The sequence below is a fragment of the Micromonospora sp. NPDC002717 genome, assembly GCF_040295705.1.
Classification (GTDB): domain Bacteria; phylum Actinomycetota; class Actinomycetes; order Mycobacteriales; family Micromonosporaceae; genus Micromonospora.
In genome coordinates this window covers 1-56,060 of the sequence record NZ_JBEOVW010000005.1, presented here as the reverse complement: position 1 = coordinate 56,060, position 56,060 = coordinate 1, and the positions used below count along the sequence as shown (strand labels likewise).

The window sequence follows — 56,060 nt, the reverse complement described above, 5'->3', positions numbered from 1 at the left end:
CCAACTGTGCCGGATGAGGGTCCCGCGTGGGGCCCCGGGTGTGCATCCTTTGGGACACGGCGCGCGCCCCCGGCGGGTGCTCCGGCGGCGGTGCAACACTGGTAGGCATGCCTGAGCTGCGGTCGAAGACCTCCACGCACGGTCGGACGATGGCCGGCGCCCGGGCCCTGTGGCGGGCCACCGGGATGACCGACGACGACTTCGGCAAGCCGATCGTCGCCATCGCCAACAGCTTCACCCAGTTCGTACCCGGTCACGTGCACCTCAAGGACCTCGGCGGCCTGGTCGCCGAGGCGGTCGCCGAGGCCGGCGGGGTGGGCCGCGAGTTCAACACCATCGCGGTGGACGACGGCATCGCCATGGGCCACGGCGGCATGCTCTACTCCCTGCCCAGCCGGGAGTTGATCGCCGACGCCGTCGAGTACATGGTCAACGCGCACTGCGCCGACGCCCTGGTCTGCATCTCCAACTGCGACAAGATCACCCCGGGCATGCTGCTGGCCGCACTGCGGCTGAACATCCCGACCGTCTTCGTCTCCGGCGGGCCGATGGAGGCCGGCAAGACGGTGGCGATCGAGGGCGTGGTGCACTCCAAGATCGATCTGATCGACGCGATGGTCGCGGCCTCCAACGAGGCCGTGACCGAGGACCAGCTCGGCGCCATCGAGCGGTCGGCCTGCCCGACCTGCGGCTCCTGCTCCGGCATGTTCACCGCCAACTCGATGAACTGCCTCACCGAGGCGATCGGGCTGGCCCTGCCGGGCAACGGCTCGACGCTGGCCACCCACGCCGCGCGCCGGTCGCTCTTCGTCGAGGCCGGCCGCACCGCCGTGGAGATCGCCAAGCGGTGGTACGACGGCGACGACGCCTCCGTGCTGCCCCGCGCGATCGCCGGCCGGGCCGCGTTCGAGAACGCCGTCGCCCTGGACGTGGCGATGGGCGGCTCGACCAACACGATCCTGCACCTGCTCGCCGCCGCCCGGGAGGCCGAGCTGGACTTCGACGTCGCCGACATCGACGCGATCTCCCGCCGGGTTCCCTGCCTGGCCAAGGTCGCGCCGAACTCCCCGCAGTACCACATGGAGGACGTGCACCGGGCCGGTGGCATCCCGGCCATCCTCGGCGAGCTGGACCGGGCCGGCCTGCTCAACCGCGACGTGCACGCGGTGCACTCCCCCAGCCTGGAGCGCTGGCTGGCCGACTGGGACGTCCGGGGCGGCTCGCCGACGCCGGAGGCGGTCGAGCTGTTCCACGCCGCGCCCGGCGGGGTGCGCACCACCGAGCCGTTCTCCACCACCAACCGCTGGTCGTCGCTGGACACCGACGCGGCCGGCGGCTGCGTCCGGGACCTCGCCCATGCCTACAGCGCCGACGGCGGGCTGGCCATCCTGCACGGCAACCTGGCCCCGGACGGCTGCGTGGTGAAGACCGCCGGGGTGCCCGAGGAGTGCCTGACCTTCCGTGGCCCCGCCAAGGTCTACGAGTCCCAGGACGACGCCGTGTCGGCGATCCTCGCCAAGGAGGTCGTCGCCGGCGACGTGGTGGTGATCCGCTACGAGGGGCCGAAGGGCGGCCCCGGCATGCAGGAGATGCTCTACCCCACCTCCTTCCTGAAGGGCCGGGGGCTGGGCCGGGCCTGCGCGCTGCTCACCGACGGGCGCTTCTCCGGCGGCACCTCCGGCCTCTCCATCGGGCACGTCTCCCCCGAGGCCGCCTCCGGCGGGCTGATCGCGCTCGTCGAGCCCGGCGACGAGGTCGTCATCGACATCCCGGGCCGCTCGATCGAGCTGAACGTGGCCCCCGACGTGCTGGAAGCACGCCGGATCGCCCAGGAGAAGCGCGACCGGCCGTACACCCCGGTCGACCGGCAGCGGCCGGTGTCCGCGGCGCTGCGCGCGTACGCCTCGATGGCGACCTCGGCCAGCGACGGCGCCTACCGCCGCGTCCCCGAGTAGCGCCCCGGCCCGTACCGGCAGGGCGCCCGGCCGGCCGAGCTGGTCGGCCGGGCGCCGGAGCACGTGCTCGCCACGCGCGGACCGACGTTCCGGGCGACGCCCGGCTCACGCCGACCCGCCCGGGTCCGAAACCGGCGTCAGGACGGGTCCACGACCCGGTCGATGACCAGGTGCGCCGCGCCCATGATGCTGACGTCCGGGCCGGCGACCACCCGCTCGATGAGCAGCGCCTCGGTGGCCAGCGGCAGGCAGCGCTCGTAGAGGGTCGCCCGCATGCTGGCCAACAACGGCTCGCACTCGGCGAGCCGGCCGCCGATCGCGACGACCTGCGGGTTGAAGAAGTTGACCACCACGGCGAGGATCTCGCCGATCGCCCGGCCGGCGCGACGGGCGAGGGCGGTGGCGTGCCGGTCACCGTCCTCGATCAGCCGCATCACGCCGGTCAGGTCGTCGACCGGCACGTCCTGCTCCCGCAGGGCGGCGACCAGGGCCGCCCCGCTGGCCACCGCCTCCAGGCAGCCGGTGTTGCCGCAGCTGCACAGCGGCGCCGCGTCGGCCACCACCCGGCAGTGGCTGATGTCCCCGGCGGAGCCCTGGGCGCCCCGGTGCAGCGCCCCGCCGGAGATGACCCCTGCGCCGATGCCGGTGCCGGCCTTGACGTAGACCGCATGGTCCAGATGGGCGTGGGCGGCCCGGTGCGCCCCGAGCGCCATGAGGTTGGCGTCGTTGTCCACGATGACCGGTACGTCCGTGCGCTGTGCACAGAAGGCACCGACGTCGAAGCCGTTCCAACCGGGCATCCGGGAGGGGCTGACGATCCGGCCGGTGCCGGACTGCACCGGCCCGGGGATGCCGATCCCGATGCCCCGCAACGCGTCGACGCCGGCGGCGGAGCTTCCCCTTTGGCCGGGCACCGCCGGGTCGGCGGCGGGCACCAGCGCGGCGAGATCGTCGAGCAACGCGCCGAGCACGGCCTCGGGGCCGTCCTCGATGCGGACCGGCCGGGACCGGGCCTCGACCACCCGACCGGAGAGGTCGAGGGTGCCGAGCCGGGCGTGGTGCGCCCCGAGGTCGACGGCGCCGATCAGCGCGCCGCCGGTGGGCACCGCGAGCTGGCGGGGGCGTCGTCCACCCCGTGACTTGCCCGCCCCGGTCTCCTGGAGCAGCCCTTCGCTGATCAGGGCCTCGACCCGTTGGGAGACGGTGGACGGGGACAGCCCCGAGAGCCGGGCGAGGTCCGCACGACTGACCGCCGCCCCGCTGGCCACCAGCCGGAGCAGATCGCGTGGCCCGCCGCGGAGGCCGTCACGCGGGGCGTCGTCAATCGTCACGCCAGGTTCTTAGCATCCCAACTTTCTTCCGGCAACCTGTTGACTTGATTTGGTCGCTCGCATTAGATGAGCCGCGTTGGTTCGGCCAGCACAAATCTTTGTTCGGAGATCGCAGAAAGTGGGGCGAGCTGTGGCACCGACGACGGCAACCGGCCTCGCCGGGCGGACCGGGTCCACGCGCCCGGACCGGCCGATGGTGGCCGTCCGCGGCCTGCAGAAGTGGTTCGGCCCGCTGCACGTGCTCAAGGACATCGACCTGACCGTGGCCGCCGGCGAGGTGGTGGTCGTGGTCGGCCCGTCCGGCTCCGGCAAGTCGACCCTCTGCCGGTGCCTCAACCGCCTGGAGGTCGCCGGCGCCGGCGACGTCGAGATCGACGGCGAGCCCCTGCCGGCCGAGGGCCGCAAGCTGGCCCGGCTGCGCGCGGACGTCGGCATGGTCTTCCAGTCGTTCAACCTGTTCGGCCACCGGACGGTGCTCGACAACGTCACGCTCGGCCCCACCAAGGTCCGCCGGATCGCCAAGGCCGAGGCCCGCGAGCAGGCGCTGGCCCTGCTCGACCGGGTCGGCATCGCCGACAAGGCCGACCGCTACCCCGCGCAGCTCTCCGGCGGCCAGCAGCAGCGGGCGGCGATCGCCCGCGCCCTCGCGATGCGGCCCAAGGTGCTGCTCTTCGACGAGCCCACCTCGGCCCTCGACCCGGAGATGGTCAACGAGGTCCTGGACGTGATGGTCTCCCTCGCCGCCGAGGGCATGACCATGATCGTGGTGACCCACGAGATGGGCTTCGCCCGCCGCGCCGCCGACCGGGTCGTCTTCATGGACGACGGCCGGATCGTCGAGTCCGGCACCCCCGACGAGTTCTTCGCCGCCCCCCGCACCGAGCGGGCGCGCGACTTCCTTTCCAAGATCCTCCAGCACTGACCCCCGAGGAGGGTGGCATGTCGATTCTGCACAGGAACCTCACGCGACGCCGCGCGGTGACGATGGCCGCCACGGCGGTGGCCGTGGCGCTGGCCGCCGCCGGCTGCGGCGACGGCGGCTCCGGGCCGGCCGTGCCCGGCGGGCCGGGCGGCGAGAAGGTCGCCCAGTCGGTGTACGACGCCGCTCCCGTGGCCTCCGACGCCGAGATCCCGGCCGGCTCCACCATGGACCGGATCCGCAAGCAGGGCTACCTGACCATCGGCGGCTCGCTGGACGCCCCGCTGCTGTCCCAGCAGAACCCGGTCAGCGGCCAGATCGAGGGCTTCGACGCCGACATGGCCAAGCTGCTGGCCAAGTACATCATCGGCAAGCCCGAGGTGAAGACGGTGACCATCGGCACCCAGACCCGGGAGGCGATGCTCCAGGCGAAGTCGGTCGACGCCGTCTTCCAGACGTACACCATCACCCCGCAGCGGGCCACCCAGGTCGCCTTCGCCGGGCCGTACCTGACCTCCGGCCTGGCGGTCGCGGTGCGCAAGGACGAGACGGGCATCAAGGGCGTCCAGGACCTGGCCGGGAAGACGGTCATCGTCGGCGCGAACACCCCGGCGGTCACCGCGCTGCCCGCCGCCGCGCCCGGGTCGAAGCAGGTCGCGTTCGCCACCGACCCGCAGGCCGTGCAGGCGCTGCTGCAGAAGCGCGGCGACGCGTACGTGCAGGACTTCACGCTGCTCGCCTCGGGCGCCAAGGCGAACCCCGGGATGAAGGTGGTCGGCGAGCCGTTCACGACCGAGGCGTACGGCATCGGACTCAACCACGAGGACGCCCAGTTCAAGGAGTTCGTCAACAACTGGCTCAAGAAGATCCAGGCCGACGGCACCTGGGCGAAGGTGTGGGAGAGCACCCTCGGCTCGGTGGTGGAGGGCGGCGCGCCCACCCCGCCGGCGATCGGGTCCGTCGAGGGCTCCTGAGGATCCTTCCCCCGACATGGACGCCCTCACCGCACACCTCGGCGTACTCGGCCACGGGCTGGTCACGACGGTCCAGCTGACCGTCGTGACCACCATCGGCGCGATGCTGCTGGGCATCGTCGTGGCGACGCTGCGGATCTGCCCGGTACCGCTGCTGCGCACCGTCGGCACCGTCTACGTCGAGTTGCTCCAGAACCTGCCGTTGCTGGCTCTGCTGGTGCTCTTCGTCTTCGCGCTGCCGACGGTCGGCATCACGTTCCCGCTGTTCACCTCGGCGGCCATCGTGATCGCCGCCTACGAGGGGGCGTACCTGGCCGAGGCGATCCGCGCCGGGATCAACACGGTGGGCGTGGGGCAGGCCGAGGCGGCGCGCGCCATCGGGCTCACCTTCAGCCAGTCCCTGCGGTACGTCATCCTGCCGCAGGGACTGCGCGCGGTGATCCAGCCGATGGGCAACATCTGCATCGCGCTGCTGATGAACACCTCCCTGGCCGCCGCCGTCGGGGTGGTCGAGCTGACCCAGGCCGCCAACAACGTGAACCTCGTCGAGGCCCAGCCGATCGCCGTCTTCACCGGCGCCGGCCTCGCCTACATGCTGCTGGCGCTGCTGATCGGTCGGCTCACCGGCACGCTGGAACGAAGGCTGGCGATCGTCCGATGAACACGACCCAACAGATCCTCTTCGACGAGCCGGGCCCCCGGGCCCGGCGGCGGATACGCATCGCCACCGTGCTCGGCGCGCTCGCCGTCCTCGGCGGGCTCGCCTGGGCGGTCCACCGGTTCGCGAGCTACGGCGAGCTGGCCGCCGACCGGTGGCAGCCCTTCACCACCTGGCCGATCTGGCGCTACCTGCTCGACGGGCTCTGGGCCACGCTGCGCGCCGCCGCGGCCACCGCCGTGCTCAGCGCCGCGCTCGGCCTGCTGCTCGCGCTCGGCCGGCTGTCGGCGCACCGGCCGGTGCGCTGGCTGGCGGGCGCGTACGTGGAGGTCTTCCGGACCGTACCCGCGCTGCTGCTGATCTACGTGACGCTCTTCGCGCTCCCGCAGTACGGCCTGAACTTCCCGCTGTTCTGGAAGCTCGTGGTGCCCCTGGTGGTCTCCAACTCGGCGGCGTTCGCCGAGATCTTCCGGGCCGGCATCAAGGCGCTGGACCGGGGCCAGACCGAGGCCGGCCTGGCCGTCGGGCTGCGGCGGGGACAGGTCATGCGGCTGGTCGTGCTGCCGCAGGCCCTGCTACAGCTCGCCCCCTCCCTGGTCAGCCAACTGGTCGGGCTGCTCAAGGACACCTCGCTCGGCTTCGTGGTGAGCTACACCGAGCTGCTCTACAGCGGTCAGGTGCTCTCCTCGTACACCAACCTGCTGATCCAGACCTTCCTGGTGGTGGCGCTGATCTACCTGGTGGTCAACGCCTCGCTGTCGAAGTTCGCCCGGGTGCTGCAGGCCCGCAACGGTCGCCTCACCGGACGCCGCAAGTCGGCCGAACCGGATCCGGCGGCGTCACTTCTCGTCCAAGGGGGTACCGCCCGGTGACCACTGTCCCGTACGCCGAACTGGCCCGGGTGACCCGCAACGGTTTCGTGGAGAGCCGACACCTCGGCAGCGTGGTCGTGCTCGACCCGTCCGGAGCGGTCGCGTTCGCCGCGGGCGTACCCGACGAGCCGGTGCTGCCGCGCTCCACCCTCAAGCCGGCGCAGGCGCTGGCCTGCCTCACCGCCGCGACCGCCGCCCCGTCGCCGGCCGCCCGCGCGCTGACCGGCCCCGGGCTGGCCATCGCCGCCGGCAGCCACACCGGCGACGACCGCCACGTGGCCGTGGTACGCGAGCTGCTGGCCGCCGCCGGGCTGGGCGACGAGGCGCTCGGCTGCCCGGTGGACTGGCCGGAGGACGAGGCGACCCGGGAACGGCTGATCCGCGACGGCGACCGGCGGAGCCGGATCCGGATGAACTGCTCCGGCAAGCACGCCGCGATGCTCGTCGCCTGTGCCGCCCGGTCCTGGTCCACGCACGACTACCTGGACCCGGCGCATCCGTTGCAGCGCGAGGTCGCCGCCACGGTCGGCCGGCTGGCCGGCACCCCGGTCACCACCGTGGCAGTGGACGGCTGCGGCGCGCCGCTGTTCGGGCTGCCGCTGACCGGCCTGGCCCGCACGTTCCAGGCCCTGGTCCTGGCGGAGCCGGGCAGCGACGAGGCGCGGGTGGCCGAGGCGATGCTCCGCCATCCGGAACACGTCGGCGGCTGGCACGGCCACCCGAACACCGACCTGATGCGGGCGCTGCCCGGGGTGCTCGCCAAGGGCGGCGCCGAGGGCGTGCTCGGGGTGGCCACCCCGGACGGGTACGCGGTCGCCGTGAAGGTGGTCGACGGAAGCCCCCGGGCCACCACCGCCATCGCCCTCGCCGCCCTGGACGCGGCCGGCGTACCGGTCGACGGCGCCGGGGAGCTGCGCCGGGTGCCGGTGCTCGGCGGGGGCGAACCGGTCGGCGCGATCACCGCCGCCATCGATTGGACCGCGGGACCCCGCAAGGAGAAGGAAGACTGATGACGACATTCGAGATCTGCATCGACAGCGTCGAGGGGGCGGTCGCCGCCGAGGTGGCCGGCGCCGACCGGGTGGAGCTCTGCTCCGCGCTCTTCGAGGGCGGACTGACCCCCAGCATCGGCACCATCGAGACGGCCCTGCGCAGCGTGGACCGGATCCGGGTGCACGTCATCGTCCGGCCGCGGGCGGGGGACTTCATCTACTCCCCGGCGGAGGTCGACGCGATGGTGCGGGACGTGCGGGCGGCGGTGGCCGCCGGTGCGCACGGCGTGGTGATCGGGGCGCTGACCGCCGAGGGCGACATCGACGTACCGACCACCCGGAAGCTGATCGAGGCGGCCGGCAGCGCCAGCATCACCTTCCACCGGGCGTTCGACATGGTCCGGGACCCGTTCGAGGCGCTGGAGCAGCTCGTCGGGCTGGGCGTGGACCGGGTGCTGACCTCGGGTCAGGAGGTGAGCGTGCTGGAGGGCGCCCCGCTCATCGCAGAGCTGGTCCGCCGGGCGGAACGCCGGATCGTGGTCATGCCGGGCGGCGGTATCACGCCGCGCAACATCGCCCGGATCATCGAGGCGACGAACGCCGAGGAGTACCACTTCGCGGCGCTGGTGACGTCGGACGGCCCGGCGGTGCACCGCAACCCGGCGCCGCGGATGGGCGGGTCCCTGCACCGCTCCGAGTACGAGCGCTCCGGCACCTCCGGCGAACTGGTCGGCCGGGTGCTGGCGGCCGCGCGGGCGTGACGTGGTGAGGGGCGCCGCCAGGCGCCCCTTCCCGCCGGCCAGCGGTCAGCGCGACGCCGACGGGAACTCCTCGATGTACGCCTCCACCCGCTCCGCGGTGGCCGGCCGCGCCAGCGCGAAGCCCTGCCCGTACCGGCAGCCGGCCCGGCGCGCGCCGTCGACCAGGCCCGGCAACTCCAGCTCCTCCACCACGATGTCCAGCCCCAACCGATCCCCCACGGCCACCACCACGTCGATCAGCGGGCGCTGCGGGTCCGCCGGGTCCACCAGCTGCGGGCCGACCTTGAGCAGGTCGATCGGCAGCCGGCGGAGCTGGGCGAGCGAGGCGTGCTCGGCCCGGAAGTCGTCCAGCGCGGTGCGGATGCCCAGCGAACGGAGCCCGGCCAGCCGGGCCACCACGGTCGGCAGCTCGCCGGCCACCCTCGGCTCCGCCACCTCGACCACCAGGCGGTCGGGCGGCACCCCGTACGCGTCCAGCACGGCCGCCGTGCGGGGCACGAAGTCGGGCGCGGCCAGCTCCCGGACGGTCACGTTGACCGCCATCCAGAGCTGCCGGCTCCCCGCCGACCAGGCGGCGAGCTGCCGGCAGGCCCGGTCCAGCACCCAGCAGCCCAGCTCGCCCACGATGTCGAGATCCTCCGCCACCGGCAGGAACTCGGCCGGGAGCACCGTGCCGAGGACCGGGCTGCGCCAGCGCAGCAGCGCCTCCGTGCCGACGGGCTGCCGGTCGGCCAGGTCGAGCACCGGCTGGTAGACGAGGTCCAGCTCGCCCCGGGCGACCGCCCCGGGCAGCTCCCGCTCCAGGTCCAGCCGGCGGACGAGCTGCTCCTCCAGGTAGGCGTCGTACCACTCGACCCGGTCCCGGCCGAGCTGCACGGCCCGCCGCCGGGCCAGGTCCGCCTGGCGCAGCAGGTTCTCCGGGGCGGTGCCGGCCACCTCGGCCAGCCCGATGCTGGCCCGCAGCCGCAGCACCCCGCCCGGCACCTGGTAGGGCTGGGTGAGCGCGGCGAGCAGCCGGGTGCCCAGCGCGTACGCCAGCACGGGGTCGGTCCCGGTGACCACCGCGAAGCCGGCGGCGGTGAGGTCGGCGAGCAGGTCCCCTGGGCCGACGACGGCGCGGGCGCGACGGGCGACCTCGGCCGTCACGGCCTCCCGGGCAGCGTGGCCGGGCCCTTCGGCGGTGGCGCCGGGGACGTGCAGGTCGACGACGAGCAGCGCGCCGCAGGGGGACGGCGCGTCCCGCAGCGCGGCGAGGGCCCGCAGCAGCTCGGCGCGGCCCGCCGGCCCGCCGGACCGGCCGGTCCCGGGCGAGCGGTGCCGGGCCGCCGACGCCTCGGTGCAGGTCGGCATGGCGTCGACGCGGACCGGTGCCGCCTCGGCGCCGGTCGCCGCGGCGTCGGCGCGGCCCGGCGCCTGCGTGGGGGCCGGTGGGGCGGAGGCGAGGGCCGGTGGGGCGGAGGCGAGGGCCGGTGGGGCGGAGGCGAGGGCCGGTGGGTCGGAGGCGAGGGCCGGTGGGGCGGAGGCGAGGGCCGGTGGGGCGGAGGCCGGGGCCGGCGGTGGCGGTTCGCCCGCCCGGAGCAGGTCGCGGAGCACGAGCGGCGGCGCGACCGCGAGCGCGAGCAGCACGGCGGTGAGGTCCGGCGGCCCGTCGGAGCGGAGCTGCCAGCCGGTGGCCGTCACGGCCGCGGCGGCCGGGACCACCGCCCGGGGCCACACGAGGATGGGCAGGGCCGGCGGGTCGGGCTGCGGCCGGGCCGCCCGCAACGCCCCCGCCGCGGTCAGCAGCACCCCGCCCACCAGCGGGGGTACGGCCAGCAGCGCCGCCCGGACCGGCGGCGTCCCGACCGGAAGCGCGGCCAGCAACGCCAACCCGAGCAGGGTGAGCGCCGCCCCGCCCCGGCACCGGGCGGCGCCGGAGCGCCGGTGCGGCCCGGTCAGCGCCGTGAGCACCGCGATCGCGAGCCCGCCGAGGGCCACCGCCGCCGCGAGCCGGGCCGGCGGGTCGAGGCGGTCGCGGGGCAGCAGCAGCCAACCGGCGAGGACCAGCCCGAGGCCGGCGGCGGTCGCGTCGAGGGCCCGCCGCAGCCGGACCCGGGCGGCCGGGTGCGGCGTCCGCGCCTGCGAAGGCAGCCCGGCGGCGAAGAGCGGGGCGGCGACGACCAGCCCCGCCACTGCGACGGCGGGCCGGTGGCGGGGGTCTGCGAGCGGGAGGACGGCGGCGGCCAGCCCCGCCGTCACCACGGCGGCGTCGAGCAGCACGGCGACGCGACGGGGCAGCGCCGCGCGGCGGCGGGCCGCCCGGGAACCGCTGGGCGCCGGCGTGGGCGGGCCGGCGGCCAGCCGGGACAGCCGGGCGCCGGCCAGCGCGGAGCCGGCGGCGCCCGCCAGCGCCACGACGGCCGGGGCCGGCATTCGGCCGGCCGCGCCGGCGAGCAGGAGCAGGGCGACGGCGGCGAGGACGAGGGCCTCCGGCACGGCCGGACGGCGGGCGAGGGCGTGGGACGGGTACGCGAGGGGCACGGCGGTCGCCTTCGTGAGGGGGCACGGGCGGTGCGGCGGTGCGGCGGTGCGGGGCGCCGGAACGAGGTGGGTCCGCTGCCCATCTATCGCCAACGAGCGCGCAGGCATGCGGTGACGCCGAGGCGACAGTGGCCCTCGTCACTGCCAGCCGTCGGGTGGGGCCCGGCGCCGCCCGGCGCGTGCCGGGGGCGGCGGGGGTGGGATCATCGGGGGGTGAGCAGCTCCGGCACCGTCCGCTTCCGGCACAACCAGGCGATCCTGGCCGCCGCGATCATCGCCTTCATCGGCGCCCTGCCGCTGGCCGGCGCCCGGTGGTACCTGCTGCCGGTGCTGCTCGTCCCGCTCGCCGTCGGGGTCTGGGCGTGGCGGGCCGGCACCGACGTGGACGCCCGCGAGCTGCGCCTGCGGGCGCTGGTCGGGCAGCGCCGGATCAGCTGGGACCGGGTCGTGGAGCTGGCCCCGGACGCACGGGGCCGGGCGGTGGCCCGACTCGACGACGGCCAGGCGGTGCTGCTGCCGGCCGTCCGCGGCGCCGACCTGCCGCGGCTGGTCGAGGCCACCGGCCAGACCCTGCCCGACGTGGCCGGCTGACCCGCCACGCCGGCGCCGGTCAGTAGCCGTCCACGACCGCGTTGACCAACGGCTCGCCGGCCGCGAACCGCCGGACCTGCTCCCCGACCAGCCGGTACGCCCGCGGCAGCAGGCCGCGCACCGAGCCCGCCACGTGCGGGGTGAGCAGCACGTTCGGCATCGCCCACAGCGGGTGGTCGGCGGGCAGCGGCTCCGGGTCGGTGACGTCCAGCGCGGCCGAGATCCGGCCGGTCCGCAGCTCGGCGACGAGCGCCTCGGTGCGGGCCACCGGACCGCGCGCGGCGTTCACCAGCAGCGCGCCGTCCCGCATCGCCGCGAGGAACGTCTCGTCGACCAGCCCCCGGGTCTGCTCGGTCAGCGGCACCAGCAGCACCACCACGTCGGCCTCGGGCAGCAGGCCCGGCAGCTCCTCGACGCCGTGCACCCCCTGATCCGGGCGGGCGGTACGGGCCACCAGGGTGAAGCTCACCTCGAACGGCGCGAGGCGGTCCCGCACCGCCGAGCCGATCGAGCCCGCCCCGACGATCAGCACCCGCTTGCCCGCCAGCTCGTCGGTGGGGGCCACCTCCCCGTACGCCCACTCGCGCCGGGCCTGCGCCCGGGCCATGGCCGGGAAGGCCCGCAGCTGGGACAGGATCGCCGCGACCACCCACTCGGCGGTGGACGGATCGTGCACGCCCCGCGCGTCGCAGAGCGTCACCCCCTCCGGGATCCGGCCGGCCCAGGCGTCCGCCCCGGCGGAGAGGAGCTGCACCACCGCCAGGTCGGGCAGCTCGCCCAGCAGCGCGGTGGCGTCGCCGCCGGCCAGGAACGGCGGCACCCAGAACCGGACGCCGGCCGCCTCCGAGGGAAGCCGGGCGGGGTCCTCGACCACCTCGACGGTGACGTCCCGGGGCAGCTCCCCGAGGAGCGCGCGGCCGGACTCGTGCGGGATCCATACCTTCACGCCCGCCGACGATAGGCCCCCGGCCGGGCCGCCGGCCGGGCGGGGCGGATCGGGGCACCCGGTCCGATCCGTCGGCCCCGGTACGGCGCCCCGGCCGGCTACCCTGGGCCGGGTGAGCGCCCGTCCCCCGTACCCTCGCACCCGCCGCCTCCGGGCGGCCCTGGCGGCGTCGTGCGCGGCGCTGCTGCTCGCGGCCGCCGGTTGCAGCTTCGGCGAGCCCGAGCCGGACCCGGCCGGCGAGCCGCCGACCTTCCCGACCCCCTCGACGACGGCGAGCGCCGGCGGCGCCGGCAGTGAGGCGGTCACCACCGTGCTGGCCAAGGGGCTGCGGGTGCCGTGGGGCATCGCCTTCCTGCCCGACGGCGCCGCACTGGTCACGGAGCGGGACAGCGGCCGGATCCTGCGGGTCGGCCCCGAGTCGGGGCCCGACGGGCTGAAGGTCACCCCGGTGCAGACCGTCCCCGACGTGGCCGCGTCCGGCGAGGGCGGGCTGATGGGCATCGCCGTCTCCCCCGACTACCAGCGCGACAAGTCGGTCTTCGTCTACTACACGACGGAGCGCGACAACCGGATCGCCCGGCTGGAGCTCGGCGGCACGCCCACCCCGATCCTCACCGGCATCCCGAAGGCGGGCATCCACAACGGTGGCGGCCTCGCCTTCGGCCCGGACGGCCTGCTCTACGCGAGCACCGGCGACGCCGGCGACCGGCCGCAGGCGCAGGACGTCAAGCGCCTCGGCGGGAAGATCCTGCGGATCACCAAGGACGGCAAGCCCGCACCCGGCAACCCGTTCCCGAAGTCCCCGGTGTGGTCCCTCGGCCACCGCAACGTCCAGGGGCTCGCCTGGGACCCGGGCAAGCGGATGTACGCCGTCGAATTCGGCCAGAACACCTGGGACGAGATCAACCAGGTCACCAAGGGGCGAAACTACGGCTGGCCGCAGGTCGAGGGACGCGACGACGACAAGCGCTACGTCAACCCGATCACCCAGTGGCCGACGTCGGACGCCTCCTGCTCCGGGCTGGCCGCCGCGGACCGGCTGCTGGTCACCGCGTGCCTGCGCGGCGAGCGGCTGTGGCTGGTCGAGCTGACCGACACCGGCACAGTGCTCGGCCAGCCGCGCGAGCTGCTGACCGGGCGGTTCGGGCGGCTGCGGGCCGTGGCCACCGCGCCCGACGGCTCGATCTGGGTGAGCACCTCCAACCACGACGGGCGGGGCGACCCCGCGCCCGAGGACGACCGACTGCTGCGTCTGGTGTTCGCCGAGGGCGGCGCCGGCCGGAGCTGACTCGACGGGCTCCGCCGGGTTTACCAAGATCCCTCACTGGGCAGGTCAGAATCTCAACATGGACGGGCAGGAGAACGAGCAGCACGAGCACCGGGACGAGGACGCCCCGGTGACCGGTGGTGCCCGCCGGGGCGACCGCGACCGGGCCGGCCGGCGCGCGCTCCGTACGGCCGGGGTGACGCTGGCGGTCCTGGTCGTCACCCTGGTCGGGGTGGTCGTCGGCGTGCTCGCCGGCGGCCGGGTGAGCACCGACATCGGCCCGTTCCAGGCGGACCTCACGGTGGCCCCGGCCGTCAGCGGCAGCACCACCGTCGACATCCCGCCGCTGGGCGCGTTGCTGCTCGACAGCCACGACGGGCCGACGCACCTGACGGTCGAGCTGGGCGCGCTGGACCAGAGCCGCGTCCAGGCGCTGATCGACGACCCGGCCAGCATCAACCGGGCGAGCCAGACCGCCGTCGACGACGTCCGCGAGGGGGTGATGCGGCTCGGGCTGCGTACGCTCGCGTCGGCCGTGCTGGTGACCCTGCTGCTGGCCCTGCTGGTCTTCCGCGACGCCCGCCGGGCGGCCTGGGCCGGCGGGCTGGCGCTGGTGATCACCGCCGGCGGCCTCGGCACCGCCGCGGCGACCCTCCGGCCGCAGGCCATCGAGGAGCCACGCTACGAGGGGCTGCTGGTCAACGCCCCCGCGATCGTCGGCGACGCCCGGCGGATCGCCAACGACTACACCCGCTACGCCGAGCAGCTCCAGCACATCGTCGGCAACGTCAGCCAGCTCTACACCACCGTGTCGTCGCTGCCGGTCTACGAGCCGGCGCCCGGCACGACCCGGGTGCTGCACGTCTCCGACATGCACCTCAATCCGACCGGCTGGCAGCTCATCCGCACCGTCGTGGAGCAGTTCGGCATCGACGTGGTGATCGACACCGGAGACATGACCGACTGGGGCAGCGAGCCGGAGGCCTCGTTCGTCGGCTCGATCGGCCTGCTCAAGAAGCCGTACGTCTTCATCCGCGGCAACCACGACTCGGGCCGGACGGCGGCGGCGGTGGCCCGCCAGCCGAACGCGGTCGTGCTCAACAACACCACCACCACGGTCGCCGGGCTGACCATCGCCGGCATCGGCGACCCGCGATTCACGCCCGACAAGAACACCTCACCGGCGGGCAGCGGCCTCACCAAGCAGGTCGCCGACCAGGTGATCGGCGCCGGCGACCAGCTCGCCGCCACGGTGCGCAGCTCGCCGCAGCCGGTGAACATCGCGCTGGTGCACGACCCGGCCTCGGCCGGTCCGTTGTCGGGCACCTGCCCGCTGGTGCTCGCCGGGCACACCCACAGCCGGCAGGTGTCGAAGCTGCCGGAGGTGCCCGGGCAGATGCCGACCCAACTGCTGGTGCAGGGCTCCACGGGCGGTGCCGGGCTGCGCGGTCTGGAGGGCGAGAAGCCCACCCCGCTGACGATGAGCGTCCTCTACTTCGACAAGGACAAGCTGCTCCAGGCGTACGACGACATCACCGTGGGCGGCACCGGCCAGGCGCAGGTGAACCTGGAGCGGCACATCGTGGAGAAGCCTAAGGCGGGCGTCCCGGCCCCCGTCACCCCCACCCCGACCCGCTGACCCGCCGGGCCGGGTGCCGGACGACCGTCCGCGCGACACCCGACCCGGGCCGGTTCAGCGCAGGGACAGGGCGGCGAGGGCGGCGTTGACGATGCTGCCGGGCAGCAGGTCGTGCAGCTCGTACAGCTCGTGGACGCTGCCGGACTGGCCGAACTCGTCCACCCCGAGCGGCACCGCCGGGGCGCCGACCGCCGAGCCGAGCCACGCCATCGCGTGCGAGGCGGCGTCGTGCACGGTCACCACCGGCACCCGGTCGGCGAACGCCGAACGCAGCGCGCCGGGCACGCTCGGCACGGTCGCCGTACGGACGCCCTGGCGCAGGGTGCGCTGCCAGGCCCGGTAGAGGCGGTCCAGCGAGGTGACGTCGACGACGTGCGCGGCGATGCCCTCCTCGGCCAGCTCCGCCGCCGCGACGAGCACCTCCGGCAGCACCGCGCCGGAGGCGGCGAGCTGCACGACCGGCGCGTCGGCCAGGTGCGGGTACGCCTGGTGGGCGTCCACCAGCCGGTACGCCCCGGCGACCGCCTGCCGGCGGAGCACCGCGTCGCCGAGCCGGGCCCGGGCCGCCTCGAACGGCGCCTGGTCGATCGGGCGGGTGCTGAGCCGGAAGTAGTACGCCCCGTCCTCGGCCGGCGCGGCCGTCGCCGACGGGGTCGACCCGCCGGCGATCTGGCCCAACGCGTCGCAGAGCAGCCAGTCCAGCGTGGCCGCGTACGCGGGTTCGAGGAACGTCACCCCCGGCAGCTCCAGGCCGACCGACGCGGTGATGGTCGACTGGTGCGCCCCGCCCTCGGGGGCGAGGGTGATGCCCGACGGGGTGCCGGCGACCACGAACCGGGAACCGGAGTAGGTGCCGTAGAGGAACGCGTCGAGCCCGCGCAGCACGAACGGGTCGTAGACCGTGCCGACCGGCAGCAGCGGCTGGGCCGACAGGTCCCAGGCCAGGCCGAGCTGGCCGAGCAGCAGGAACAGGTTCATCTCCGAGATGCCCAGCTCGATGTGCTGGCCGGCGGGGCTCTCCGTCCAGCGCAGCATCCGGTCCTCGGTCCAGGAACGCTGCTCGGTGGGCGCGAAGACACCGGTCTTGTTGATGAACCCGGCGAGGTTCGTGGAGGTGGCCACGTCCGGCGCGGTGGTGACCAGGTAGCGGCCGACCTCGGGGTTGCGGGCCAACTCGACCAGCACCCGGCCGAAGACCTCCTGCGTCGAGATGGGCTTGTTGGCGCGTACCCGCGTGCCCTCCGGGACGGTGACCCCCAGCGCCCGCTCGCGGGGCGCGCGGGACAGCGCCTCGCGGCGCTCGCCGGCCCGGATGCCGGCCGGGGACGCCGGGTCGAGGCGGTCCCATTCGGTCCCCGGCGTCAGGCCGTGCGCGGCGCGCAGCGCGTCGACCTGCTCCGTGGTGAGCAGCGCCGAGTGGTTGCGCGGGTTGCCGGCGATCGGCAACCCCCACCCCTTCACCGTGTACGCGAACACCACGCTGGGCCGGTCGGTGACGGCGTCGCACTGGGCGTACGCGTCGAGCATCGCCGCCATGTCGTGCCCGCCCAGGTCGGTGACCAGCGGCCCCAGCTCGTCGTCGCCGATGTCGGCGATGAACGCCTCGATCCCGTCGGGCGCGCCGTCGAGGAACTGCTTGCGCAGCGCCGGCCCGGCGAGCCCGAACAGGGACTGGTACTGCTCGTTCGGCATCGCGTCGATCCAGTCGCGCAGCCGCTCCCCGCCCGGCCGGGCGTACGCCTCGGCGAGCCGGCGGCCGTACTTGACCTCGACCACGTGCCAGCCGGCGGCCTCGAACTGGCCCCGCCACTGGTTGATCCGCACCCCGGGCACCACCCGGTCGAGCGACTGCCGGTTGAAGTCGACCAGCCACATCACGTTGCCCAGGCCCGTGGTGGCCGGGTCGGCGACCGCCTCCCAGATGTTCCCCTCGTCCAGCTCGGCGTCGCCGATCAGCGCGACGAACCGGGAGTGCGGGCGGGCGCCGAAGTGCGCGTCGACGTAGCGCCGCGTCGCTGCGGCGAAGAGCGGCGCCGCCGCGCCGAGCCCGACGGAGCCGGTGGAGAAGTCCACCTCGTCCGGGTCCTTGGTGCGCGACGGGTACGACTGGAGCCCGCCCCGGGCCCGCAGCGTCGTCAGGTACGACCGGTCCAGGTTGCCCAGCAGGTACTGGATGGCGTGGAACACCGGCGAGGCGTGCGGCTTGACCGCCACCCGGTCCTCGGCGTCCAGGTGCGCGAACCACAGCGCCGTCATCGCGGTGACCAGCGAGGCGCTGGACGCCTGGTGCCCGCCGACCTTCACCCCGTCGCCGGTGTCGCGGTCGTGGTTGGCCGCGTCGACGATCCGGGTGGCGAGCCAGAGCACCCGCTGCTGGATCTCGTCGAGGACGTCGAGGTCGGTTCGGTTCACGTTCGGCTCCAGGGGTCCGGCGCGTCACCGTTGACGGCCGGTCGGGGGCGGGCGGGGTTACGCGGGTACGGGGCCGCCGCGCACGACGGGCGTGCGCGGCGGCTCGGGAGGTGCGGGGCAGGAGCCTTCCTGGCCGGGAGGCGTCAGGAAGGTGCCCTGTCGTGCAGGTCAGGCGCCGAGGCGGGAGAGGATCAGCTCGCGGACGGTCTTGGCGTCGGCCTGGCCGCGGGTGGTCTTCATGACCGCGCCGACCAGTGCGCCGGCCGCGGCGACCTTGCCGCTGCGCACCTTCTCGGCGATGTCCGGGTTGGCCGCGATCGCCTCGTCCACGGCGGCGGTGAGCGCGCCGGTGTCGGAGACGACCTCCAGGCCCCGGTTGGTCATGATCTCGGTCGGCGAGCCCTCGCCGGCCACCACGCCCTCCAGGACGCTGCGGGCCAGCTTGTCGTTGAGCTTGCCGGCGTCGACCAGGCCCTGCAGCTCGGCGACCTGCGCCGGGGTGGCCCCGACGTCGGCCAGCTCCACGCCGGTCTCGTTGGCCCGCCGGGACAGCTCGCCCAGCCACCACTTGCGGGCTGCGGCCGGGGACGCGCCGGCGGCCACGGTCTGCTCGATCAGCTCGACCGCGCCGGCGTTGAGCACGGACTGCATGTCCGCGTCCGACAGGCCCCACTGCTCCTGGAGCCGGCGGCGGTGCAGCCGGGGCAGCTCGGGAAGGGCGGCCTTCAGCTCGGCGACCCAGGCGGTGTCCGGTGCGAGCGGCACCAGGTCGGGCTCCGGGAAGTAGCGGTAGTCGGTCGCCGTCTCCTTGGACCGGCCGGGCGTGGTGTCGCCGGTGTCCTCGTGGAAGTGCCGGGTCTCCTGGGTGATCCGGCCGCCCGCGTCGAGCACGGACGCCTGCCGGATGATCTCCGACCGGACCGCCCGCTCGACCGACCGCAGCGAGTTGACGTTCTTGGTCTCCGTCCGGGTGCCCCACTCCTCGCCCGGCAGGTTGAGGGAGGTGTTGACGTCGCAGCGCAGCGACCCCTCCTCCATCCGCACGTCGGAGACGCCCAGCGAGCGGATCACGTCGCGCAGCTCGGTGACGTACGCGCGGGCCACCTCGGGGGCCAACGCGCCGGTGCCGGGGACCGGCTTGGTGACGATCTCCACCAGCGGGATGCCGGCCCGGTTGTAGTCGACCAGCGACTCGGTGGCGCCGTGGATGCGCCCGGTCGTGCCGCCGACGTGCAGCGTCTTGCCGGTGTCCTCCTCCAGGTGCACCCGCTCGATGCCGATCCGCACCAGCTCGCCGTTCACCTCGACGTCCAGGTAGCCCTCGAAGCACAGCGGCTCGTCGTACTGGCTGATCTGGAAGTCCTTCGGCATGTCCGGGTAGAAGTAGTTCTTCCGGGCGAACCGGCACCACTCGGCGATCGAGCAGTTGAGCGCCAGGCCGATCCGGATCGTCGCCTCGATGGCGGCCCTGTTGGCCACCGGCAGCGAGCCGGGAAGACCCAGGCAGACCGGGCAGACCCGGGTGTTCGGCGCGCCGCCGAAGTCGGTCGGGCAGCCGCAGAACATCTTGGTGTTCGTGCCCAGCTCGACGTGGGTCTCCAGGCCGATCACCGGTTCGTAGCGCGCGACGACCTCGTCGTACGCGGGCAGTGTCGTCGTCATCTGAGCTCCTGCCTCACAGTGCCGGTGGGGTGAACGTGCCGACCGCGCTCTCCAGCGCCGCGGCGACCCGGTACATCCGGTCGTCGGCCATGGTCGGGGCCATGATCTGGAAGCCGACCGGCAGCCCGTCGGAGAGCCCGCACGGCACCGAGATGCCCGGCCCGCCGTACAGGTTGGTCGGGATGGTGAACAGGTCGGCCAGGTACATCTGGTACGGGTCGGAGGTGCGCGCCCCGATCGGGAACGCCACGAACGGGGTGGTCGGCGAGATCAGCGCGTCGACCTGCTCGAACGCGGCCGTGAAGTCCCGGGTGATCAGGGTCCGGACCTTCTGCGCCTGCCCGTAGTAGGCGTCGTAGTAGCCCGACGAGAGCGCGTACGTGCCGATCATGATGCGGCGCTTGACCTCGGGGCCGAAGCCGGCCTCCCGGGTCAGCGACATGACCTCCTCCAGCGACCGGTTGCCGTCGTCGCCGACCCGCAGGCCGAACCGGACGCCGTCGAACCGGGCCAGGTTGGAGGAGCACTCGCTCGGGGCGATCAGGTAGTACGCCGGCAGCGCGTACCGGAAGTTCGGGCAGGACACCTCGACGATCTCGGCGCCCAGCTTGGTCAGCGCGTCGACCGACTCGCGGAACGCGGCCAACACGCCGGGCTCGGCGCCCTCGCCGGTGAACTGGGTGACGATGCCGAGCTTCACGCCGGTCAGGTCACCGGTCGCGCCCCGCCTCGCGGCGGCCACCACGTCCGGCACCGGCTGCGGGATGGAGGTGGAGTCGCGCGGGTCGTGCCCGCCGATCACCTCGTGCAGCAGCGCGGCGTCCAGCACGGTACGGGCGCACGGGCCGGGGGTGTCCAGCGAGGAGGAGAACGCCACCAGGCCGTAGCGGGAGGTGCCGCCGTAGGTCGGCTTCGCGCCGACGGTGCCGGTGACCGCGCCGGGCTGGCGGATCGAGCCGCCGGTGTCGGAGCCGATCGCCAGCGGCGCCTCGTACGCCGCGAGGGCCGCGGCGCTGCCGCCGCCGGAGCCGCCCGGGATGCGGCTCAGGTCCCACGGGTTGTGCGTCGGACCGTACGCCGAGTACTCCGTGGAGGAGCCCATGGCGAACTCGTCCATGTTGGTCTTGCCGAGCATCACCGTGCCGGCGGCGCGCAGCCGCTGCACGATCGTCGAGTCGTACGGCGGGCGCCAGCCCTCCAGGATCTTCGACCCGACGGTGGTCGGCACGCCCTTGGTGGTCAGCACGTCCTTCACCGCGACCGGCACGCCGGCCAGCGGGCCCAGCTCCTCGCCGCCGGCGCGGCGGGCGTCCACCTCGCGGGCGGCGGCGAGCGCGCCCTCGCTGTCGACGTGCAGGAACGCGTGCACCCGGTCGTCCACGGCGGCGATCCGGTCCAGGTGCGCCTGCGTGACCTCGACGGCGGAGGTCTCGCCGGCGGCGACGAGCCCCGCGATCTCCGTCGCGGTCAGTCTGGTCAGGTCACTCATGCCGCCGCCTCGCTTCGCTCACCGGCGTCCTGCGCGCCGGACACACCGGGCCTGGTGATCCGCTCGCTCATGACGCCACATCCTCGTCCAGGATCCGCGGTACGCGGAACCGCTGCTCCTCGGCGTCGGGCGCGCCCGACAGCGCCTCCTCCGGGGTCAGCCCGGGCACCACGACGTCGTCCCGCAGGACGTTGGTCAGCGGCACCGAGTGCGAGGTCGGCGGGATGTCCGCCGCGGTGACCTCGCCGACCTGCGCGACCGCCTGGAGGATCACGTCGAGCTGGCCGGCGAAGGTGTCCAGCTCCTCCTCCGTGACGGCGAGCCGCGACAGTCGCGCCAGGTGCGCGACCTCCTCGCGGGAGATGGCGGCCATCGGTGCCCCCTTCGTGACGGTGTTGCCGGTCGGGCCGGTGCCGGCCGCGCGGCGATTGTGCGTGACGCGCGGTGACCGGAGCGAGTCTATTGTTCCGTCCCGGCGGCGCGTCCCCGACTCCCCCTTTGGGCGCGGCGCGCCGGGCCGCCGCCCCGTGGGAGGCAGCCCGCCGGCCGCCCTCCGCGCCCTCCCACCTCCCGAGCGGCTCGGCGACGGGCTCGGCGGGCGGTGGGCTCAGCGGGCGTGCCGGCGGGGGATCTCCGCGTCGGGGTTGGGGGCCGGGCGGACCGGGCGGTAGCGGGCCAGCCAGGCGACGAGTTCCTCGGCCGGCATCGGCCGGGCGTAGAACCAGCCCTGCGCGGCGTCGCAGCCGGCGGCGTGCAGCATGCGCCAGGTGCGCTCGTCCTCCACGCCCTCGGCGACCACCCGCAGCCCGAGCGCCTTGGCCAGCTCGATCGTCGACCGCACGATCGCCGCGTCGTCGGCGTCCTCGGCCATCCCCAGCACGAACGAGCGGTCCACCTTCACCTCGGACAGCGGCAGCCGACGCAGGTGCTGCAACGACGAGTACCCGGTGCCGAAGTCGTCCAGCGCGATGCCCACCCCGATCCGGTGCAGGCGGGAGATGGTGGCCAGCACCCGGCGGGGGTCGGCCATCAGCGCCCCCTCGGTGATCTCCAGTTGCAGCCGCTGCGGCGGCACGCCGTACCGGGCGAGCCGGTCGGCGATCTGGTCGGCGATCTCGCCGGTGTGCAGGTCCCGGACGCTGACGTTGAGCGCCGCCGGCACGGCGATCCCGGCGGCCGACCACTTGGCGAGCTGCTCCACCACGTCGTCCACCACCCGCCGGGTCAGCAGCCGCATCACCGCGCTCTGCTCGGCGACCCGGATCAGCTCCTCCGGGTCGACCATCCCCCGGCGGGGGTGCCGCCAGCGCAGCAGCGCCTCCACGCCGACCACCTCGCCGGTCGCGATCGCGACCTGCGGCTGGTAGTACATGGTGATCTCGCCCGCGTCGGCGGCCGGGTCCGCCTCCGCGTCCCGCTCCCGAGCCGGCCCGGGGTCCGCGCCCCGCCGCCGGGCCGCGTCCTGCCGGCCGCCCCGCCGGGCCGCCGGGTCGCGGTCGCCGCGCCGGCCGCCGTCGCCGGTCGTGCCCTGCCGGCGTACGCCGACGCCGGTCTCGTCGCCGGGCCGACCGGCGCGCTCGCGGCGGCCGGGACCGTCGCCCCGGTCCGGGCCGGTCTCGGGCGATGCCGCCGCCCGGCGGCGGATCGGGTCGGCGGCGGTGACGATCCGGTTGATCAACTCGTCGGTGGGCGGCGGCTCGGTCCGCTGCCGGCGGCGGCGCAACCGCCAGCGGCCGGATCCGGCGTCGGGGCGCAGACCCGCCGCGTCGGCCGGAAGTTCCGCGCCGTCCCCGCCCCGCGCGCCCATCGCCGGGGTGGCCGGTGCCGTCGCGGCGGCACCGTTGACGCCGGCGAGGCCACCGCCCCCCTCGGCCAGGACCCCACCGGCCACGGTCCGGTCGGCCGACCCGTGCGGCCCGTCGCCGTCGCCCGGCAGCCCGGCCCGCGCGCCTTCCCCCGCCGGTGGGCCGGCCGGCGCGGCCTCCCCCGCCGTGAGCCCGGCCCGCGCGGCATCCTCAGGCGGGAGCCCGGTCCGCGCGGCATCCTCAGGCGGGAGCCCGGTCCGCGCGGCATCCTCAGGCGGGAGCCCGGTCCGCGCGGCATCCTCAAGCGGGAGCCCGGTCCGCGCGGCATCCTCAAGCGGGAGCCCGGTCCGCGCGGCATCCTCAAGCGGGAGCCCGGTCCGCGCGGCGTCCTCAAGCGGGAGCCCGGCCCGCGTCGCCGGCGGCGCGCCGGCCGGGCGGCCGGACTCCAGCACCCGGCGCAGGTCCGCGAGGAGGCCCAGCCGCTCGGCGGAGTTGTGGTCCGACTCGGCCGCGTAGACCGCCACGGTGTCGTTGCGGTGCTTGGCGTCGTACATCGCCACGTCGGCGTGGCGCATCAGGGTCGCGAAGTCCTCGCCATGTTCCGGGAAGAGCGCGATGCCGATGGAGCCGCCCACGTCGAGCGGCAGCCCGTCCAGGGGCACCGGCTCGGCCAGCGCGCGGACCACCCGGTCGGCGAGGTCCCGGGCCTCGCCGACGTCGGCCAGCCCGGTCATCACGATGGCGAACTCGTCCCCGCCCAGCCGGGCCACCATGTCCTCCCCGGCCACGCCGGTCAGCCGGGCGCTCACCTCGACCAGCAGCCGGTCACCCACCGCGTGCCCGAGGGCGTCGTTGACGTTCTTGAACCGGTCCAGGTCGATCAGGAGCAGCGCCAGGTGGGCGCCGGGCTCGCCGCGGGTCGCCCGTTCGGCGTGCAGGTGCACCTGCTCGCCGACCTCGGCCAACAGCGCCTTGCGGTTGGGCAGGCCGGTGAGCGGGTCCAGTGAGGCCAGTTGCTGCTGCTCCACGCTGAGCCGGGCCATCCGGTAGACGGCGAACAGCGGCACCAGCACCAGCGGGATCAGCGCCGCGCTGGCCCGGGCCGCGGCGACCAGCACCAGGGCGAGCAGCAGCAACGAGCCGGTGGAGAGCAGCTCGAAGCCCAGCCCCTGTCGCAGGCTGGGCCACCAGCGGTCGCCGAAGCGCAGCCGGACGGCGGCGCTCACCAACGCGTAGTTGACGGCGAACCAGGCCACCGTCGCGCCGCCCACGGCGGCCACGTCCGTCCAGCGCAGCGGGCCGCCGTCGAAGATGCCGCCGGGCCCGAGCCAGGTGACCGCGTACGCGGCGGCCAGCGCGCAGGCGTACTGGCCCGCGTTGAAGGCCGTCCGCCAGGGGGCGTGCCCCATCCGCCAGCCGGAGACGACGACGGCCACCGCCTGCACGGCGACCGCCGGGCCGAATCCCCAGCCGAGCAGGATCGCGAAGGTGAAGCAGGTGGACGGGAAGACCGCCGAGGTCTGCCGGCGCCCGGGCGGGACGAACGGACGCGCGTCGCAGCCGATGGCGAGGGCCGCCATCAGCCAAAACGCCGCCGGCAGCTCCGGCAGCTCCTCCGGGAGGGCGAGCAGCGGGCGTACGCAGAGCAGCACGGCCAGCGCGACGACCGCCCAGACGAAGACGAAGAACGGGCGTCCCCGGCCGGGCGGAACGGAGTTTCGCAGGTCGGCGGCCTCCATCGCACCTCCCGGGGGCTCGGTCCACGAGGCGTGACCCACTGACACGCCGTGCCGTCAATGAAACGCCCTCGGTGGCGCAATGCCCGACACGACAGTCGCGAATCGGTCGTAGTCGTAATTAAGTTGGTATCCGGGCCAGTCCCCCGCAAGCCGCCCGGGACGACGCCCGCCGACGACACCACGGATTGTCCGCCCGCGCGCCCGAGCGGCTTCCCCACGCGCCCGCCCGGGCGGCTTCCACACGCCCGGCCCGCCGTCACTCCTCGGTGCGGGCGACCCCCCGGGCCGCGTCCGGGCCCTCGTCCAGCAGCACCTGGAAGCCCGCCTCGTCGAGGACGGGCACCTTGAGGCTGGCCGCCTTGTCCGCCTTGGAGCCCGGGTTGTCGCCCACGACCACGAAGGCGGTCTTCTTGGAGACCGACCCGCTGACCTTGCCGCCCCGGCTCTGGATCGCCTCCGCAGCCTGGTCGCGGCTGAACCCGGCCAGCGTGCCGGTCACCACGACGCTGAGCCCCTCCAGCGGGCGCGGCCCCTCCTCGACCACGTCCTCGGCCATCCGCACGCCGGCCCCGGCCCACTTGCGGACCACCTCGCGGTGCCAGTCGACGGCGAACCACTCCCGGATGCTCGCCGCGATCGTCGGCCCCACGCCGTCGACCGAGGAGAGCTCCTCCTCGCCGGCCCGGTCGATCGCCTCGACGGAGCGGAAGTGCCGGGCGAGCGCCCGCGCGGCGGTGGGCCCGACGTGCCGGATGGACAACCCCACCAGCACCCGCCACAGGTCGCGTTCCTTGGCCACGGCCAGGTTGTCGAGCAGCTTGACCGCGTTGCTGCCGAGGCTGCCGTCCTTGTTGACGAAGAAGGGCGACTTCGCGAGCTGCTCGGCGTCGAGGGAGAACAGGTCGCCCTCGTCGGTGATGATGTGTGCGTCGAGCAGCGCCGCCGCGCTCTTGTGGCCGAGCGCCTCGATGTCGAACACCTTGCGGCTGGCCAGGTGGAAGACCCGCTCCCGCAGCTGACCGGGGCAGGTGCGGGAGTTGGGGCAGCGGATGTCGACGTCGCCCTCCTTGGCCGGCGCCAGTGGCGAGCCGCAGGCCGGGCAGGTGGTGGGCATGACGAACGGCCGGGCGTCGGCGGGGCGCAGGTCGACCACCGGGCCGAGCACCTCGGGGATCACGTCGCCGGCCTTGCGCAGCACCACGGTGTCGCCGATCAGGACGCCCTTGCGCTCGACCTCCCGCGCGTTGTGCAGGGTGGCGTACGCGACGGTGGAGCCGGCCACCTTGACGGGCTGGAGCACGGCCCGGGGCGTGACCCGGCCGGTGCGCCCGACCTCGACGTCGATGTCGAGCAGTTTCGTGGTCACCTCCTCCGGCGGGTACTTGAAGGCGATCGCCCAGCGCGGCGCCCGGCTGGTCGAACCGAGCCGGCCCTGGATCGAGACCGGGTCGACCTTGACCACCACGCCGTCGATCTCGTGCTCGACGTCGTGCCGGTGCTCGGCGTAGTGGGCGATGAATTCCGCGACGCCGGCCAGGTCGGGCACCACCCGCCAGCGGTCGCTGGTCGGCAGCCCCCACGCCTTCAGGGCCGCGTACGACTCGGACTGCGTCACCGGCTGGAAGCCGCGGCGGGCGCCGATGCCGTGCACCACCAGGCGCAGCGGACGGGACGCGGTGATCCGCGGATCCTTCTGGCGCAGGCTGCCGGCGGCCGCGTTGCGCGGATTGGCGAACGGGGCCTTGCCCTGCTCGACCAGCCCCGCGTTGAGGTCGGCGAAGGCGGCCACCGGGAAGTAGATCTCGCCGCGGACCTCGATGAACTCCGGCATGTCGGGGAACTCCGCCGACGCGGAGAGCTGGCCCGGCACGTCGCGGATGCTGCGCACGTTGGCGGTGACGTCCTCGCCGGTGCGGCCGTCGCCCCGGGTCGCCGCGCGGACCAGCCGCCCGCGCTCGTAGGTGAGGTTGATGGCGAGCCCGTCGACCTTCAGCTCGCAGAGGTAGGGCACCGGCCCGCCCGCGTCGCGCTCGACCCGCTCGGCCCAGGCCGCCAGCTCCTCGTCGGCGAAGGCGTTGTCGAGCGAGAGCATCCGCTCGGCATGGGCCACCGGGGTGAAGTCCGTGGAGAAGGTGCCGCCGACCCGCTGCGTCGGCGACTCGGGCGTGCGCAGCGCGGGGAACCGCTCCTCCAGGGCCGCCAGCTCCCGCAACTGCCGGTCGAACTCGGCGTCGGAGATGGTCGGCGCGTCCAGCACGTAGTAGCGGTACTGGTGATCCGTCAGCTCCTGGCTCAGGGTGGCGTGCTGCTCCCGCGCCTCCAGGGTCGGCTCGGCACCCGCGGCCGCCTCCTGTGCCGGAGTGACCTGCTGGTGGATGGCTTCCTCGGACACCCTGCGACCTCCCGTGATTCCGCTACCCCGGCACCGTATCGGTCCGGTGGGACAATCCGCCGGCCACCCGCCACGCCTGGGCGGCGGCAGGGCCGCCGACGTGCGAGGATCGCCGGACTGCGGGCTGCGCCGGGTGGCCCGCCACCTGCGGCGTCCGCGCCGCGCCGACTGTCGAGGCGGGGGTACGGATGCCGGAATGGCTGCTCTGGGCGGCGGCGGTCGCGCTGGCCGTGGCGGCCGGCTGGGCGTGGAGCGAGTGGCGGCGCGGTGCACGTGACGACGCCCGGGTGCGCCGACGGGAACGCCCGTGCACCCGGCCCGGCCGCGGCACCGCCTCGCCGGGCGGGCCGGGCCGGTCGACCGCGCCACCCCGGCCGCGTACCACCGAACGGGCGCCCGCCGGCGCGCCGCGCCCGGGCGAGATCTGGTGGGCCGACGTCCCGTACGCCGACGGCACCGGCTCGAAGGTGCGGCCCTGCCTGGTGCTGCGCGCCGACGCCCGGGGCGCCGACGTCCTGAAGATCACCAGCCAGGACAAGAGCGGCCGGGACGACCACGTCCGCATCCCGACCCGGGAGTGGGACCCCGGCGCCGACCACGACAGCTTCGTCGACCTGGCCGAGCCCGCCCACGTTCCGCTGACCGGCTTCACCCGCCGCGCCGGTGCCTGCGACCCCGCCCTGTGGCGCCGCATCCGCCGCCTGCCCCACCTCCCCGGCGCCTGACCACGCGCCGGCCGGCTCTCGCACGGCCCGACGGGACGCTCCGTCCGGCCGGCCCTCGCACGGCCCGGCGGACGGCGGGGCAGGTCAGTCCCAGGCGCGGGCGAGGGCGTGGAGCTGGTCGGCGTACTCGATGCGGGCGGACCAGGCGTCGGGCCAGGCCGGCATGCCCAGGGCCGCGCCGACGAAGGCGCCGGCCAGCGCGGCGATCGAGTCGGAGTCGCCGGCGGTGGTGGCGCCCCGGGCCAGCGCGGCGACCGGGTCGTCGGCGTGCCGGATCGCGCAGAACAGCGCGGTGGCCAGCGCCTCCTCGGCGATCCAGCCCTCGCCGGTGTGCCGGCACGGGTCGCCGCCGTCGTCGGGGTCGGCGAGCGCGGCGGCGAGGCGGCCGAGGACCGCCAGGCACTCGTCCCAGCCGCGGGCGATGAAGTCCTCCGGCGTCTCCACGCCGGGGCGCTGCCAGAGGTCGCCGAGCCAGTCGGCGCGGTAGACGCGCCGCTGGTCGCGGGCCCGGTCGGCGAGCAGGCGGGGCAGGTCCGCCGGCGCCGCGCCGGCGCGCAGCAGCCACACGGCGTACGCGGTCAGCTCGCTGGCCGCCAGACCGGTCGGATGCCCGTGGGTCAGCCCCGCCTGGAGCTGGGACAGCCCGGCGAGGGTGTCCACGTCGACGTCGAGCAGGCCGACCGGGGTGACCCGCATGTTCGCCCCGCAGCCCTTCGAGCCGGCGACCGTCGCCTCCTGCCAGCGCACACCCCGCCCGAGTTCGGCACAGGCGCGCAGGCAGGTCATGCCCGGCGCCCGGTTGTTCTCCGGGCTGGCCGCCCAGTCGAGGAAGCGCTGCCGCAGCAGCGGCTCGACCGCCTCGGGCGTCAGCGCCGGGGCGTCGTGCAGCGCCCAGCCGACGGCCAGCGCCATCTGGGTGTCGTCGGTCACCAGTGCCGGGTGGCCGGCGAGCTCGCGCGGGCCGGCCGGGCCGTAGCGGCGGACGATCTCGGCGACGGTCAGGAACTCGGTCGGTTTGCCCAGCGCGTCACCGTAGGCGAGGCCGAAGAGCGAGCCGGCGGCCCGCCGGAGCGAGGTGTCGATCATTCCCGCGATCATGCCGCCCGACCGCAATCCGCACCACCGCCGCGGCCCGCCGAGCCCGTACCGGCGGACGGACGGGATCCGGCCGGCGGGCGACTCAGTCGAAGAAGATCAGGCAGAACGGGTGACCGGCGGGGTCGGCGTAGACCCGGAAGTCGTCGCCCTCCCCCGGCAGCCGCCGGGCGCCGAGCGCCAGCACCCGCTTCTCGGCCGCCTCCACGTCGTCCACCTCGACATCGAGGTGGAACTGCTGGGGGCGCTCCGGGTCGGGCCACGCCGGCGGGCGCAGGTCGGGTGCCTTCTGGAAGGCGAGCCGGTGCCCGGAGCCGGAGATCACCACCCAACCGTCGTCGCTGGCGTCGGCGTCCAGCGGCAGGCCCAGCAGCTCGGAGTAGAAGTCGGCCAGAGCCCGCGGGTCGGGACAGTCGACGACCACTGTGCGCAGCTTTCCAATCATGCCGACCATCGTGCCCCGCCCGTACGACGGGAAACCTCAGTCCTCGGCGAGCCGCCGCCCCGCGTCCCGGCAGGCGGCGAGCACCGCGCGGGCGTACTGCGGGGTCGCGTTGGCGAGGCCGCACGCCGGGGTGACCACGACCTGCTCGGCGAGCCGCCGGCGCGGGAAGCCAAGGCGGTCCCAGAGCTGGCGTACCCGGTCGGCGACCTGCGCCGAGGTGGGCGCGCGACCGGCGGCCGGCGGCCGGGTCGGCGCGGCGCCGGCCAGCAGCCCGAGCCCGGCGTCGACGGCCTCGCCCAGCGGGTCCAGGTCGGTCACGAGGTCGAGGTCGAGGGCCACGCCGACGGCGCCCGCGGCGCGGATCAGCTCCAGCGGCACGTCCGGCGCGCAGCAGTGCACCAGGACCGGCACGCCGGCCGCCTCGACGACCGTGCGCAGCAGCGACCCGGCGACGCCCGGCTCCACGGCCCGGTACACGCCGAACCCGCTCTCGGTGGGCACCCGCCCGGCGAGCACGGCCGGCAGCGACGGCTCGTCGAGTTGGAGCAGCACGGTGGCGTGCGGCAGCCGGCGAACGACCGCCGCGACGTGCGCGCGCAACCCCTCCGCGAGCGAACCCGTGAGGTCCCGGACCGCGCCGGGATCCCGCAGCATCCGGCCCCCGATCGGCAACTCCAGGGACGCGGCCAGGGTGAACGGGCCACCCGCCTGGATCTTGACCGGTCCCGCGTACTCCTCGGCCTGCTCGGCGAGCTGGTCGAGGTCGCGTTCCATCAGGTCGCGGGCGCGGCGCAGGTCCCGCCCCGGGCGGGGCGCGATCCGCCAGCGGGCGGCGTACAGCTCGACCGGCAGCTCGACCAGCAGGCCGGCGGTCCGGCCGACCAGGTCGGCGCCGGGGCCCCGGGCCGGCAGCTCCGGCAGGTGCGGCAGCGCGGGAAGCTCGCCGAGGACGATTCGCTGTGCCTCGGCGATGTCGGTGCCGGGGAGGGAACCGATGCCGGTCGCCGCGCCGGCCGGCCAGGGCCACGCCTGATCTGTCACGGCCGAAGACTATCCGGCCGCCGGACCGGTCAGCCGGCGATGGTGGCGGAGCCGAGCACGACGTCGCCGGCCGGGTCCGGCCGGTAGGCGACGATCGCCTGGCCGGCGGCGACCCCGCGCACCGGACAGCGCAGCTCGGCGCGGAGGCCGTCGGCGCTCAGCTCGACCGTCGCCGGCACCACGTCGCCGTGCGCCCGCAACTGCACCTCGCACTCCAGCGGGGCGTCCGGGCGTGGCCCGCCCGTCCACACCGGACGCTCGGCGCGCACCCGGGATACCTCGAGGGCCTCCGCCGGGCCGACCGTCACCGTGTTGGTCTTCGGCGTGATGGAGAGCACGTACCGGGGGCGGCCGTCCGGCGCCGGCCGGTCCAGGTGCAGGCCGCGCCGCTGCCCGACGGTGTACGCGTACGCGCCGGTGTGGCTGCCCACCACGGCGCCGGTGCTCGCGTCCACCACGTCGCCCGGCGCCTCGCCGAGCCGCTGCGCGAGGAAGCCACGGGTGTCGCCGTCGGCGATGAAGCAGATGTCGTGCGAGTCGGGCTTGTCGGCCACCGCCAGCCCCCGCCGGGCGGCCTCCTCGCGGACCTGCGCCTTCGTCGAGTCGCCGAGCGGGAAGACCGACCGGTCGAGCTGCTCGCGGGTGAGCACCGCGAGGACGTACGACTGGTCCTTGGCCACGTCGACGCTGCGGCGCAGCAGCCCGTCCGCCCCGAGCCGGGCGTGGTGGCCGGTGACCACGGCGTCGAAGCCCAGGGCCACGGCCCGGTCCAGCACCGCGGCAAACTTGATCTTCTCGTTGCAGCGCAGGCAGGGGTTCGGCGTACGGCCCGCCGCGTACTCGGCGACGAAGTCGTCCACCACGTCGGAGTGGAAGCGGTCGGCCATGTCCCAGACGTAGAACGGGATGCCGATGACGTCGGCGGCCCGCCGGGCGTCGCGGGAGTCCTCCAGCGTGCAGCAGCCGCGCGCGCCGGTGCGGTACGTCTGCGGGTTGCGCGCCAGCGCCAGGTGCACGCCGGTCACGTCGTGCCCCGCCTCCACCGCCCGCGCCGCCGCGACCGCCGAGTCGACCCCGCCGGACATCGCCGCCAACACCCTCACCGGCCCACTCCCTTCACCCCACCGAGCCTATCCTCGCCCCCACCCCGCCCGACCTCCCCGCCCTGACCCCGACGTCGCCCGCCGCGCGATCTTGCAGTTGTCGCCCCGGCAAAAGGGGCGGACACCGCGATCGAGGGGCCGAAAGTGCAAGATCGCGAGCGCGGCGGGGTGGGTGGGGTGGGGGGGTCAGCGGGGGGTGCGGAGGGCGGCGGCGCGGCGGGCGCGTTCGACGGTGGCCGGGAGCGCGGCGATGAGGGCGTCGACGTCGGCGGGCGTGCTGGTGTGGCCGAGGGTGAAGCGCAGCGAGGAGCGGGCGCGGTCGTCGTCGGCGCCCATGGCCAGCAGCACGTGGGACGGCTGGGCCACCCCGGCGGAGCAGGCCGAGCCGGTCGAGCAGGCGATGCCCTGGGCGTCCAGCAGGAGCAGCAGGGCGTCTCCCTCGCAGCCGGGGAAGGAGAAGTGCGCGTTGCCCGGCAGCCGGCCGGTGGGGTCGCCGTTGAAGACCACCTCGGGCACCGCCTGCCGGACCCGCTCGACCAGGTCGTCGCGGAGCGCGGCGATCCGGGCCGCGTACTCCTGCTGGCCCTTGACCGCCGCCTCCACGGCGACGGCGAAGGCGACGATGCCGGCGGTGTCGAGGGTGCCGGAGCGCACGTCGCGCTCCTGGCCGCCGCCGTGCAGCAGCGGGGTGGCCGGTACGTCGCGGGCGAGCACGAGGGCGCCCACCCCGGTCGGCCCGCCGAGCTTGTGCCCGGTCACGGTCAGCGCGGCGACCCCGCTGGCGGCGAAGTCCACCGGCACCTGCCCGACCGCCTGGATCGCGTCGGTGTGGAACGGCACCCCGTGCTCGGCGGCGACCGCGGCCAGGTCGGCGACCGGCTGCACGGTGCCCACCTCGTTGTTGGCCCACATCGCGGTCACCACCGCGACCCGGTCACCGTGCTCGGCCAGCTCGGCGCGCAGCTCGTCGGGGCTGAGCCGGCCGCTGGCGTCCACCGAGAGCCAGCCCACCCGGGCCCCCTCGTGGTCGACCAGCCAGTCCACCGCGTCGAGCACCGCGTGGTGCTCGACCGCGCTGGAGACCACCCGGTCCCGCCGGGTGTCGGCTCCCCGCCGCGCCCAGAAGATGCCCTTGACCGCGAGGTTGTCGCTCTCGGTCCCGCCGCCGGTGAAGACGACCTCGGAGGGGCGGGCGCCCAGCGCGGCGGCCACCCGCTCCCGCGACTCCTCCACCCGCCGCCGGGCACGGCGGCCCGACGCGTGCAGCGAGGACGCGTTGCCGACCTCGCGGGCGGTGGCGACGTACGCCTCCAGCGCCTCGTCGAGCATCGGAGTCGTCGCCGCGTGATCCAGGTATGCCATCACGGCTCAGCCTAACGACCGGCCCCGGACCGGATGGACGCCGGAGTACGCCGTCCAACCCACGGGGCGGTGAGATCTCGTACCCGCACGTCACGAATCTCCCGGACCTCGCGGGGTACTACCGAGCCGCGCGACACACGGATGTTCCCGGTCGGTGTGCTCGGCGACGGGTCGGACGAGCTGCTGCCGTTGCCACCGGACGTCGGCCATCAGGCATACTCGGTTGTCGACGTTTCCGCCGAGGCGTCCGACAGCCCACGGCTTTCGCGAGAGCGCGCCGAGGGCCTCTGACGGGCTGATCGGCGGGCCGGCTCAGCTCCCCGGCCCGCCGATCAGCTCCCCACCCGCGGTCAGGCCGCACCCGATGACGTCGTCGGTCCCGATCCTCCCCGGCCGGAGCCGGACAGCGACGGGCCGGGAACCGCCGCGCGGTTCCCGGCCCGGGTGCGGGCGAGCGTCAGCTCACTTGCGCTTGCGGATCTCCTCCGCGGCCTGCGGGACGACCTTGAACAGGTCGCCCACCACGCCGAAGTCGGCCAGCTCGAAGATCGGCGCCTCGCCGTCCTTGTTGACCGCGACGATGGTCTTCGAGGTCTGCATGCCGGCCCGGTGCTGGATGGCACCGGAGATGCCGAGCGCGACGTAGAGCTGCGGGGAGACGGTCTTGCCGGTCTGGCCCACCTGGAACTGGTGCGGGTAGAAGCCGGAGTCGACGGCCGCGCGGGACGCGCCGACGGCGCCGCCGAGCAGGTCGGCCAGCTCCTCGACCAGCTTGAAGTTGTCGGCGTTGCCGACGCCGCGACCGCCGGAGACGACGACGCCGGCCTCGGTGAGCTCGGGGCGGGTGCCCTTCTGCTCGGCGACCCGGTCGACGACCCTGGCCAGCTTGTCGGCGTCGGTGACCGACACGGTGAGCTGCTCGACGGCCGGGGTGGCGGCCGCCGGGGTCGGGTTGACCGAGTTCGGCCGGACGGTGACCAGCGGCAGGCCGCGGGTGACCTTGGACTTGACGATGGTCGAGCCGGCGAAGGCCACCTGGGTGGCGGTGCCGTCGGCGGTCAGGTCGACCACGTCGGTCAGGATGCCGTTGTCCAGCTTGACGGCCAGGCGGGCGGCGATCTCCTTGCCCTCCTGGGAGGAGGCGAGCAGCACGGCCGCGGGCTGCACCCGCTTGACCAGCTCGGCCACGGCGGTGGCCTTGGGGGCCACCAGGTAGCCGTCGATGTCGTCACCCTCGGCGGCGTAGATCTTCTCCGCGCCGTACTCGCCCAGCTTGGCGCTCAGCGCCTCGGCGGCGCCGGGGCCGCCGAGCACGACCGCGCTCGCCGTGCCCAGTTCGCGGGCGAGGGTGAGCATCTCCAGGGTGACCTTCTTGACGCCGAATTCCCGGGTGGCTTCGACGACGACGAGAACCTCAGACATGTCCAGACCTCTCACACGAACTTCTCGGTGGCGAGGAACTCGACCAGCTTGACGCCGCCGTCGCCCTCGTCGGTGATCTTCGCGCCGCCGGAGCGCGGCGGGCGCTTGGTGTGCTCCAGTACGGCGCTGGTCGCGCCCTCGAAGCCCACCTCGGCCGGGGCGACGCCGAGGTCACCCAGGGAGAGCGTCTGCACCGGCTTCTTCTTCGCGGCCATGATGCCCTTGAAGGACGGGTAGCGCGGCTCGTTGATGGTGTCCCAGACGGAGACCACGGCGGGGGTGGCGGCGGTGACCACCTCGTAACCCTCCTCGGTCTGCCGCTCGACGGTCAGGGTGGAGCCGTCGACGGTGAGCTTGCGGGCGCCGGTCAGCGCCGCGACGCCCAGCCGCTCGGCGATCATGTGCGGCATCACCTGCACCCGGCCGTCGGTCGACTCGGCGCCGCAGAGCACCAGGTCGGCGTTCAGCTGGCCGAGCGCGGCGGCGAGCACCTTCGAGGTGGCCACGGCGCAGGACCCGTGCAGGGCCTCGTCCACGACGTGCACGGCCTTGTCGGGGCCCATGGAGAGCGCCTTGCGGATCGACTCGGTCGCCCGGTCCGGACCCATGGTCAGGACGGTGACCTCGCCGCCGTGGGCCTCCTTGATCTTCAACGCCTCTTCGATGGCGTACTCGTCCATCTCGTTGATGACGTTGTTCGCCGAACCGCGGTCGACGGTGTTGTCGTCAGTGCGCAGGTTGCGGTCCGCGCCCGAATCGGGCACCTGCTTGACGAGTACGACGATGTTCATCGCGCTTCGACGACCCTCCTGTTTGGTGTAGCGATCACTCGCCCGGTCACGGGCGCAGCCTCCCGCGTGACTTAACGATCGGTCAACCACGGGCTGCTGTGCAGTTGCCCACGGCGCAATGTTACCTGCCAGTAGCATCGACCTCCGGCGACCTCAGGGTGACACAGCTCACGGCAGGCCGCCGGACGGGTAATCTGGCAAATCGGGAGGTGTCGCGAAATGTCAGAATCTTCCAGCGCCACGCCGCACGACGCGCCGCGGCGCCCCTGCCGCCGGGCGCGCCCCGAGGCGTACCGCTGCGCCTGCGGCCGGGTCCGCGACCGGTGCGTACGCGCCACCGTCCGGGCGCTCTGGTCGCCGGGCCGGCGCGCAGCCGCGCCGGCGGACCGGCTCACGCCGACTGAGCCAGCGCGCCCCTGATCCGCTCGATGACCGCCGCCTCGGCCGGAGCCACCCCCCGGTGCGCCCCGGCCACCCGCTCGGCGGCCGACAGCACCACCTCGCGGTAGACCGCCACGTCCTGCGGCGACTTCTCGCGCAGGATCTCGACGGAGCGGCCCAGCGCCGGCAGCACCACCGCCTCGATCTCCAGCGCCGAGTCCCGGGGCAGCTTCGGCAGCGGCCCGGTGGTCAGCGCCTCCTTCACGATCCCGCTCGTGTCGGCCATCGCGGCGGAGGCGGCGAAGCTCTCCCGGAACAGGGCGAGCATCCCCGGGTCGGCGTTGGCCACCAGGAACACCGCCCCGAACGCGCCCGTCTTGAGGGTCAGCCGCTCCTCGGCCGTCAACCGCTGCTCCATGATCACGGAGTGTAGACGTACGGGGTGGTCGTCGTGACCGGGACGAGGCCGAGCCGCTGGAGGATCGGCCGGCTCTCGTCGGAGGCGTCCACCTGGAGCAGCGTCCGGTCCCGCTGGGCGGCGAGCCGGGCCCGGTAGGTGACCAGCGCCCGGTAGATGCCCCGGCGGCGCCACGGGGCGAGGGTCGAGCCGCCCCACAGGGTGGCGAAGCCGGTTCCCGGCACGTAGCGCACCCAGCCCGCGCTCACCACCTCGTCGCCCGCCTCGGCCACCACCACCGTGATCGACTGCGGGTCCGCCGCGATCTCCTTCTCCAGCCCGGTGGCCAGGTGGCTGCGGTCGGCGTTCCAGACCGCCTCCTCCATCGCCACGATCCGGTCCAGGTCCGCGCGGGCGGTCACCTCGCGCAGGCGTACGCCCTCGGGAACCACCGGGAGCGCGGCCGCGAGCGGCGCGACCGGGCCGATCACGACGGTCTCCGGCTCCTCCGGCACGAACCCGGCGGCCCGCAGCCGCTCCGGCAGGTCCGCCGGCTCGTCGTGGCCGTGCCACTTCCACTCCACCGACTCGCCGCGCGCCCGGAAGAACTCCACCTGCCGGGCGATCAGCGCGTCCAGCGCCGCGCCGGTCAGCCCGTCGAGGTCGCGGTAGGTGAGGAAGCCGCCGTAATCGAGGCCGAGGAGGCGGACCAGCGGACCGTCCCGGTCCACCGTCACCCCCGCCGGCAGCGGGTCGGGCACCCGCGCCCGCAACTGGTGGTCGTACGCGTTCCGCAGCGTCGTCACGTCAAGATCCGTCACTGCTCCAGGCTACGACCGGATGGAAGCGGATAATCGGCACGTGTGGCAGGCGATCAGGCGATGGTTCGACCCGCGCGAACTGCGCTCGGTCGGCAGCACCCCCGACTACCGGTTCTCGCTGGCCAACGAACGGACCTTCCTGGCCTGGCTGCGTACGGGGCTGGCGCTGGTCGCGGGTGGGCTCGCCGCCGCCCAGTTCCTGCCGCCGCTGCCGCTGGCGCACCTGCGTGAGGTGATCGCCGTCGCGCTGCTGCTGCTCGGCGGAACGGTGGCGGTCCGGGCGGTCGACCACTGGGCGCGTACGGAGCGGGCGATCCGGCTCGGCGAGGAACTGCCGGCCTCCCGCTTCCCGGCGGTGCTCGCCCTCGCCGTCGGCCTCGGCGCGCTGCTGCTGGTGGCGGCGGTGCTGGCCCGGGCGGTCGGCGAACGGTGAGCGCCGGCGCGCAGCGGACGCCGCCGGGCCGGCCGGCGCGCGACCCCGGGCTGCAACCCGAGCGGACCCGGCTGGCCTGGCGGCGCACGGCGCTGGCGCTCACGGTGATCATGGTGCTGACCGTGCGGCTGGCGCTCACCGGCCCGCCCGCCGGCGGGACGCTCGGCGCGCTCGTCGCCGGGCTGGCCGTGCTCGGCTGGGGCGCGGCGCTGGCGGTCTGCTGGCGGCGGGCGAACGCCGTCGGCCCGGCCTCCCGCTACGGGCGGGCGCTGCCCCTGGTCGCCCTGGCCACCGCCGGCTACGCGCTGCTCGGCGCGCTCCTGGCGGCGCGCGGGCTGGGTTGACGGGACCGGGTGCGCCATCATTGACGCATGGCCCGGCTGTACGTCCTCCTCTTCGTGGTGCAGATCGTCCTCGCGGTCTGCGCGCTGATCAGCTGCCTCTCCGCGGAGGAGGGCGAGATCAAGGCCCTCCCCCGGATCGCCTGGGTGCTGATCATCCTGTTCTTCCCGCTGCTCGGCTCCCTCGCCTGGTTCGCCGCCGGGCGCGAGCGCACCCCGGGCCGGCCCGGCGGCGCGCCGTCGCCGGGCCGGATCCTGCCGGCCCGCGAGCGGCCCCGCCCGGTCGCCCCGGACGACGACCCCGAGTTCCTCCGCTCGCTCGGCGAGCGCTCCCGGCGGGAGGACCAGGAGCTGTTCACCCGCTGGGAGGAGGACCTGCGCCGACGCGAGGACGACCTGCGCCGACGCGAGGGCGAGCCGCCGCGCGAAGAGGACCGCCCCGAGGTGTAGCCGGCGGCCGGCTGCGGGTCACACCCGGCGCCGGAGCCCGCGCACGGCGAGCGGGGCGAAGATCGCCGCGAGGACGGCCGCCCAGAGCAGCGACTGCACCACCGGCACGGCCACCGGCCCGCCGACCAGCAGGCCGCGCAGCGCGTCGGCCAGGATGGTGACCGGGTTGACCTCGACCCAGCTCTGGAGCCAGCCGGGCATCGTCTCGGTCGGCACGAACGCGTTGCTGGTGAAGGTCAGCGGGAAGATCACCATGAAGCCGAAGATCTGCACCTTCTCCGGCTCGTTGACCAGCACGCCGACCAGCACCGAGATCCACGACGCGGCCAGCGAGAACGCGAGCAGCAGGGCGAACGCCCCGAGCAGGCCGGGCAGGCCGTTGCCCAGGCGGAAGCCGAGGATCACGCCGACGCCGACGAGCAGCGACACCGACCACGCCTGCTTGACCGTGTCGGCGAGGATCCGCCCGGCCAGCGGCGCCCAGCGGGCGATGGGCAGCGAACGGAGCCGGTCGAACACGCCCTTGGTGAGGTCATTGTTCAGCCCGAACCCGGTGGTCATGGTGGCGAAGAAGGCGTTCTGCACGATGATGCCCGGCAGCGCGAAGGTCAGGTAGTCCCCCGGCGAGCCGGAGATCGCCCCGCCGAAGACGTACGTGAACAGCAGCACGAACATCACGGGCTGGATGCTCAGGTCGAGCAACTCCATCGGGTTGTGCTTGATCTGCACCAGGCTGCGCCAGGCCAGGGTCAAGGTGTGGCGCAGCCCGGCGGCGGGGCCGAGCCGGCGCCCCGGCGCGACCGGTGCGGTCAGGGTGGCGGCGGTCATGCCGGGGTCCTCTCCAGGTCGGCCCCGGAAGGGGCGTCGGCGTCGGCGCGGTGCCCGGTCAGCTGGAGGAACACCTCGTCCAGGCTGGAGCCGCGCAGGGCCAGCTCGGCGACCACGATGCCGGCGGCGTCGAGGCGGCCCACCACGGTGGGCAGCACGGCCGGGTCGTTCACCGGCACGGTGACGGTGCTCTGGGCCACCTCCGGGGTGGCGTGGACCGCCTCGCCGGCGATGGCCACCACGGTCGGCAGGTCGGCGGCGTCCGCGGGCCGGACGGCGAGCACCTGGCCGCCGGTCCTGGCCTTCAGTTCCTCGGGCGTGCCCTGCGCGATCACCCGGCCGTGGTCGACGACGGCGATCTCGCCGGCGAGCTGGTCGGCCTCCTCCAGGTACTGGGTGGTGAGCAGCACCGTCACCCCGTCGGAGACCAGGCCGCGCACGATGTCCCACAGCTCGTTGCGGCTGCGCGGGTCGAGGCCGGTGGTCGGCTCGTCGAGGAAGAGCACCTGCGGCCGGCCGACCAGACTGGCGGCGAGGTCGAGCCGGCGGCGCATGCCCCCCGAGTAGGTCTTGGCCGGCCGGTCGGCGGCGTCGCTGAGGTGGAAGTCGGCGAGCAACTGCCGGGCGCGGGCCCTGGCATCGGCCCGGGAGGAGCCGAGCAGCCGGCCGATGAGCAGCAGGTTCTCCGCCCCGGTGAGCGTCTCGTCGACCGAGGCGTACTGGCCGGTCAGGCCGATGAGCTGGCGCACCCGGTGGGCGTCGCGCACCACGTCGAAGCCGCCGACCGTGGCGCGCCCCTCGTCGGCGCGCAGCAGGGTGGCGAGCACCCGGACCGTGGTGGTCTTGCCGGCCCCGTTGGGACCGAGCAGGCCGAAGACCGTGCCGGTGGGGACGGCCAGGTCAACACCGGCGAGGGCGGTGGTGTCGCCGAACCGGCGCACCAGCCCCTCCGCGCGGATCGCGTGATCCATCGCAACTCCTGTCGTTCTCGCTGGTCGAACCGCCATGACCGGCATCCCTGACATTCCGCCGATCCCAGGCTGACGTTACGGCGACAGGCGCTGACGTACCGCCGATTTTGCTGGTGGTGAAACGCGCCCGCCGCCGTCGCCGGGGCGCGGCGACGGCGGCGGGCGGTGGTTCAGGCCAGGTTCGACGAGCGGGGGTACGCGTCGGCCGGGTCGGTGAGCACGTTCACCAGGTACGGCACGCCGGCCTCGAAGGCGCGTTGCAGTGCCGGCCCGAGGTCGGCGGCCTTCGACACCGTCTCGCCCGCGCCACCGAGGGCGCTCACCACCTGGTCGTAGCGCAGCTCCGGCTGGAGGTCGGCGGCGACGTCGTAGCCGTACATGGCGCGCATGGGGTGCTTCTCGAGGCCCCAGATGCCGTTGTTGCCGACCACGATCACCACGGGCAGCTTCTGCCGGGCGAGGGACTCCACGTCCATCAGCGAGAAGCCGGCCGCGCCGTCGCCCATCAGCACGCAGATCTGCCGATCCGGGTGGCTGACCCGGGCCCCCATCGCGTAGCCCATGCCGGTGCCGAGGCAGCCGTACGGGCCCGGGTCGAGCCAGGTGCCGGGCTGGGCGGGCTCCAGGTAGCGGCCGGCGTACGAGACGAAGTCGCCGCCGTCGCCGATCGTGATGGCGTCGCGGGCCAGGATCCGGCGCAGCTCGCCGTAGACCCGGGCGGGCCGGATCGGGTCGGTCTCGGCGGCCATCTCCGCGGCGTCGCGGGCCTTCGCGGCGTCCTCGGCGGTGCGCAGCTCGGCGATCCAGTCGGCGTGGTCGGCCCGGTCGCCGGGGTGGTCGGCGAAGGCGGTGAGGACCAGCCGGAGGTCGCCGGCGGGGGCGGCGGCCGGCTGGACGTGCCCGGCCCGCTGGCTGGGCGCGTCGACGACGTGCACCACCTTCGCGTCGCCGAAGTCGCCGAAGCTGAGCCGGAAGTCCAGCGGGGTACCGATCACCACGACCACGTCGGCGCCCTTGAGCGCCACCCGGCGGGCCTTGGCGAAGGCGAGGGGGTGCTCGGGCGGCAGCGCGCCCCGGCCCATCCCGTTGGTGAAGACCGGCACCTGGAGCGCCTCGGCGGCGGCCCGCAGGGCGTCGACCGCGTCCCCGGCGTAGACGTCGGAGCCGGCGATGATCACCGGGCGGCTCGCGGCGGCGATCAGGGTGGCCGCCTTCGCCACCTCGTCCGGGTCGGGCTCGATCGGCGCGATGCCCGGCAGGGCGGGAAGTTCGGCGTCGGCGACCGAGAAGACCGCCTCCAGGGGGAGGTCGAGGAAGACCGGGCCCCGGTGCGGGGTGAGCGCGGTGGTCAGCGCCGCGGTCACCGCGCGCGGGATGTCGTCGGGGCTGAACACCGTCTCGGCGTGCTTGGTGACCGGGGCGACCAGCGGCAGGTGGTCCATCTCCTGGAGGCTGCCCGAGCCCCAGCGGAACTGCGGGGCCCGACCACCGAGCACCAGCACCGGCGAGGCGTTGAAGTAGGCGCTGGTCAGCCCCGAGATGCCGTTGGTGACGCCGGGGCCGGCGGTGAGCACGGCGAGGCCGGGGCGGCGCTGGAGCTTCGCCACCGCCTCGGCGGCGAAGACCGCCGACTGCTCGTGCCGGACGTCGTAGAGCGGGAAGCCGGTCTTGTGCGCGGCGTCGTAGAGCGGGAAGACGTGCCCGCCGGAGAGGGTGAACATCTCCCGCACCCCGTACGCGCGCAGCGCCGCGAGCGCGAGCTCCCCGCCGTGACCTTCGATCCGCTCCGTCATCGCCGCTGTCCCTTCGTCCGCATGACCGGAGTCACACGCTACTCACCGGTAGGCGGAATGTGAACCATCCTCGGCTCGACGCGTGAGGCGTCCACGTCGGTGGTGGACGCCTCACGCGCCGGCGAGCCACTGGGCCGGCGGGCGCCCCGCCGGCCCCACGCCGGTCAGCGGCCGGTGAAGTCCGGCTTGCGCTTGGCCACGAACGCCGCCATGCCCTCGCGCCGGTCGTCGGTGGCGAAGAGCGCCGCGAAGAGCTGGCTCTCCCACGCCAGGCCGGAGTTGAGGTCCATGTCGAGGCCGCCGTCCACCGCGAGCTTCGCGGCGCGCAGGGCCTGCACCGGGCCGGTGAGGTACGGACGCACCAGCTCGACCGCGGTGTCGTAGACCTCGGCGGCCGGGGCCACCCGGTCGGCCAGCCCGATCCGCAGCGCCTCCTGGGCGTCCACCATCCGGCCCGACATGATCAGGTCCTTGGCGCGGGCCGGGCCGACCAGGCGGGCCAGCCGCTGGGTGCCGCCCGCGCCGGGAATGATGCCGAGCTTGATCTCCGGCTGGCCGAGCTTCGCGTCCTCGGCGACGACCCGCCAGTCGCACGCCAGCGCCAGCTCGCAGCCGCCGCCCAGGGCGTAACCGGTGATCGCGGCGACGACCGGCTTCGGGATCCGGGCGATCGCACCGAGCGCGCTGGACAGGTCGGCCGCCCGCTCCGCCATGTCCACGTAGGACATGTCGGCCATCTCCTTGATGTCCGCGCCGGCGGCGAAGACCTTCTCGCCGCCGTACACGATGACGGCGCGGACACCCGGGTCCGCGGTGGCCGCCGCGGCCGCGGCGCGCAACTCCTCCTGCACCTGGGTGTTCAGCGCGTTCATCGGCGGCCGCTCCAGCCGGATGGTGCCGATGCCGTCCTTGGTCTCCAGCCGCACGAACTCGCCCACGCTGGCCCTCACTTCCTCGTCGAAGTCGCGAGCCAACCTTACGGCGCGGGCCGTCGGGGAAAGTAGTGTGGTGTCAGGCCCGCCACCGGGAGTACCACCATGATCACTTATTACGACGACAGGTCGGTCCAGATCACGTCCGCCGCCGTCCGCGTGGACGGCCGCACGTTTCAGCTGGCCGACATCAGCATGGTCTGGCACCGGCGCGGCAGCCGGTCCTGGCGGGTGCTCGCCGGCCGGGGCGCGATCGGCGCGGCGCTGGCCGGCCCCCTGGTGGCCGCCGCGCTCGGCATCGCGCTGGCGCTCACGCTGGACCGCTCCCTCACCGTCACCGTCGCCATCGTCGGGGCCTCGGTGCTCGTCGGGCTCGCGGTCGGTCCGGTCGCCGACTTCCTCTTCGAGCACCTGGACCGCTCGTACGCGCGGGGCAGTCGGCAACTGGAGATCTGGGCCCGCTGGCGCGGCCAGCCGGTGCGGCTGCTGTGCACCGGCGACGCCCTGCGCTTCGGGCAGATCTACCGGGCGGTACAGCGGGCGGTGGAGGCCGGCCAGCCGGCGACGCCCCACCGCCGCTAGAACTCGATCGGCTCGTCCGGCAGCATGCCGAGGCCGCGCAGCAGCCCGTAGAGGTCCTGCTCGCCCCAGAACTGCACGATCCGTCCCTCCGCCAGCCGGTACATCTTGCAGGAACTCTGCACCGCGGTCGCGCCGGTGGCGTCGCGCCGGTAGGTCTGCGCCAGCGAGACCACGACGCGGTCGCCGGCGGCGAAGAGTGCGTGCGTCCGCTGGTCGAGCACGGTCAGCCCGGGCGACGCGACGGCCTGCTCGACGAAGTGCCGCCCCCGCACCTGCTGGCCGGAACCGTAGATCTGCACGTCCTCGGCGACCACCGCGCGCACCTCGGACAGGTCCTTGGTGACGAACGCCCGCAGGTAGCGGCGGACCGCCGCGACGTTGCGGTTCTCCTCGTTCCGGCGTTCCTCTTCGGTCATGTGCCCGTGCCCGCTCATGCGCTCCGACGCTACCCAATGGATTCGCGCGGCATCGACCGCCGTCCACCTCGGCCGGTCGTGGACGCGGCGCAGCGGTTAGGCTTAGTGATGACCCTCTATTACCGGGACGACGCGGTGCAGGTGACGTCGGAGTCGATCCGGGCCGGAGGCCACGCCGTCGCGATCGCCGACGTGACGTACGTCTGGCACGCGCAGGGGCCGAAGACGCTGGCGGTACGCGGCCGGGTGCTGGGCCGCGGCGTCCTGGTCCTGCTCCTCTCGCTGCCCCCGCTGGTCGCGGTGGTCTGCGTGCTCGCGCTGGCCTGGTCGGCGCAGGACCGGGGCGAGTGGCAGCTGGCACTGGTCATCCTCGCCGCGTGCGTGGTCGGTGCGCTGGCCCTGACCCCGTTCCTGGAGATCCCGCTCGGCTGGCTCGACCGCTCCTACGAGCGGGGCAGCAAGGTGCACGAACTCTGGGTGCAGCACCACGGCCGCGAGGTGCTGCTGCTGCGCACGCCGGACGCGCTGCGGTTCGGGCAGATCTACCGGGCGGTCCAGCGCGCGGTCGAGCAGCACACGGAGGCCTGACCCGAGGCGCTGCCCGGGCCCGCGTTGCGCCGCCCGGCGGTTCGGGCGCGGGCAACGCACACTTGGTGCCATGGTGATTTCCCTCCCCCGGCCCGCCGCGGTCGTCGGTCTGACCCGCTCCGCCCTCGACCAGGCTCTCGGCTCGGCGGCCTCGTTCGCCGCCGTGCCGGCCCGCGCGTTCGCCGTGCTGGACTCCGTGGAGGCGCTGCTGGCCCGGATCAACGGGGTGGTGGACCGGATCGACGGCGTGGTGGAGCGGGTCGACGACATGGTGGACCGGGTCGACGCCACGGCGGGCCGGGTCGACGGCATGGTGGACCGGGTCGAGCAGACCCTCGACCGGACCGACCAGGTGCTCGCCGACGCCGACGCCGCGGTGCGGCAGGTGCCCGCGATCAGCGCCGCCGCGACCGCCGCCATCGGGACGGCGACCGAGGTGGCCACCGCCGCGTCCGTGGTGGTCGGGCAGGCCGAGTCGGTGGCCGGTCGGGCGGCCGGCGCCGTGGGTACCGCGGCGGAGGCGGCGGCCACCGCCGCCGAGCTGCTGACGGCGTACGAGCCGGCGTTGCGCCGGGCGGCGCCCATGGCGAACCGCTTCGTCGAGCAGCTCAGCCACGAGGAGGTGACCGCCGCGATCCGGCTCGTCGACGAGCTGCCCAAACTCAAGCAGCACCTGACGGCGGACATCCTGCCGATCCTGGCCACCCTGGACCGGGTCGGCCCGGACCTGCACGACCTGCTCGACGTCACCCGCGACCTGAAGCTCGCCGTCGCCGGCATCCCCGGGTTGGGCATGCTCCGCCGCCGGGGCGAGAAGCTCAGCGACGACGCGGAGGCGTGAGCGGCGGTGAGCGGCCCGGTCTGACGTGGGGCGGGCACGGCCCCGTTCACCGGGACCCGGTCGGCGCCGATCCGCCCGGGCCGGATCAGGCCGGCGTGTAGAGCTCCTCGATCTCGGCCCGGCTGGGCAGGGCCGAGGAGGCGCCGAGCCGGCGGGCGCAGGCCGCCCCGGCCGCCGCCGCCCAACGCACCGCGTCGACGAGGTCCCGGCCCTCGCCCCAGGCGACCGCGAGCGCGGCGGTGAAGGCGTCCCCGGTCGCCGTGGAGTCCACCACGTCGACCTTGACCGCCGGCACGTGCACGGCGGTGCCGTCCCGGTCGCCGTACCAGGCGCCCTGCGCGCCGAGCGTGAGCACCGCCCGGGGCACCAGGTCGAGCAGGGCCGACGGGTCGTCCCTACCGCGCCCGGTCAGCGCCTGCGCCTCGGTCTCGTTGACCACCAGCAGATCCGTCGCCGCGAGCAACTCCGGGGGCACCGGCACGGCCGGCGCGGCGTTGAGCACCACCCGACTGCCGGCCGCCCGGGCCGCGACCGCCGCCCGGGTCACCGTGCCGACCGGGATCTCCAGCTGGGCGAGCAGCACGTCCGCGGAGCGTACGGCCGCCAGCTCGGGCTCGGTGAGGTGGGTCATCGAGGCGTTCGCGCCGGGGGTGACGAGGATGGCGTTCTCGCCCTCGGCGTTGACCATCACCAGCGCCACCCCCGACGTGCCGTACGTCGTGCGGAGCTGGTCGGTGTCGACGCCGGCGGCGGCGATCCGGGCCCGCAGGGTGACGCCGAACGCGTCGGAGCCGATCGCCCCGAGGAAGGCGCAGGAGGCGCCGGCGCGGGCCGCGGCGATGGCCTGGTTGGCGCCCTTGCCGCCGGGCACCATGACGAAGCCGGTGCCGAGCAGTGTCTCCCCCGGCCGGGGCAGGGCGGGGGCGGTGCCCACCAGGTCCATGTTGGCGCTGCCCACCACGACGACCCTGGTCTGCCGCACGCCGACCTCCATCTGGCGCCTCAGGCGGCGCGCGCGGTGTACCGGTCGCCGGAGCGCTCGACCACCAGCGGCAGCCCGAAGGTCTTGGAGAGGTTGTCCCCGGTGAGGGTGTCACCGAGCAGCCCCTGGGCCACCACCTGGCCGTCGCGCAGCAGGAGCGCGTGGGTGAAGCCGGGCGGGATCTCCTCAACGTGGTGGGTCACCAGCACCAGCGCCGGGGCGTCCGGGTCGTACGCCAGCTCGGCCAGCCTGGCCACCAGGTCCTCCCGCCCGCCCAGGTCGAGCCCGGCCGCGGGCTCGTCGAGCAGCAGCAGCTCCGGGTCCGTCATCAGCGCGCGGGCGATCTGCACCCGCTTGCGCTCCCCCTCGGACAGCGTGCCGTAGGCGCGGTCGGCGAGGCCGCCGATGCCGAGCTGGCTCAGCAGCGCGCGGGCACGGGCCTCGTCGCCGCTGTCGTAGCTCTCCCGCCAGCGCCCCAGCACCGACCAGGCGGCCGTCACGACCACGTCGCTGACCCGCTCGTCGGCGGGCACCCGCTCGGCGAGCGCGGCGGTGGAGAGCCCGATGCGGGTGCGCAGCTCGTTGACGTCGGTGCGGCCGATGCGCTCGCCGAGCACGTGGGCGGTGCCGGTGGTCGGGTGCAGCCGCCCGGCGGCGAGGTTGAGCAGTGTCGTCTTCCCGGCGCCGTTCGGGCCGAGCACCACCCAGCGCTCGTCCAGCTCGACCCGCCAGTCCAGGTCGTGCAGCAGCGCCGTGCCGGACCGGCGTACGCCGACGCCGTCGAGGCTGACCACCAGATCCGCGTCCACGGGCGCGGGCGCGGCTGCGGCGCCGCCGGCGCCGGGGATCAGGTCACCAGTCACCCGACCATCCAACCACGCAGCGCCGCGGCGCCCCCCACGGGCGGCGCCCCGGTCGTAGGGTGAGGCGCCGTGTCGTTGGTCACCACACTCGAAGGACGGTCCATGCCCGGTCGGAACACGGAGCCGCGCCGGTGAGCGCGGTCATCGAGATCGAGGGTCTGCGCAAGACCTTCCGCAGCCTGCGGCAGGGGCGCCGGGTGGCGGTCGACGGTTTCGACCTGCTGGTGGAGTCCGGCCAGATCCACGGCTTCCTCGGCCCCAACGGGTCGGGCAAGACCACCACGCTGCGCGCCCTGCTCGGGCTGGTCCGCGCCGACGCCGGCCGGATGACGGTGCTGGGGCGGACCTCACCGGAGCAACTGCCCCAGGTGGCCGGGCGGGTCGGGGCGATCGTGGAGAGCCCCCAGTTCTTCGGCAACTTCACCGGGCACCGCACCCTGCGCCTGCTCGCCCGGGCCGGCGGCGTGCCGGTCGCCCGGGTCGACGAGGTGCTGGAGCAGGTGGGCCTGCGGGACCGGGGCGACGAGCGGGTCAAGGGCTACTCGCTGGGCATGAAGCAGCGCCTGGCGGTGGCCTCGGCCCTGCTCAAGGACCCGGAGCTGCTGATCCTCGACGAGCCGGCGAACGGGCTGGACCCGGCCGGCATCCGGGAGATGCGGGACCTGATGCGCTCGCTGGCCGAGGCCGGCGTGACCGTGCTGGTCTCCAGCCACATCCTGGCCGAGATCCAGCTGATCTGCGACCACGTGACGATCATCTCGCGGGGCCGGCGGGTGGCCGCCGGGCGGGTCGACGAGGTGCTGGCCGGGTTCGACCGGCACGAGCTGCTGGTGCGGGTGGACGACCCGGAGCGGGCCGCCGAGCTGCTGACGGCGGCGGGGCTGGCGGTGACCGGGCACGACGACCACCTGGTGGTGGGCGACGTGGACGACGCCGTCACGGTCAGCCGCACGCTGGGCGAGGCGGGCCTGTGGGTGCGTGAGCTGACCCCGCTGCGGCCCGACCTGGAGAGCGTCTTCCTCGAACTGACCGGCACGGCGGCGCACCCGACGATCCCCCGTCAGGTGGACGACTCGGTGCTGCCCGACCACGGGCCCCGGGAACCGGTGATCGACCTCGACGCGAGCGGAGTGGACGCGTGAACCTGGTCCGTGCCGAGCTGGAGCGCCTGGGTGCCCGGCGCTTCGTGCAGCTCATGGTCGTCCTGCTGGTGCTCGCGTTCGGCGTCACCGCGGCGACCACCCTCGCCGGTTCCCACCGGCCCACCGCCCAGGAGATCCTCGACGCCGAGCAGCAGGCCGCCGCGGCGCGCAGCGAGCTGGAGCGCACCCACCAGCTCTGCCTGGACCGGCAGCGCGGCGTCATCCGGGTGGACGAGGTGCACGAGTACATCCCGGACGACTGCAGCGAGGTCGACCCGGGCCAGATGGAGCGGGCCCCGGTGGCCGCCGACTTCCTGACGGGGGTGTTCACCTTCGCCGAGGAGGCCCGGCCGCTGCTCTACTTCCTCGTCGCCTTCCTGGTGCTCTTCGGCTTCCTGGTCGGCGCCTCCTACATCGGCGCCGACCTGAACTCCGGCGGGGTGGTCAACCTGCTGCTCTGGCGGCCCCGGCGGCTGACGGTGCTCGGTGCCAAGCTGGGCACGCTGCTCGGCGCGACGGCGCTGCTGTCGCTGGTCGCCTCGGTGGCGTACCTCGGGGCGTTCTGGCTGATCGCCCAGCTCGCCGGCCGGCCCGGGCGGCTCGACGGGGAGTTCTGGCGGTCGCTGGGCGCGACGTGGGGGCGCGGGATGCTGCTGGTGCTGCTGGTCACCGCGATGGGGTTCGCCATCGCCACCCTGGGCCGACACACGTCCGCGGCGCTCGGCGCGATCGCCGGCTACCTCGTGGTGTGGGAGCTGGGGGCCCGGCTGGTGATGGAGATCCTGGACGTCGCCCAGGTGGACCGGTACGTACTCTCCAGCTACGTGGCCGCCTGGCTGAACGGCAAGGTCGAGTTCTGGGACCTGCGGGCGTGCCCGGACGGGCTCACCCAGTCCTGCACCGGCTACTGGTCGCTGACCTGGCAGCCGTCGCTCATCCTGCTGCTCGGGCTGACGGGGGCGCTGACCGCGGCGGCGTTCGCCGTGTTCCGCCGACGCGATCTGATGTGACCTGATGTGACCTGCGGTGTCATCCGGCCCCGGCGCGGCAAGACCTTGCAGCACCGGGGCCGATGATGAAATATTCCTTCACATGACGCGCGGCCAACCCCGTCGCTCCGGGCCGCCAGCGCCCGCCGAGCACCTTCGGGCGACGCCCGCCGAGCACCTTCGGGCGACGCCCGCCGAGCACCTTCGGGCGACGCCCGCCGAGCACCTTTGGGCGAGGCCCGCCGAGCACCTTTGGGCGAGGCCCGCCGAGCAGGTCCGGGCGACGCCGGACGGGCACCGGCCGACTCCGCCCGGGCCGGCCGGCACGACGGCGCGATCGGTGTCCGTCTTGGTCTTGGGCCGGCTGTCGGCCGACCCGGCGCGCCGGCGCCGGTCAGCCGACCGTCGAGCCGAAGACCTCGTCGCGGACCGCGTCCAGGGCCGTGCGCAGCGCGCCGCGCAGGATCGGCTCCTCGGTCAGGCCGGTGGGCACCACCCGGGGCCGGACCAGGGTGATCGCCGCGACCTCGTGCTGCACCCGCTCCGCCAGCGCCGCCCCGCCGGCCTGGCCGACCTCACCGGCGAGCACCACCAGCGGCGGGTCCAGCACCACGCAGGTGCTCGCCACGCCGAGCGCCAGCCGGCGGGCCACCTCGTCGAGCATCGGGCCGCCGGCCGTGCCGTCGGCGACCGCGGCCCGCACTGCGGAGGCGCCGCTGTCGTCCGGGTAGCCATGCGCCCGGGCCAGCTCGCGGACCGCCTCCGCGCCGATCAGCTGCTGGAACGCGGGCTTCGCCCGACGGGAGACGTCGCGCGGGATGGGCGCCCCGGGCACCGGCAGGTAACCGATCTCGCCCGCGGCGCCGCTGCTGCCGTGGTGCAGCCGGCCGCCCAGCACGATCGCGAGGCCGACGCCCGCGCCGACCCAGACCAGGACGAAGTCCGTCAGCCCCCGCGCGGCGCCCGACTGCGCCTCGGCGACCGCCGCCAGGTTGACGTCGTTCTCGAAGACCACCGGGGTGTGCAGGTCCTCCCGGAGCGCGGCGAGCAGACCGCTGTGCCAGCGCGGCAGGTTGAAGGCGAAGGTGATGTCGCCGGTGCCCGGGTCGACCAGGCCGGGGGTGCCCAGCACGATCCGCCGTACGCTCGACAGCTGCGCCCCGGCGCTGCTCGCGGCCTGGACCACCGCGTTGTGCACGACCCCGACCGGGTCGTCGGTGTCCCGGGTCGACTGCTCGACGCGGCCGATCACGGCGCCGGTGATGTCCGCGCAGGCGGCGACGACCCGGTCGGCGCCGACGTCCACGCCGACCACGTGCGCGCTGCCCGGCCGCACGGCGTAGAGCTGGGCGTTCGGTCCCCGCCCGCCGGCCTGCTCGCCGACCCGGGTGACCAGCCCCCGCTCCTCCAGCCGCTCGACCAGCTGGGAGGCGGTGACCTTGGACAACCCGGTCAGCTCGCCGAGCCGGGCCCGGGTCAGCGGCCCCTGCTCCAGCAGCAGCTCCAGCGCGGCGCGGTCGTTGAGCGCCCGCAACAGGCGGGGGGTGCCGGGCAGCCGGGTCGAACTCATGCCACGTCCTCTAGTTTTGTTAAACCTTGCTAACTGTAAACGGACCTGCAAACGGGTAGCCGTAGCGTATCGGCCGCCCGGGACCGGGGCGCTCGGCCGACCCGGTACGTCGCCGACCGCCGCCGGTACGACATCCGTGCCCTCGGGCACCGAAAGGGGAAGATCACGTGGGGCTCGATCCAGGACTGCGCCGGCTCGCGCTCGGCACGCTGCTCGCCGCGTACCCGGGGCCGATCCCGCCGGACTGGGCGGTCGACCTGGTGGCCGAGGGGCTCGCCGGGCACACCCTGTTCGGCACCAACGTCCACGACCCGGGGCAACTGGCGGCGAGCACCGCCGCCCTGCGCGCGGGCCGGCCGGACGTGCTGATCGCGATCGACGAGGAGGGCGGTGACGTCACCCGGCTGGCGCACGCCACCGGCAGCCCGTACCCGGGCAACGCCGCGCTCGGCGCGATCGACGACGTGGCGCTGACCCGCCGGGTCTACGAGGCCATCGGCGCGGAGCTGGCGGGCCTCGGCATCACCGTCGACCTCGCGCCGACCGTGGACGTCAACACCGCCGACGAGAACCCGGTCATCGGCACCCGCTCGTTCGGCGCCGACCCGGTGCGGGTCGCCGCGCACTCCGCCGCGGCGGTCGCCGGCCTCCAGGCCGCCGGGGTGGCCGCCTGCGCCAAGCACTTCCCGGGGCACGGCGCGACGGTCGCCGACTCCCACTACGAACTGCCCACCGTGGACGTACCACTCGACGTGCTCCGCGAGCGCGACCTGCCGCCCTTCGCCGCGGTCGTGGCGGCCGGCGCGCAGGCCGTGATGACCGCACACATCCGGGTGCCGGCGCTGACCGGCGACGGCCCCGCCACGTTCAGCCGGGCGGTCCTGGTCGACCTGCTGCGCGGCGAGTACGGCTTCACCGGCACCGTCATCACCGACGCGCTGGAGATGAAGGGCGCCGCCGTGGCCGCCGGCGGGGTGGGCCCCGCCGCCGTACGGGCCCTCGCCGCGGGGGCCGACCTGCTCTGCATCGGCGCCAAGGTCGACGCCGAGCTGGTCGAACGGGTGGTCACGGAGATCGTCGACGCGCTCGCCGACGGCCGGCTGGACCGGGCCCGGGTCGAGGAGGCGGCCGGCCGCGTCGCGACGCTCGCCGCGTGGACCCGGGCCACCGGCGCGACCACGGCCGCGTCCACCGAACTCGGGTACGCCGCGGCACGGCGGGCCGTCCGGGTGGAGGGGGCGCTGTCCAGCCTCGACCGCCCGCTGGTCGTGCAGCTGCACGCCGCCTCGACCATCGCAGAGGGACGGGTGCCGTGGGGCCTCGGCCCGCACCTCGACGGCGTGGAGGAGCTGCGCGTGGTCGCCGCCGAGACCGAGCCGGCGGCCCTGCGCCGGCTCGCCGGGGAGCGGCCGATCGTGCTGGTCGGTCGCCACCTGCACCGCCTGCCGGGCGGCCCCGAGCTGATCGCCGCGCTGGCCGCCGCGCACCCGGTGACCGTGGTCGAGATGGGCTGGCCGGCCCAGTGGCGGCCGGCGGGCGTACGGGCGTTCGTCACCACGTACGGCGCGAGCCACGCCAACGGCCGGGCGGCGGCCGAGGTGCTCGGCCTGGCCGGCTGACGCGGGCGGCGGCACCCTGGGCCCGGCCGGCGGCTTGCCAGCGCGGGCTCGGGGTGTCGCCCTCGAATCTCGCCGAGCGGCACATCGGTGCCGGCGTGCCCGCGCCGGAGACCCCGCGCCGGCCGGGCCACGCCGAAGCCGGGCCGCCCACTCTTGAACGTGTTCAAAGACTGTCCTACGCTCATGGCAACGAACTTGAACACGTTCAAGAAGGGCGTCGGCGATGGACACCAAGGTCTGGATGTACCTGGTCTACCTGGCGGTCAGCATCGGCCTGACCGTGTGGGTGGCCCGGGCGCTCTCCCGCAACGGGCTGGTCTTCCTCGAGGAGGTGTTCGCCGACGAGCGGCTGGCCCGGGCGGTGAACAGCCTGCTCGTGGTCGGCTTCTACCTGCTCAACCTCGGCTACGTCACGGTGGCGATGAAGCACCCCGACCCGGTCGGGTCCACCGCCCAGGCCATGGAGGAGCTCTCCCTCAAGATCGGCCTGGTGCTGCTGGTGCTGGGCGCGTTGCACTTCTTCAACGTCTTCGCGCTCGGCCGGTACCGCCGGGGCCGGCTGCGCCAGCTCGCCACCCATCCGCCGCTCGCCCCGGTCGGCCGGCTGCCGATGCAGCCCGCACCCCCCAGGCCCCACCCGGCCGCCGCGACCGGCCCCCATCCCGGTAACCCGCAGCCCGTCGGCCCACGCCAGCCCGTCGGCACGCAGCAGCCCACCGGCACCCACCAGCCCGCCGGCCCGACCAGCCCCGGGCCGGAGGCCGGCCCCGGCACGCCGCCGGCCCGATGACCGTCCCGACCGGCGACGGAACGGGCGGGGCCCCGGACGCCACCGCGCACGGGGGCGGTGGCGTCCGGCGGTTCACCGTCCTCTACGACGCGCACTGCCCGCTCTGCCGCGCCGCCCACCGCTGGCTGGCGTCCCGCGCCCAGCTCGTACCCCTGGAGTTCGTGCCGGCCGGCTCCGCCGAGGCCCGGCGGCGCTTCCCCGAACTGGACCACGACGCGACGCTGCGCGACCTCACCGTGGTCGCGGACACCGGCGAGGTGTACGCGGGCGACGGCGCCTGGTTCGCCTGCCTGTGGGCGCTGGCCGACCACCGGGGCGCCGCTGAGCGGCTGGCGCGCCCGCACCTGCTGCCGCTCGCCCGCCGGTTCGTCGCCGCCGCCTCGTCGGTGCGCGAACGCGTCCGCGACCCGTGGGCGGAGCCGGTCGACGGCCCGGCGGGATACGGTGACCCCGATGACCGAGCAGACTGCGCCGACGACCGCTGCGGGTGAGCCGCCCACCGCCCGGGGCGAGCAGACGCGGCAGCTCATCCTGGACACGGCGATGCGGCTGTTCCAGGAGCGGGGTTACGCCCGGACCACCATGCGCGCCATCGCCCAGGAGGCCGGGGTGGCGGTGGGCAACGCCTACTACTACTTCGGCTCCAAGGACCACCTGATCCAGGAGTTCTACGCCCGCGCCCAGCTCCAGCACCGGGCGGCGGCGCAGCCGGTGCTCGACCGGGAGTCCGAGTTCGCCGCCCGGCTCGCCGGGGTGCTGCACGCCGGCATCGACGTGCTCACCCCCTCGCACGACTTCGCGGCGAGCTTCTTCAAGACGGCGGCGGAGCCGACGTCCCCGCTCAGCCCGTTCTCCGCCGAGTCGTCCGCGCCCAGGCGGGCGGCCGTCGACCTCTTCGCCGAGGTCCTCGACGGCTCGACCGCGAGGGTGGACGCCGAGCTGCGCCCCCACCTGCCCGAGCTGTTGTGGCTCGCGTACATGGGGGTGGTCCTCTACTGGGTCCACGACCGGTCCCCGCAGCAGACCAAGACCCGGCGGCTCATCGACGGCGCGGTGCCGTTGGTCGACCGGCTGGTGGGGCTGTCCCGGTTACGGGTGCTGCGCCCGGTCACCCGGCAGGTGCTCGACCTCATTCGCACGCTGCGTCACTGACCCGCCGCGCCGCCTCGACACGCTCCGCCCCAGGTCAAGTCCACTTCTGGACAGTTCCAACCGCCCGCCTACACCTTGCCGAACAGCCCAAAAATACGTAGCGTAATCGGCACGCACGGCGACCGGCCCCGCAACGCCCGTCGCGGGCACGGGGACCTGGGGGAGGCTGCGGGCCGTGGATCCGGCCCGGGATCCACGGTCCGCGCCCCGCCCTCACCGCACGCTCAGGGCGGGTACACCCCGAACGACCGCCAACCCCGGTCGGGGAAGCCGGCCGCCTCGGCGACCCGCGCGGAGGCCCCGTTGGCGCGGTCGTGCAGGTAGGTCGGGACGGCCCCCTCGTCGAGCACCCGGCGGGCCGCCTGCGCGACCAGCCGCCGGGCCAACCCCCGCCCCCGCGCCGCCGGCACCGTCCCCACCGCCAGCTCGTGGCCGTACGCGTCGTGCCGCTTCACCCCCACCCCGGACAGGTACCGGCCACGCTCGTCGCGCACCACCAGCACGGGCCGGTCGAAGAGCCGGAGCCAGGACGGCAACCCCGGCGAGGCCGGGGACACCCAATCCCCCACGTCGGGCAGCGGGGCCGGGGCCACGCTCCACCGGAACACGTCGTCGTGGACCGCCCAGCCGGGCTGGCCGACCGTCGCGGGCAGCTCGGGCAGGAACCGCCCGGCCCGCCGGCAGGCCAGCTCGCGGACCGCGTCCACCCGGTCCGGCGGTACGGAGAGCACGGTGCTCGCCCCGGCCGCGACCGCGATCGCCGGCCGAAGCCGACCGTCCCAGGCCGGCCGGGCCCGCCGGTGCGACCCGACCACGTGCAGCGCCGGGCCCGCCGGCCACTGGCCCAGCCAGGTCGTCAGGTGCAGGTGGAGCCGCCGGTCGAGCATCGAGTCACCTTCCCCCGCGGTCGACCCACGGCAGCCGCCCACGCGGACGCCGCCGGGGTCGCTCGCCGCGCTCGGCCGCGCGGTTCGCGCCCCGGCCCGCCCGCCGATCACCGTACGCCGGACGGTTGCCGCCCGGCGCACCGTTCCGATCAACGGGCCCGCCGGCCTCGTTGCCGGGCTTCGCGCCTCAGGCGCACCGACGTCGGTTCAAGCGCACGGCGGGCGGGTACAGGTGCAGGACGTCGTCGATGGACGCCGCCCCGAGATCCGGCGCGGTCGCGGGAACCTGAGACATCGATCGAGCGTCATATTCATTTCCATACATGTACAACTTTCTTTGGGGCGGTAATGGTCATGCCGAATCAGCCGAATGACCGGTACCAACAGGAGACCGAGCGGCTCTGGCGCGCGCCCGGGGCCGCCGAACGGTTCCCCGCGCAGGTGCCGTACCGGGGCAACCGCGGCGCCAGCCGGACCGAGGCGCTCTCCTGGGGAGAGCTGAACAAGCTGCCGGCCGGCACGTCCACCCGCCGCAACCTCAACCCGCGTTGACCCGCGCCGCCCCGCCGGGGGCGACGACACACCCGGGGCGGTCCAGCGGCGGCTTTCGCACACCTGTCGGGTAATTTCTTGTGGTCCGCAACCCCGACCCACGACAGGAGAAGCACCGCGCATGGGCAAGAAGACGATCCACGTCTCCGACTTCACCGGCACGGTCATCCAGCCCCACGACGAGGTGGTCCGCGTCGTCGTCCTGGAACACCCTGACCTGGTGGCCGGGCCCGTGCAACTGGACGCCACCCCGGTCGAGGTGGAGAGCATCGACGACGCCGCGCTCGACGTCGCGGTGGTCGAGATCCACGACCGGCACGGCGGCGACGAGCCCCGGCGGGTGGTGCTGACGGCGAGCGAGTTCGACGCCATGGCGACCGACGTCCCGATGGCGCAGCTGCTGCGGACCGCCGAGCGGGTCCGCCCGCCGAAGGCCCGCAAGAGCGCCGAGAAGGTCGACTACGGCACGATCGAGCACGCCGGCAAGCCGCACCGGGGCCGGGTCACCGAGGAGGAGGCCCGGCTGGTGCGCGAACAGCTCGACGAGGTCAACAAGCGCCTCGCCGACGCCGGGATCCGCCAGGTAGACCCCGCCGACCCGGAGCACGCCGCCCGGTACGGCTTCCCCACCGCCCCCTGAGTCGCCGCGGCGGCAACCGGGTCCGGCGCGCCGCCGGACCCGGCACGTCGCCGCCGAGGCACCCCGGACCCGGGGGCCGCCGCCCCCCCCCCCCCGCCCCCCCCCCCCCCCCCGGCCGCCGCCTGCTCCAGGCGGTAGCGCTTGCTGGCCACCAGGGCGAACTCGGCGGCCACGAAGAAGCCGTTCAGCGCC

General features: G+C 74.8%; 52 protein-coding genes. 25 read left to right on the top strand and 27 right to left on the bottom strand.

All coding sequences use genetic code 11. The features are described 5' to 3' along the window. The first annotated feature begins 107 nt into the window (after positions 1–107). Positions 108–1,955, top strand: a complete 1,848-nt coding sequence (gene ilvD / locus ABT006_RS09740) for a dihydroxy-acid dehydratase (RefSeq protein ID WP_350704737.1) — start codon at positions 108–110, stop codon at positions 1,953–1,955. Between the two features lie 137 nt (positions 1,956–2,092). On the opposite strand, the gene ABT006_RS09735 is transcribed toward ilvD, so the two are convergent. Then, entirely contained in the window at positions 2,093–3,286 is a 1,194-nt protein-coding gene (locus ABT006_RS09735; RefSeq protein ID WP_350704735.1) for an ROK family transcriptional regulator, read from the bottom strand. Between the two features lie 193 nt (positions 3,287–3,479). Here ABT006_RS09735 and ABT006_RS09730 point away from each other — a divergent pair, with 193 nt between their 5' ends. Genes ABT006_RS09730 through ABT006_RS09705 form a run of 6 tightly spaced genes read left to right on the top strand, consistent with a single transcriptional unit; the run spans position 3,480 to position 8,462 of the window. Continuing rightward, complete coding sequence (locus ABT006_RS09730; RefSeq protein WP_350704733.1) at positions 3,480–4,208, top strand: amino acid ABC transporter ATP-binding protein; 729 nt, start codon at positions 3,480–3,482, stop codon at positions 4,206–4,208. Positions 4,209–4,225: 17 nt separating this feature from the next. Continuing rightward, entirely contained in the window at positions 4,226–5,179 is a 954-nt protein-coding gene (locus ABT006_RS09725) for a glutamate ABC transporter substrate-binding protein (RefSeq protein WP_350704731.1), read from the top strand. Positions 5,180–5,195: 16 nt separating this feature from the next. Continuing rightward, positions 5,196–5,840: an amino acid ABC transporter permease gene (locus ABT006_RS09720; protein ID WP_350704730.1), complete on the top strand. Its 645-nt coding sequence runs from the start codon at positions 5,196–5,198 to the stop codon at positions 5,838–5,840. Beyond that, entirely contained in the window at positions 5,837–6,709 is an 873-nt protein-coding gene (locus tag ABT006_RS09715; protein WP_350704728.1) for an amino acid ABC transporter permease, read from the top strand. Before ABT006_RS09720 ends, ABT006_RS09715 begins: the two co-directional genes overlap by 4 nt. Continuing rightward, positions 6,706–7,719 carry an asparaginase gene (locus ABT006_RS09710; protein WP_350704726.1) on the top strand — a complete coding sequence of 338 codons (1,014 nt, stop codon included), beginning with the start codon at positions 6,706–6,708 and terminating at the stop codon, positions 7,717–7,719. The genes ABT006_RS09715 and ABT006_RS09710 overlap by 4 nt, the downstream gene beginning before the upstream one ends. After that, complete coding sequence (locus tag ABT006_RS09705) at positions 7,719–8,462, top strand: copper homeostasis protein CutC (RefSeq protein WP_350704724.1); 744 nt, start codon at positions 7,719–7,721, stop codon at positions 8,460–8,462. Before ABT006_RS09710 ends, ABT006_RS09705 begins: the two co-directional genes overlap by 1 nt. Positions 8,463–8,507: 45 nt before the next feature. On the opposite strand, the gene ABT006_RS09700 is transcribed toward ABT006_RS09705, so the two are convergent. After that, on the bottom strand, positions 8,508–10,982 hold the full coding sequence (locus tag ABT006_RS09700; RefSeq protein WP_350704723.1) for a putative bifunctional diguanylate cyclase/phosphodiesterase: 2,475 nt from the start codon (positions 10,980–10,982) through the stop codon (positions 8,508–8,510). A gap of 213 nt (positions 10,983–11,195) precedes the next feature. On the opposite strand from ABT006_RS09700, the gene ABT006_RS09695 reads away from it, so the two are divergent. After that, positions 11,196–11,573, top strand: a complete 378-nt coding sequence (locus ABT006_RS09695) for a PH domain-containing protein (RefSeq protein ID WP_350704722.1) — start codon at positions 11,196–11,198, stop codon at positions 11,571–11,573. A gap of 19 nt (positions 11,574–11,592) precedes the next feature. Here ABT006_RS09695 and ABT006_RS09690 read toward each other — a convergent pair whose 3' ends face one another. After that, positions 11,593–12,519, bottom strand: coding sequence for a 2-hydroxyacid dehydrogenase (locus ABT006_RS09690; RefSeq protein WP_350704720.1), 927 nt, complete (start codon positions 12,517–12,519; stop codon positions 11,593–11,595). Positions 12,520–12,631: 112 nt separating this feature from the next. Between ABT006_RS09690 and ABT006_RS09685 the strand changes: the two genes are divergently transcribed. Beyond that, positions 12,632–13,807: a PQQ-dependent sugar dehydrogenase gene (locus ABT006_RS09685; protein ID WP_350704718.1), complete on the top strand. Its 1,176-nt coding sequence runs from the start codon at positions 12,632–12,634 to the stop codon at positions 13,805–13,807. Positions 13,808–13,865: 58 nt separating this feature from the next. After that, entirely contained in the window at positions 13,866–15,425 is a 1,560-nt protein-coding gene (locus ABT006_RS09680) for a metallophosphoesterase (RefSeq protein WP_350704716.1), read from the top strand. A 54-nt stretch (positions 15,426–15,479) separates the two neighbouring features. On the opposite strand, the gene ABT006_RS09675 is transcribed toward ABT006_RS09680, so the two are convergent. From ABT006_RS09675 to ligA, 6 genes are all read right to left on the bottom strand, one after another. Further along, positions 15,480–17,837 carry a thiamine pyrophosphate-binding protein gene (locus ABT006_RS09675; RefSeq protein WP_350704715.1) on the bottom strand — a complete coding sequence of 786 codons (2,358 nt, stop codon included), beginning with the start codon at positions 17,835–17,837 and terminating at the stop codon, positions 15,480–15,482. Between the two features lie 168 nt (positions 17,838–18,005). Next, the gene (gene gatB / locus ABT006_RS09670) at positions 18,006–19,499 is read right to left on the bottom strand and encodes an Asp-tRNA(Asn)/Glu-tRNA(Gln) amidotransferase subunit GatB (RefSeq protein ID WP_350704713.1); all 1,494 of its coding nucleotides are present in this window, start codon (positions 19,497–19,499) and stop codon (positions 18,006–18,008) included. A 13-nt stretch (positions 19,500–19,512) separates the two neighbouring features. Next, positions 19,513–20,988 (bottom strand): Asp-tRNA(Asn)/Glu-tRNA(Gln) amidotransferase subunit GatA, encoded by a 1,476-nt coding sequence (gene gatA / locus ABT006_RS09665; protein ID WP_350704711.1) that lies wholly within the window; start codon positions 20,986–20,988, stop codon positions 19,513–19,515. Between the two features lie 67 nt (positions 20,989–21,055). Continuing rightward, on the bottom strand, positions 21,056–21,361 hold the full coding sequence (gene gatC / locus ABT006_RS09660) for an Asp-tRNA(Asn)/Glu-tRNA(Gln) amidotransferase subunit GatC (protein ID WP_350685712.1): 306 nt from the start codon (positions 21,359–21,361) through the stop codon (positions 21,056–21,058). A gap of 234 nt (positions 21,362–21,595) precedes the next feature. Continuing rightward, a complete protein-coding gene (locus ABT006_RS09655; protein ID WP_350704709.1) occupies positions 21,596–24,532 on the bottom strand; it encodes an EAL domain-containing protein in 2,937 nt (978 codons plus the stop codon). Between the two features lie 256 nt (positions 24,533–24,788). Beyond that, positions 24,789–26,924, bottom strand: coding sequence for an NAD-dependent DNA ligase LigA (gene ligA, locus ABT006_RS09650; protein WP_350704707.1), 2,136 nt, complete (start codon positions 26,922–26,924; stop codon positions 24,789–24,791). 188 nt (positions 26,925–27,112) lie between these two features. Here ligA and ABT006_RS09645 point away from each other — a divergent pair, with 188 nt between their 5' ends. Beyond that, positions 27,113–27,649, top strand: coding sequence for a type II toxin-antitoxin system PemK/MazF family toxin (locus tag ABT006_RS09645; protein WP_350704705.1), 537 nt, complete (start codon positions 27,113–27,115; stop codon positions 27,647–27,649). Between the two features lie 84 nt (positions 27,650–27,733). Here ABT006_RS09645 and ABT006_RS09640 read toward each other — a convergent pair whose 3' ends face one another. The 9 genes from ABT006_RS09640 to ABT006_RS09600 form a co-directional block, all read right to left on the bottom strand. Then, positions 27,734–28,735 carry an ADP-ribosylglycohydrolase family protein gene (locus ABT006_RS09640; RefSeq protein ID WP_350704703.1) on the bottom strand — a complete coding sequence of 334 codons (1,002 nt, stop codon included), beginning with the start codon at positions 28,733–28,735 and terminating at the stop codon, positions 27,734–27,736. Positions 28,736–28,829: 94 nt separating this feature from the next. Next, a complete protein-coding gene (locus ABT006_RS09635) occupies positions 28,830–29,189 on the bottom strand; it encodes a VOC family protein (protein WP_350704701.1) in 360 nt (119 codons plus the stop codon). A 36-nt stretch (positions 29,190–29,225) separates the two neighbouring features. After that, positions 29,226–30,230, bottom strand: coding sequence for a methionine synthase (locus ABT006_RS09630; protein WP_350704699.1), 1,005 nt, complete (start codon positions 30,228–30,230; stop codon positions 29,226–29,228). A gap of 29 nt (positions 30,231–30,259) precedes the next feature. Beyond that, the gene (mnmA, locus tag ABT006_RS09625) at positions 30,260–31,333 is read right to left on the bottom strand and encodes a tRNA 2-thiouridine(34) synthase MnmA (protein WP_350704697.1); all 1,074 of its coding nucleotides are present in this window, start codon (positions 31,331–31,333) and stop codon (positions 30,260–30,262) included. Between the two features lie 186 nt (positions 31,334–31,519). Next, positions 31,520–32,695: a cysteine desulfurase family protein gene (locus tag ABT006_RS09620; protein ID WP_350704695.1), complete on the bottom strand. Its 1,176-nt coding sequence runs from the start codon at positions 32,693–32,695 to the stop codon at positions 31,520–31,522. 462 nt (positions 32,696–33,157) lie between these two features. After that, entirely contained in the window at positions 33,158–34,117 is a 960-nt protein-coding gene (locus tag ABT006_RS09615; RefSeq protein WP_350704693.1) for an electron transfer flavoprotein subunit alpha/FixB family protein, read from the bottom strand. A gap of 11 nt (positions 34,118–34,128) precedes the next feature. Further along, positions 34,129–34,908 (bottom strand): electron transfer flavoprotein subunit beta/FixA family protein, encoded by a 780-nt coding sequence (locus ABT006_RS09610; protein ID WP_350704691.1) that lies wholly within the window; start codon positions 34,906–34,908, stop codon positions 34,129–34,131. Positions 34,909–35,299: 391 nt separating this feature from the next. Further along, a complete protein-coding gene (locus ABT006_RS09605) occupies positions 35,300–35,707 on the bottom strand; it encodes a hypothetical protein (protein WP_350704689.1) in 408 nt (135 codons plus the stop codon). A 2-nt stretch (positions 35,708–35,709) separates the two neighbouring features. Then, positions 35,710–36,507, bottom strand: coding sequence for a GNAT family N-acetyltransferase (locus tag ABT006_RS09600; RefSeq protein ID WP_350704687.1), 798 nt, complete (start codon positions 36,505–36,507; stop codon positions 35,710–35,712). 19 nt (positions 36,508–36,526) lie between these two features. On the opposite strand from ABT006_RS09600, the gene ABT006_RS09595 reads away from it, so the two are divergent. Genes ABT006_RS09595 through ABT006_RS09585 form a run of 3 tightly spaced genes read left to right on the top strand, consistent with a single transcriptional unit; the run spans position 36,527 to position 37,731 of the window. Continuing rightward, positions 36,527–36,940 (top strand): YidH family protein, encoded by a 414-nt coding sequence (locus tag ABT006_RS09595; RefSeq protein WP_502890893.1) that lies wholly within the window; start codon positions 36,527–36,529, stop codon positions 36,938–36,940. Further along, positions 36,937–37,284 (top strand): DUF202 domain-containing protein, encoded by a 348-nt coding sequence (locus ABT006_RS09590; protein WP_350704685.1) that lies wholly within the window; start codon positions 36,937–36,939, stop codon positions 37,282–37,284. Before ABT006_RS09595 ends, ABT006_RS09590 begins: the two co-directional genes overlap by 4 nt. Positions 37,285–37,311: 27 nt before the next feature. Then, positions 37,312–37,731: a PLD nuclease N-terminal domain-containing protein gene (locus ABT006_RS09585; protein ID WP_350704683.1), complete on the top strand. Its 420-nt coding sequence runs from the start codon at positions 37,312–37,314 to the stop codon at positions 37,729–37,731. A gap of 18 nt (positions 37,732–37,749) precedes the next feature. Here the strand turns inward: ABT006_RS09585 and ABT006_RS09580 are convergent, their stop codons facing one another. The 4 genes from ABT006_RS09580 to ABT006_RS09565 all read right to left on the bottom strand — a co-directional run bounded on the left by ABT006_RS09580 (position 37,750) and on the right by ABT006_RS09565 (position 42,261). Beyond that, entirely contained in the window at positions 37,750–38,559 is an 810-nt protein-coding gene (locus ABT006_RS09580; RefSeq protein ID WP_350704681.1) for an ABC transporter permease, read from the bottom strand. Next, the gene (locus ABT006_RS09575; protein ID WP_350704679.1) at positions 38,556–39,530 is read right to left on the bottom strand and encodes an ATP-binding cassette domain-containing protein; all 975 of its coding nucleotides are present in this window, start codon (positions 39,528–39,530) and stop codon (positions 38,556–38,558) included. Before ABT006_RS09575 ends, ABT006_RS09580 begins: the two co-directional genes overlap by 4 nt. Before the next feature lie 170 nt (positions 39,531–39,700). Then, positions 39,701–41,323, bottom strand: a complete 1,623-nt coding sequence (locus tag ABT006_RS09570; protein ID WP_350704677.1) for an acetolactate synthase — start codon at positions 41,321–41,323, stop codon at positions 39,701–39,703. Positions 41,324–41,487: 164 nt separating this feature from the next. After that, a complete protein-coding gene (locus tag ABT006_RS09565; protein WP_350704676.1) occupies positions 41,488–42,261 on the bottom strand; it encodes an enoyl-CoA hydratase-related protein in 774 nt (257 codons plus the stop codon). A gap of 99 nt (positions 42,262–42,360) precedes the next feature. On the opposite strand from ABT006_RS09565, the gene ABT006_RS09560 reads away from it, so the two are divergent. Continuing rightward, positions 42,361–42,837 carry a DUF6232 family protein gene (locus ABT006_RS09560; RefSeq protein WP_350704674.1) on the top strand — a complete coding sequence of 159 codons (477 nt, stop codon included), beginning with the start codon at positions 42,361–42,363 and terminating at the stop codon, positions 42,835–42,837. On the opposite strand, the gene ABT006_RS09555 is transcribed toward ABT006_RS09560, so the two are convergent. Then, positions 42,834–43,271 carry a nuclear transport factor 2 family protein gene (locus ABT006_RS09555; RefSeq protein WP_350704672.1) on the bottom strand — a complete coding sequence of 146 codons (438 nt, stop codon included), beginning with the start codon at positions 43,269–43,271 and terminating at the stop codon, positions 42,834–42,836. The genes ABT006_RS09560 and ABT006_RS09555 overlap by 4 nt on opposite strands. Positions 43,272–43,361: 90 nt before the next feature. Between ABT006_RS09555 and ABT006_RS09550 the strand changes: the two genes are divergently transcribed. After that, positions 43,362–43,841: a DUF6232 family protein gene (locus tag ABT006_RS09550; protein WP_350704670.1), complete on the top strand. Its 480-nt coding sequence runs from the start codon at positions 43,362–43,364 to the stop codon at positions 43,839–43,841. Between the two features lie 70 nt (positions 43,842–43,911). Then, on the top strand, positions 43,912–44,682 hold the full coding sequence (locus tag ABT006_RS09545) for a hypothetical protein (RefSeq protein WP_350704668.1): 771 nt from the start codon (positions 43,912–43,914) through the stop codon (positions 44,680–44,682). 85 nt (positions 44,683–44,767) lie between these two features. Here ABT006_RS09545 and ABT006_RS09540 read toward each other — a convergent pair whose 3' ends face one another. Both ABT006_RS09540 and ABT006_RS09535 read right to left on the bottom strand, forming a co-directional pair. Then, complete coding sequence (locus ABT006_RS09540) at positions 44,768–45,664, bottom strand: ribokinase (protein WP_350704666.1); 897 nt, start codon at positions 45,662–45,664, stop codon at positions 44,768–44,770. 20 nt (positions 45,665–45,684) lie between these two features. Next, entirely contained in the window at positions 45,685–46,527 is an 843-nt protein-coding gene (locus ABT006_RS09535; RefSeq protein ID WP_350704664.1) for an ABC transporter ATP-binding protein, read from the bottom strand. A 131-nt stretch (positions 46,528–46,658) separates the two neighbouring features. Between ABT006_RS09535 and ABT006_RS09530 the strand changes: the two genes are divergently transcribed. Together ABT006_RS09530 and ABT006_RS09525 are read left to right on the top strand one after the other, a co-directional pair. Continuing rightward, complete coding sequence (locus ABT006_RS09530) at positions 46,659–47,669, top strand: ABC transporter ATP-binding protein (protein WP_350704662.1); 1,011 nt, start codon at positions 46,659–46,661, stop codon at positions 47,667–47,669. After that, positions 47,666–48,679 (top strand): DUF2705 family protein, encoded by a 1,014-nt coding sequence (locus ABT006_RS09525; RefSeq protein WP_350704660.1) that lies wholly within the window; start codon positions 47,666–47,668, stop codon positions 48,677–48,679. The genes ABT006_RS09530 and ABT006_RS09525 overlap by 4 nt, the downstream gene beginning before the upstream one ends. Positions 48,680–49,052: 373 nt before the next feature. Here ABT006_RS09525 and ABT006_RS09520 read toward each other — a convergent pair whose 3' ends face one another. Further along, positions 49,053–50,228 carry an ROK family transcriptional regulator gene (locus ABT006_RS09520; protein WP_350704658.1) on the bottom strand — a complete coding sequence of 392 codons (1,176 nt, stop codon included), beginning with the start codon at positions 50,226–50,228 and terminating at the stop codon, positions 49,053–49,055. A 167-nt stretch (positions 50,229–50,395) separates the two neighbouring features. Between ABT006_RS09520 and ABT006_RS09515 the strand changes: the two genes are divergently transcribed. From ABT006_RS09515 to ABT006_RS09500, 4 genes are all read left to right on the top strand, one after another. Continuing rightward, complete coding sequence (locus tag ABT006_RS09515) at positions 50,396–51,847, top strand: glycoside hydrolase family 3 N-terminal domain-containing protein (protein WP_350704656.1); 1,452 nt, start codon at positions 50,396–50,398, stop codon at positions 51,845–51,847. A gap of 223 nt (positions 51,848–52,070) precedes the next feature. Beyond that, positions 52,071–52,637, top strand: a complete 567-nt coding sequence (locus ABT006_RS09510) for a hypothetical protein (protein ID WP_350704655.1) — start codon at positions 52,071–52,073, stop codon at positions 52,635–52,637. After that, on the top strand, positions 52,634–53,128 hold the full coding sequence (locus tag ABT006_RS09505) for a thiol-disulfide oxidoreductase DCC family protein (RefSeq protein ID WP_350704653.1): 495 nt from the start codon (positions 52,634–52,636) through the stop codon (positions 53,126–53,128). The genes ABT006_RS09510 and ABT006_RS09505 overlap by 4 nt, the downstream gene beginning before the upstream one ends. Further along, positions 53,091–53,789 carry a TetR family transcriptional regulator gene (locus ABT006_RS09500; protein ID WP_350704651.1) on the top strand — a complete coding sequence of 233 codons (699 nt, stop codon included), beginning with the start codon at positions 53,091–53,093 and terminating at the stop codon, positions 53,787–53,789. Before ABT006_RS09505 ends, ABT006_RS09500 begins: the two co-directional genes overlap by 38 nt. 224 nt (positions 53,790–54,013) lie before the next feature. Here the strand turns inward: ABT006_RS09500 and ABT006_RS09495 are convergent, their stop codons facing one another. Continuing rightward, complete coding sequence (locus ABT006_RS09495) at positions 54,014–54,676, bottom strand: GNAT family N-acetyltransferase (RefSeq protein ID WP_350704649.1); 663 nt, start codon at positions 54,674–54,676, stop codon at positions 54,014–54,016. 354 nt (positions 54,677–55,030) lie between these two features. Here ABT006_RS09495 and ABT006_RS09490 point away from each other — a divergent pair, with 354 nt between their 5' ends. Together ABT006_RS09490 and ABT006_RS09485 are read left to right on the top strand one after the other, a co-directional pair. Further along, positions 55,031–55,228, top strand: coding sequence for a DNA repair protein (locus ABT006_RS09490; protein WP_350704647.1), 198 nt, complete (start codon positions 55,031–55,033; stop codon positions 55,226–55,228). 121 nt (positions 55,229–55,349) lie between these two features. Further along, entirely contained in the window at positions 55,350–55,868 is a 519-nt protein-coding gene (locus ABT006_RS09485) for a hypothetical protein (RefSeq protein WP_350704645.1), read from the top strand. The last annotated feature ends 192 nt before the right edge of the window (positions 55,869–56,060 follow it).

What these genes read in the sequence shown, in the direction of transcription:
- ilvD (WP_350704737.1), top strand. Translation starts at nt 108, where the DNA reads ATGCCTGAGCTGCGGTCGAAGACCTCCACGCACGGTCGGACGATGGCC.
- ABT006_RS09730 (WP_350704733.1), top strand. Translation starts at nt 3,480, where the DNA reads ATGGTGGCCGTCCGCGGCCTGCAGAAGTGGTTCGGCCCGCTGCACGTG.
- ABT006_RS09725 (WP_350704731.1), top strand. Translation starts at nt 4,226, where the DNA reads ATGTCGATTCTGCACAGGAACCTCACGCGACGCCGCGCGGTGACGATG.
- ABT006_RS09720 (WP_350704730.1), top strand. Translation starts at nt 5,196, where the DNA reads ATGGACGCCCTCACCGCACACCTCGGCGTACTCGGCCACGGGCTGGTC.
- ABT006_RS09715 (WP_350704728.1), top strand. Translation starts at nt 5,837, where the DNA reads ATGAACACGACCCAACAGATCCTCTTCGACGAGCCGGGCCCCCGGGCC.
- ABT006_RS09705 (WP_350704724.1), top strand. Translation starts at nt 7,719, where the DNA reads ATGACGACATTCGAGATCTGCATCGACAGCGTCGAGGGGGCGGTCGCC.
- ABT006_RS09680 (WP_350704716.1), top strand. Translation starts at nt 13,866, where the DNA reads ATGGACGGGCAGGAGAACGAGCAGCACGAGCACCGGGACGAGGACGCC.
- gatB (WP_350704713.1), bottom strand. Translation starts at nt 19,499, where the DNA reads ATGACGACGACACTGCCCGCGTACGACGAGGTCGTCGCGCGCTACGAA.
- gatA (WP_350704711.1), bottom strand. Translation starts at nt 20,988, where the DNA reads ATGAGTGACCTGACCAGACTGACCGCGACGGAGATCGCGGGGCTCGTC.
- gatC (WP_350685712.1), bottom strand. Translation starts at nt 21,361, where the DNA reads ATGGCCGCCATCTCCCGCGAGGAGGTCGCGCACCTGGCGCGACTGTCG.
- ABT006_RS09655 (WP_350704709.1), bottom strand. Translation starts at nt 24,532, where the DNA reads ATGGAGGCCGCCGACCTGCGAAACTCCGTTCCGCCCGGCCGGGGACGC.
- ABT006_RS09645 (WP_350704705.1), top strand. Translation starts at nt 27,113, where the DNA reads ATGCCGGAATGGCTGCTCTGGGCGGCGGCGGTCGCGCTGGCCGTGGCG.
- ABT006_RS09640 (WP_350704703.1), bottom strand. Translation starts at nt 28,735, where the DNA reads ATGATCGACACCTCGCTCCGGCGGGCCGCCGGCTCGCTCTTCGGCCTC.
- ABT006_RS09635 (WP_350704701.1), bottom strand. Translation starts at nt 29,189, where the DNA reads ATGATTGGAAAGCTGCGCACAGTGGTCGTCGACTGTCCCGACCCGCGG.
- ABT006_RS09620 (WP_350704695.1), bottom strand. Translation starts at nt 32,695, where the DNA reads ATGGCATACCTGGATCACGCGGCGACGACTCCGATGCTCGACGAGGCG.
- ABT006_RS09615 (WP_350704693.1), bottom strand. Translation starts at nt 34,117, where the DNA reads ATGTCTGAGGTTCTCGTCGTCGTCGAAGCCACCCGGGAATTCGGCGTC.
- ABT006_RS09610 (WP_350704691.1), bottom strand. Translation starts at nt 34,908, where the DNA reads ATGAACATCGTCGTACTCGTCAAGCAGGTGCCCGATTCGGGCGCGGAC.
- ABT006_RS09605 (WP_350704689.1), bottom strand. Translation starts at nt 35,707, where the DNA reads ATGGAGCAGCGGTTGACGGCCGAGGAGCGGCTGACCCTCAAGACGGGC.
- ABT006_RS09595 (WP_502890893.1), top strand. Translation starts at nt 36,527, where the DNA reads ATGGAAGCGGATAATCGGCACGTGTGGCAGGCGATCAGGCGATGGTTC.
- ABT006_RS09585 (WP_350704683.1), top strand. Translation starts at nt 37,312, where the DNA reads ATGGCCCGGCTGTACGTCCTCCTCTTCGTGGTGCAGATCGTCCTCGCG.
- ABT006_RS09580 (WP_350704681.1), bottom strand. Translation starts at nt 38,559, where the DNA reads ATGACCGCCGCCACCCTGACCGCACCGGTCGCGCCGGGGCGCCGGCTC.
- ABT006_RS09575 (WP_350704679.1), bottom strand. Translation starts at nt 39,530, where the DNA reads ATGGATCACGCGATCCGCGCGGAGGGGCTGGTGCGCCGGTTCGGCGAC.
- ABT006_RS09570 (WP_350704677.1), bottom strand. Translation starts at nt 41,323, where the DNA reads ATGACGGAGCGGATCGAAGGTCACGGCGGGGAGCTCGCGCTCGCGGCG.
- ABT006_RS09560 (WP_350704674.1), top strand. Translation starts at nt 42,361, where the DNA reads ATGATCACTTATTACGACGACAGGTCGGTCCAGATCACGTCCGCCGCC.
- ABT006_RS09555 (WP_350704672.1), bottom strand. Translation starts at nt 43,271, where the DNA reads ATGAGCGGGCACGGGCACATGACCGAAGAGGAACGCCGGAACGAGGAG.
- ABT006_RS09550 (WP_350704670.1), top strand. Translation starts at nt 43,362, where the DNA reads ATGACCCTCTATTACCGGGACGACGCGGTGCAGGTGACGTCGGAGTCG.
- ABT006_RS09545 (WP_350704668.1), top strand. Translation starts at nt 43,912, where the DNA reads ATGGTGATTTCCCTCCCCCGGCCCGCCGCGGTCGTCGGTCTGACCCGC.
- ABT006_RS09520 (WP_350704658.1), bottom strand. Translation starts at nt 50,228, where the DNA reads ATGAGTTCGACCCGGCTGCCCGGCACCCCCCGCCTGTTGCGGGCGCTC.
- ABT006_RS09510 (WP_350704655.1), top strand. Translation starts at nt 52,071, where the DNA reads ATGGACACCAAGGTCTGGATGTACCTGGTCTACCTGGCGGTCAGCATC.
- ABT006_RS09505 (WP_350704653.1), top strand. Translation starts at nt 52,634, where the DNA reads ATGACCGTCCCGACCGGCGACGGAACGGGCGGGGCCCCGGACGCCACC.
- ABT006_RS09500 (WP_350704651.1), top strand. Translation starts at nt 53,091, where the DNA reads ATGACCGAGCAGACTGCGCCGACGACCGCTGCGGGTGAGCCGCCCACC.
- ABT006_RS09495 (WP_350704649.1), bottom strand. Translation starts at nt 54,676, where the DNA reads ATGCTCGACCGGCGGCTCCACCTGCACCTGACGACCTGGCTGGGCCAG.
- ABT006_RS09490 (WP_350704647.1), top strand. Translation starts at nt 55,031, where the DNA reads ATGCCGAATCAGCCGAATGACCGGTACCAACAGGAGACCGAGCGGCTC.
- ABT006_RS09485 (WP_350704645.1), top strand. Translation starts at nt 55,350, where the DNA reads ATGGGCAAGAAGACGATCCACGTCTCCGACTTCACCGGCACGGTCATC.